Annotated in this window: 43 protein-coding genes (1 of these 43 running past the window's edge); 21 read left to right on the top strand and 22 right to left on the bottom strand. The window is 65.6% G+C overall.

All coding sequences use genetic code 11. The annotated features are described in order from the left end of the window. Window positions 1–1,951: the 5' portion of a transglycosylase domain-containing protein gene (locus tag ACM42_RS14260; protein WP_271528513.1), read on the bottom strand. 338 nt of this gene lie to the left of the window's left edge; 1,951 of the gene's 2,289 nt are visible here — the first part of the coding sequence; its start codon is at window positions 1,949–1,951; its stop codon lies beyond the left edge, outside the window. A gap of 290 nt (window positions 1,952–2,241) precedes the next feature. Between ACM42_RS14260 and ACM42_RS14255 the strand changes: the two genes are divergently transcribed. Further along, window positions 2,242–2,757, top strand: a complete 516-nt coding sequence (locus ACM42_RS14255; RefSeq protein WP_131874292.1) for a YcgN family cysteine cluster protein — start codon at window positions 2,242–2,244, stop codon at window positions 2,755–2,757. Window positions 2,758–2,923: 166 nt separating this feature from the next. Then, complete coding sequence (locus ACM42_RS14250; protein WP_271528512.1) at window positions 2,924–4,507, top strand: MDR family MFS transporter; 1,584 nt, start codon at window positions 2,924–2,926, stop codon at window positions 4,505–4,507. Window positions 4,508–4,665: 158 nt separating this feature from the next. Here ACM42_RS14250 and ACM42_RS14245 read toward each other — a convergent pair whose 3' ends face one another. From ACM42_RS14245 to ACM42_RS14220, 6 genes are all read right to left on the bottom strand, one after another. Next, a complete protein-coding gene (locus ACM42_RS14245; protein WP_271528692.1) occupies window positions 4,666–6,306 on the bottom strand; it encodes an alpha/beta hydrolase in 1,641 nt (546 codons plus the stop codon). 79 nt (window positions 6,307–6,385) lie between these two features. Then, a complete protein-coding gene (locus tag ACM42_RS14240; protein ID WP_271528511.1) occupies window positions 6,386–8,866 on the bottom strand; it encodes a GAF domain-containing sensor histidine kinase in 2,481 nt (826 codons plus the stop codon). Between the two features lie 215 nt (window positions 8,867–9,081). Further along, window positions 9,082–10,833, bottom strand: coding sequence for a thiamine pyrophosphate-requiring protein (locus ACM42_RS14235; protein WP_271528510.1), 1,752 nt, complete (start codon window positions 10,831–10,833; stop codon window positions 9,082–9,084). After that, window positions 10,826–13,603 carry a winged helix-turn-helix domain-containing protein gene (locus tag ACM42_RS14230; RefSeq protein WP_271528691.1) on the bottom strand — a complete coding sequence of 926 codons (2,778 nt, stop codon included), beginning with the start codon at window positions 13,601–13,603 and terminating at the stop codon, window positions 10,826–10,828. Before ACM42_RS14230 ends, ACM42_RS14235 begins: the two co-directional genes overlap by 8 nt. After that, a complete protein-coding gene (locus tag ACM42_RS14225) occupies window positions 13,558–14,601 on the bottom strand; it encodes a VOC family protein (protein ID WP_271528509.1) in 1,044 nt (347 codons plus the stop codon). The genes ACM42_RS14230 and ACM42_RS14225 overlap by 46 nt, the downstream gene beginning before the upstream one ends. 105 nt (window positions 14,602–14,706) lie before the next feature. Beyond that, window positions 14,707–15,720 carry an aldo/keto reductase gene (locus ACM42_RS14220; RefSeq protein ID WP_271528508.1) on the bottom strand — a complete coding sequence of 338 codons (1,014 nt, stop codon included), beginning with the start codon at window positions 15,718–15,720 and terminating at the stop codon, window positions 14,707–14,709. 412 nt (window positions 15,721–16,132) lie between these two features. Between ACM42_RS14220 and ACM42_RS14215 the strand changes: the two genes are divergently transcribed. From ACM42_RS14215 to ACM42_RS14200, 4 genes are all read left to right on the top strand, one after another. Then, on the top strand, window positions 16,133–17,068 hold the full coding sequence (locus tag ACM42_RS14215; RefSeq protein ID WP_271528690.1) for a helix-turn-helix domain-containing protein: 936 nt from the start codon (window positions 16,133–16,135) through the stop codon (window positions 17,066–17,068). A gap of 82 nt (window positions 17,069–17,150) precedes the next feature. Next, complete coding sequence (locus tag ACM42_RS14210; protein WP_271528507.1) at window positions 17,151–17,615, top strand: (2Fe-2S)-binding protein; 465 nt, start codon at window positions 17,151–17,153, stop codon at window positions 17,613–17,615. 1 nt (window position 17,616) lies between these two features. Further along, entirely contained in the window at window positions 17,617–19,872 is a 2,256-nt protein-coding gene (locus ACM42_RS14205) for a xanthine dehydrogenase family protein molybdopterin-binding subunit (protein WP_271528506.1), read from the top strand. 8 nt (window positions 19,873–19,880) lie between these two features. Then, window positions 19,881–20,513: a hypothetical protein gene (locus ACM42_RS14200; RefSeq protein WP_271528505.1), complete on the top strand. Its 633-nt coding sequence runs from the start codon at window positions 19,881–19,883 to the stop codon at window positions 20,511–20,513. Between the two features lie 23 nt (window positions 20,514–20,536). Here ACM42_RS14200 and ACM42_RS14195 read toward each other — a convergent pair whose 3' ends face one another. The 6 genes from ACM42_RS14195 to ku form a co-directional block, all read right to left on the bottom strand. Next, a complete protein-coding gene (locus ACM42_RS14195) occupies window positions 20,537–22,132 on the bottom strand; it encodes an MBL fold metallo-hydrolase (RefSeq protein ID WP_271528504.1) in 1,596 nt (531 codons plus the stop codon). Continuing rightward, entirely contained in the window at window positions 22,129–23,049 is a 921-nt protein-coding gene (locus ACM42_RS14190) for a ribose-phosphate pyrophosphokinase (protein WP_271528503.1), read from the bottom strand. Before ACM42_RS14190 ends, ACM42_RS14195 begins: the two co-directional genes overlap by 4 nt. Further along, on the bottom strand, window positions 23,046–24,587 hold the full coding sequence (locus tag ACM42_RS14185; RefSeq protein ID WP_271528689.1) for a thymidine phosphorylase family protein: 1,542 nt from the start codon (window positions 24,585–24,587) through the stop codon (window positions 23,046–23,048). Before ACM42_RS14185 ends, ACM42_RS14190 begins: the two co-directional genes overlap by 4 nt. 138 nt (window positions 24,588–24,725) lie before the next feature. Next, window positions 24,726–24,890, bottom strand: a complete 165-nt coding sequence (locus tag ACM42_RS14180; protein WP_271528502.1) for a Flp family type IVb pilin — start codon at window positions 24,888–24,890, stop codon at window positions 24,726–24,728. A gap of 288 nt (window positions 24,891–25,178) precedes the next feature. Beyond that, window positions 25,179–25,415 (bottom strand): hypothetical protein, encoded by a 237-nt coding sequence (locus ACM42_RS14175; RefSeq protein ID WP_194388423.1) that lies wholly within the window; start codon window positions 25,413–25,415, stop codon window positions 25,179–25,181. Window positions 25,416–25,473: 58 nt separating this feature from the next. Then, window positions 25,474–26,469: a non-homologous end joining protein Ku gene (ku, locus tag ACM42_RS14170; RefSeq protein WP_271528501.1), complete on the bottom strand. Its 996-nt coding sequence runs from the start codon at window positions 26,467–26,469 to the stop codon at window positions 25,474–25,476. 231 nt (window positions 26,470–26,700) lie between these two features. On the opposite strand from ku, the gene ACM42_RS14165 reads away from it, so the two are divergent. From ACM42_RS14165 to ACM42_RS14100, 14 genes are all read left to right on the top strand, one after another. Then, the gene (locus ACM42_RS14165; protein WP_162832009.1) at window positions 26,701–26,856 is read left to right on the top strand and encodes a hypothetical protein; all 156 of its coding nucleotides are present in this window, start codon (window positions 26,701–26,703) and stop codon (window positions 26,854–26,856) included. 241 nt (window positions 26,857–27,097) lie between these two features. Beyond that, window positions 27,098–27,772, top strand: coding sequence for a response regulator transcription factor (locus ACM42_RS14160; RefSeq protein WP_011085905.1), 675 nt, complete (start codon window positions 27,098–27,100; stop codon window positions 27,770–27,772). A 106-nt stretch (window positions 27,773–27,878) separates the two neighbouring features. After that, window positions 27,879–29,255 carry a sensor histidine kinase gene (locus ACM42_RS14155; RefSeq protein ID WP_271528500.1) on the top strand — a complete coding sequence of 459 codons (1,377 nt, stop codon included), beginning with the start codon at window positions 27,879–27,881 and terminating at the stop codon, window positions 29,253–29,255. Window positions 29,256–29,415: 160 nt separating this feature from the next. Further along, window positions 29,416–30,816 (top strand): hypothetical protein, encoded by a 1,401-nt coding sequence (locus ACM42_RS14150; RefSeq protein WP_271528499.1) that lies wholly within the window; start codon window positions 29,416–29,418, stop codon window positions 30,814–30,816. Between the two features lie 97 nt (window positions 30,817–30,913). After that, window positions 30,914–31,183, top strand: a complete 270-nt coding sequence (locus tag ACM42_RS14145) for a hypothetical protein (protein WP_028177861.1) — start codon at window positions 30,914–30,916, stop codon at window positions 31,181–31,183. A 128-nt stretch (window positions 31,184–31,311) separates the two neighbouring features. Then, window positions 31,312–32,418, top strand: coding sequence for a c-type cytochrome biogenesis protein CcmI (ccmI, locus tag ACM42_RS14140; protein ID WP_271528498.1), 1,107 nt, complete (start codon window positions 31,312–31,314; stop codon window positions 32,416–32,418). Window positions 32,419–32,455: 37 nt separating this feature from the next. Then, window positions 32,456–32,983 (top strand): cytochrome c maturation protein CcmE, encoded by a 528-nt coding sequence (gene ccmE, locus ACM42_RS14135; protein WP_271528497.1) that lies wholly within the window; start codon window positions 32,456–32,458, stop codon window positions 32,981–32,983. Beyond that, window positions 32,980–34,962 carry a heme lyase CcmF/NrfE family subunit gene (locus tag ACM42_RS14130; RefSeq protein ID WP_271528496.1) on the top strand — a complete coding sequence of 661 codons (1,983 nt, stop codon included), beginning with the start codon at window positions 32,980–32,982 and terminating at the stop codon, window positions 34,960–34,962. Before ccmE ends, ACM42_RS14130 begins: the two co-directional genes overlap by 4 nt. A gap of 4 nt (window positions 34,963–34,966) precedes the next feature. Further along, entirely contained in the window at window positions 34,967–35,449 is a 483-nt protein-coding gene (locus ACM42_RS14125; protein ID WP_271528495.1) for a cytochrome c-type biogenesis protein, read from the top strand. A 113-nt stretch (window positions 35,450–35,562) separates the two neighbouring features. Beyond that, a complete protein-coding gene (locus tag ACM42_RS14120; RefSeq protein ID WP_271528494.1) occupies window positions 35,563–36,906 on the top strand; it encodes a methyl-accepting chemotaxis protein in 1,344 nt (447 codons plus the stop codon). Window positions 36,907–37,127: 221 nt separating this feature from the next. Then, window positions 37,128–38,705 (top strand): Do family serine endopeptidase, encoded by a 1,578-nt coding sequence (locus ACM42_RS14115; protein WP_271528493.1) that lies wholly within the window; start codon window positions 37,128–37,130, stop codon window positions 38,703–38,705. 275 nt (window positions 38,706–38,980) lie between these two features. Continuing rightward, the gene (locus ACM42_RS14110; protein WP_035676010.1) at window positions 38,981–39,661 is read left to right on the top strand and encodes a response regulator transcription factor; all 681 of its coding nucleotides are present in this window, start codon (window positions 38,981–38,983) and stop codon (window positions 39,659–39,661) included. Further along, window positions 39,645–41,099, top strand: coding sequence for a sensor histidine kinase (locus ACM42_RS14105; protein WP_271528492.1), 1,455 nt, complete (start codon window positions 39,645–39,647; stop codon window positions 41,097–41,099). The genes ACM42_RS14110 and ACM42_RS14105 overlap by 17 nt, the downstream gene beginning before the upstream one ends. Beyond that, the gene (locus ACM42_RS14100) at window positions 41,096–44,083 is read left to right on the top strand and encodes a bifunctional [glutamine synthetase] adenylyltransferase/[glutamine synthetase]-adenylyl-L-tyrosine phosphorylase (protein WP_271528491.1); all 2,988 of its coding nucleotides are present in this window, start codon (window positions 41,096–41,098) and stop codon (window positions 44,081–44,083) included. Before ACM42_RS14105 ends, ACM42_RS14100 begins: the two co-directional genes overlap by 4 nt. Here ACM42_RS14100 and ACM42_RS14095 read toward each other — a convergent pair. The 5 genes from ACM42_RS14095 to ACM42_RS14075 are packed head-to-tail and all read right to left on the bottom strand — an operon-like array spanning window position 44,040 to window position 50,005. Continuing rightward, window positions 44,040–44,273, bottom strand: coding sequence for a formate dehydrogenase subunit delta (locus tag ACM42_RS14095; RefSeq protein ID WP_271528490.1), 234 nt, complete (start codon window positions 44,271–44,273; stop codon window positions 44,040–44,042). The genes ACM42_RS14100 and ACM42_RS14095 overlap by 44 nt on opposite strands. Beyond that, window positions 44,263–45,090: a formate dehydrogenase accessory sulfurtransferase FdhD gene (gene fdhD / locus ACM42_RS14090; RefSeq protein WP_271528489.1), complete on the bottom strand. Its 828-nt coding sequence runs from the start codon at window positions 45,088–45,090 to the stop codon at window positions 44,263–44,265. The genes ACM42_RS14095 and fdhD overlap by 11 nt, the downstream gene beginning before the upstream one ends. Before the next feature lie 4 nt (window positions 45,091–45,094). Next, on the bottom strand, window positions 45,095–47,968 hold the full coding sequence (fdhF, locus tag ACM42_RS14085) for a formate dehydrogenase subunit alpha (RefSeq protein ID WP_271528488.1): 2,874 nt from the start codon (window positions 47,966–47,968) through the stop codon (window positions 45,095–45,097). Window positions 47,969–47,978: 10 nt separating this feature from the next. Continuing rightward, complete coding sequence (locus ACM42_RS14080) at window positions 47,979–49,535, bottom strand: formate dehydrogenase beta subunit (protein WP_271528487.1); 1,557 nt, start codon at window positions 49,533–49,535, stop codon at window positions 47,979–47,981. Continuing rightward, window positions 49,532–50,005: a formate dehydrogenase subunit gamma gene (locus tag ACM42_RS14075; RefSeq protein WP_271528486.1), complete on the bottom strand. Its 474-nt coding sequence runs from the start codon at window positions 50,003–50,005 to the stop codon at window positions 49,532–49,534. Before ACM42_RS14075 ends, ACM42_RS14080 begins: the two co-directional genes overlap by 4 nt. A gap of 224 nt (window positions 50,006–50,229) precedes the next feature. Between ACM42_RS14075 and ACM42_RS14070 the strand changes: the two genes are divergently transcribed. Continuing rightward, window positions 50,230–51,123 (top strand): LysR family transcriptional regulator, encoded by an 894-nt coding sequence (locus tag ACM42_RS14070; protein ID WP_271528485.1) that lies wholly within the window; start codon window positions 50,230–50,232, stop codon window positions 51,121–51,123. Between the two features lie 48 nt (window positions 51,124–51,171). On the opposite strand, the gene ACM42_RS14065 is transcribed toward ACM42_RS14070, so the two are convergent. The 4 genes from ACM42_RS14065 to ACM42_RS14050 all read right to left on the bottom strand — a co-directional run bounded on the left by ACM42_RS14065 (window position 51,172) and on the right by ACM42_RS14050 (window position 57,314). Continuing rightward, complete coding sequence (locus tag ACM42_RS14065) at window positions 51,172–53,502, bottom strand: PAS domain-containing sensor histidine kinase (RefSeq protein WP_271528484.1); 2,331 nt, start codon at window positions 53,500–53,502, stop codon at window positions 51,172–51,174. Between the two features lie 226 nt (window positions 53,503–53,728). Then, complete coding sequence (locus tag ACM42_RS14060; protein ID WP_271528483.1) at window positions 53,729–55,102, bottom strand: cation-efflux pump; 1,374 nt, start codon at window positions 55,100–55,102, stop codon at window positions 53,729–53,731. 222 nt (window positions 55,103–55,324) lie between these two features. Next, window positions 55,325–56,293, bottom strand: coding sequence for a zinc-binding dehydrogenase (locus ACM42_RS14055; protein ID WP_271528482.1), 969 nt, complete (start codon window positions 56,291–56,293; stop codon window positions 55,325–55,327). 25 nt (window positions 56,294–56,318) lie between these two features. Further along, window positions 56,319–57,314, bottom strand: a complete 996-nt coding sequence (locus tag ACM42_RS14050; protein ID WP_271528481.1) for an NAD(P)H-dependent flavin oxidoreductase — start codon at window positions 57,312–57,314, stop codon at window positions 56,319–56,321. Window positions 57,315–57,671: the final 357 nt, after the last annotated feature.

Here is a 57,671-nt window from a genome sequence, read left to right as displayed (position 1 = left end):
CGTGCCAGGTCTGCGCCGGCAGCGAGCCGCCGGTCATGCGGTTGGTCGGCGAATAGTCGTCGTTGCCGTACCAGACCGCGCAGGTGAAGTTGCCGGTGTAGCCGACGAACCAGGCGTCGCGATACGCATTGGTCGTGCCGGTCTTGCCCGCGGTCGGAATGCCGTCGAGCGCGGCGCGGCGTGCGGTGCCTTCGCTGACGACGTGGCTCATCATGCCGGCCATGTCGGCGGCAACGGACGCGGGGATCGCCTGCCGCGGCTTCGGACCGTCGCGGTCCCAGCGCCAGACGAGGTCGCCGGCGCCGGTGCGCACTTCGAGCACCGCATGCGGCGTCACCGCCTTGCCGCGGTTGGGGAAGGTCGCGTAGGCGACGGCATGCTCGAGCACGGTGACTTCGTCCGAACCGATCGGCAGCGACGGCGTGTCGGGCAGCGGCGCCTTGAGACCGAAGCGGCGCGCGACCTCGACGATCTTGGCGCGGCCGATCTTGGCCGGGTTCGGCGCCTTCGGCTGATCCCGCCGGCCGATCTCGATCGACAGCTTCACCGGCACGACGTTGATCGAGCGCGTGATCGCCTGCGTCAGCGTCACCGAGCCGGAATAGGAATGGCCATAGTTCTGCGGGCACCAATTGCCGATGCAGACGGGGCCGTCGACCACGATCGAGTTCGGCGTGTAGCCGTTCAGCAGCGCCGTGGTGTAGACGTAGGGCTTGAACGAGGAGCCGGGCTGCCGATAGGCGTCGGTCGCGCGGTTGAACTGGCTGGCGCCGTAGTCGCGGCCGCCGACCATGGCACGGATGCCGCCGTCGAGATCGGCGACGACGGTCGCAGCCTGCGTCGCGTGATAGTCGCGGCCGAACTGGCGCAACTGGTTCTCGACCGCGTCCTCGGCCGCCTTCTGCACGTTGGCGTCGATCGCGAGCCGTACCACGAAGACGCGCTCGGTATAGGATTTCGGGAAGGTGTCGACCAGCTTGCGCATCTCGTCGAAGGCGTAGTCGAGATAGTAGTTCGGCGAAGCCTCGTCGCGGCGGTCGACGGCGAAGGCCGGGTTGCGGCGGGCGCCGAACACCTGGCCCTCGGTCATGAAGCCGGCATCGACGAGGTTGTCGAGCACGACGTTGGCGCGGGCGCGGGCGGCGGGCAGGTTGATGTGGGGGGCGTATTTGGTCGGTGCCTTGAACAGGCCGGCGAGCATCGCAGCTTCCGCCAGCGTCACGTCGCGCGCCGACTTGTTGAAGTAGAAATGCGCCGCGCCGTCGACGCCGAACGTGCCGCCGCCCATATAGGCGCGGTCGAGATACAGCTTGAGGATCTCGTTCTTGGTCAGGCGCCATTCCAGCCAGATCGCGAGGAAGGCCTCGTTGACCTTGCGCTCGATGGTGCGCTCGTTGCTCAGGAACAGATTCTTGGCGAGCTGCTGGGTGATCGAGGAGCCGCCCTGGCGGACGCCGCCGGCCTGGGCGTTGGTGACGAGCGCGCGCGCGGTGCCGGCGATATCGATGCCGAAATGCTCGTAGAAGCGGCGGTCCTCGGTCGCCAGCGTCGCCTTGATCAGGACATCGGGAAAGTCTTCCAGCGGGATCGAATCGTTGTGCTTGATGCCGCGGCTGCCGATCGGATTGCCGTAGCGGTCGAGGAAGCTCACCGCGAGATCGGACTTCTTCAGCCAGTCCTCGTCCGCGGTCTCGCGAAAGGCGGGGATGGCGAGGGTGAGCATCACGACCAGGCCGCCGAGCCCGAGCGTCGCGGCCTCCGACAGCGGCTCGATGAACACCCAGCGCTTCCAGCGCCCGACATAGAACCGGTCCATGAAGGTCGAGTAGCGCTCGTAGAGCTCGCGGATGCCTTTGGCCGAGGAGAACAGCGAGGAGTCGATACGCGCATCGAGGTCGAGGAAGAAATTCCGGACCCTCTGCTTCCAATGCGGTGGTATGATCTGTCGCACCTAGAACCCTTGAGGCTTGCTTCGAGCGTTCAAGCACCCGGCCGGGGCGGCATCGAGACGTCTTGGGGGAATGTTGCGGCAAACCCAAGGCGCCCCGCCAGCATCCGAGGGACTTACTGTTCCTTCTAGCCGAGCGGGGCCCATAAACCAATGGCCACGCTCGCGATTTTGAACAACGGGCCTAATTGACCCCGGTTCATTACGGGCTTCAGAGAGGCCTCGCTTGCACCCTTGCGGCCGCGCCGCCTAGATGGCGTCGCCGTAGCTCTTTCGAATTCTTGTTGAGGCGCATGACCGCAGCTCCCAAACGACCCTCAGGCCAGGAAGAATTCTTCTGGAAAACCAAGACGTTGGAAGAGATGTCGGGATCCGAATGGGAAAGCCTGTGCGATGGCTGCGGCCGCTGCTGCCTGAACAAGCTCGAAGACGAGGACACCGGCCGGATCTATTTCACCCATGTCGGCTGCAAGCTGCTCGACGGGGCGAGCTGCGCCTGCAAGGACTATCCGAATCGTTCCGACAAGGTTCCGGATTGCGTCCGTCTGACCCCGGCCAATGTCCGCAGCCTGAACTGGCTGCCGCCGAGCTGCGGCTACAAGCTCGTCGCCGAGGGGCGCGACCTCTATTGGTGGCATCCGCTGGTTTCGGGCGATCCCAACACCGTGCATGAAGCCGGCGTCTCCGTGCGCGGCCGCGTCGAGGGAAGCGAGGAGGAGATCCCGGACGAGGAGCTCGAGAACCACATCGTGCAGTGGCCGGCCGTGCTGCCGAAACGGGCCCGTCTGAAGCGACGTCCAAGGGACTGACAAGGGACTGATCCGTCGCCCCCTTGCGATCACGTGTTCGGGATGACCTCGGGGCGGGATGCACCCATGCGCCGTGGTGCCTGCCTGGGAAGAACTTTGCTGTCTACATTGGATTGCATAGAACGAATCCTTCGCGGCGTTGCGCCGCCACATGACGTCCGACGAGATGAACAAAATCGAACGGCAGAGTGCTGCCGACGTCCAGACATTGCCTGACGACATTGCCGACGAGCTGTCCCGCCTTCCCAGCGAGGTGTTGAGCGTCGATGACGCGCCGTCCATCGCGCCGCCGGTGCCGCTGACCTCCGACGAGGTTCGCACCATCGTCATCAGCCTGATGCTGACGATGTTCCTGGCAGCGCTCGACCAGACCATCGTGGCGACCGCGCTGCCGACCATCGGGCGGCAGTTCCAGGACGTCTCCAATCTCTCCTGGGTGATCACAGCCTATTTGCTCGCCTCGACCGCGGTCGCGCCGGTGTTCGGCACGCTCAGCGACATCTACGGTCGTCGCGTCATGATCATCATCTCGCTCAGCCTGTTCGTCGCGGGCTCGGTGCTGTGCGCGATCGCGCCGAACATGCCGATGCTGATCCTGGCGCGCGGTCTGCAGGGCCTCGGTGGCGGCGGCATCATGCCTGTGGTGCAGACCGTGATCTCCGACGTGGTGAGCCCACGCGAGCGCGGGCAATACCAGGCCTATTTCTCCAGCGTCTGGATGGTCGGCGGCATTCTTGGCCCGGTCATCGGCGGCGTGTTCGCCGAGCATCTGCACTGGTCGATGATCTTCTGGATCAACCTCCCGCTCTCGGCCGCCGCGATCGCGCTTCTGCTGCCGAAGATGAAGAAGATCCCGGTGTTCCACCGCAAGCGCAAGGTCGACTGGCTCGGCGGCGTGTTGCTGATGGCCTCTGCCGTGGTCTTCATGCTGGTGCTGACCTGGGGCGGCACGCGCTATCCCTGGCTGTCGCCGACCGTGCTCGCGATGGTCGGTGGCGCGGTCGCGCTCGTCGTCAGCTTCGTCTGGCACGCCCGGCGCGCGGACGAGCCGTTCCTGCCGCTGCCGCTGCTCGGCGGAAGCGTCGTGCCATTCGGGCTGATGGCAGGCGGTTGTGCGCTCGGCGCGATCACGGGCCTCACGGTCCAGCTGCCGCTCTATTACGAATCCGTCTATCACCTCAGCGCCAGCGAGGCGGGGCTTGCGTTGATTCCGCTGGCGGCCGTCTCGACCCTCGGCGCGGCCATCGCCGGGCGCACGATGGCTCGGGCCAAGCACTACAAGCGCGTCGCCATCATTGGCACATCCTGGGCCGCGCTGTGCGGCCTCGGTCTCACGCTGACGACGCTGCCGCTATGGGGCCTGCTGACGCTGATGGCCGCGTTTGCGCTCGGCCTCGGCACCACCTTTCCGGTTTGTGTGGTCTCGGTGCAGAATTCGGTCGCCCGGCCGCAGGTCGGCACCATCACCGGCGCGTTGAACTTTTTCCGCTCGCTGATGTCGTCCTTCACGGTCGCGGCCTTCGCAGCCATCCTACTGATCGCGCTCGGCACCGACATCCCGCTCGCCGGCGAGCATCATGCCGCAGGCGTCGTCAATGCCATTCCCGCCGAGGACATGCGGCATGCGTTCCGTTACGTCTTCGGCGCCGCCACCGCGCTGATGACGGGTGCTGCGCTGTGCCTGATCGCGATGGAGGAGCGGCCGCTGGCCGGCCCCACCGTGACCAAGCACGTCGAGATGGCGGAGTGAGCGGCGCCGCCGGCTGAGCATGATCCTTCGGAGGACCACGGCCTTTCCGGATTACGCCCAAAGCATGATCCGGAAAAGTGCGAAGCGGCTTTCCGTAAAGATCATGCGTAAGCAACAACCTGAAGCGCGATGGCCATTCATCCAAATCCCATCGCGCTTTAGCCGCCGCGATCGGGATCGTCATCCCCTGCGCTCGTCGTCTGCCGCGCTTTCGCCGCAAGTTGTCCCTTCAGCCGTGCGAGCGCCTCGGCCGACCAGTCATTGACATCGGTCACCGCGACCCAGGCGTCGACGTAATGCTCGGGTGCGTAGACATGGCCAAAGCCCATCGGCGTATGGGTCGCGACCGCCATGTCGAGGGCGAGCTGCAGCATCGTGACGATGGGATACCACTGCAGCTCAGGTGAGACGTCGGGCCCGCGCGGCACCGTCATCCAGGCCGGCGCCTGGTAGGCGTCGCGGTAGGAAAAGAACGTGATCGCGTCACTGGCATATTGCAGATAGACGACGCGCATCGCCCCCCAGGGCGCATCTGCCGTCACTGTCGCTCCATTCTGGTTCATGAAGCGGACGAAGCGGCCGTCGCGAAATTTCGGCAGCCACGCCGGCGTGCCCGGGTTGCGGTTCGCGGTGATCGAACGCCAGATGCGGCTTTCGAACGGCGGCCCGCTCCAGAGCGCGCCCGCAATCGGATCGCCGATCGTCTCGAACAACTCCGCAGATTTCTCCGAGTTCATGGCGCCGAGACTGAGGCCGTGCAGATACAGCTGCGGCCGGCCGTCCTTCGGCAGCGTCGTCCAGTAGCCATAGATTTCAGCGAACAGCGCACGCGAGGCCTCTGCTCCGTACTCCGGCTGGAAGAGCAGCGACAGCGGGCTGTTGAGATAAGAGTATTGTATCGCCACGCTCGCGACATCGCCATGGTGGAGACATTCCACCGTGTCCATCGCGGCCGGATCGATCCAGCCGGTGCCGGTCGGCGTGATCACGACCAGGACCTTGCGCTCAAAACCGTGCTGACGCTTCAGCTCGTCGAGCGCGAGCTTGGCGCGCGCCCGCGGCGTGTCGCGGCCGGCGAGCCCCACATAGACGCGCACGGGATCCTGGGCGGGCCGTCCCGTGAAGGCGCTGATCTCGGCTGCGGTCGGGGCCGAGGCAATGAACCGGCGTCCCATGCGCCCGAGCTCCCGCCACTTCACGAGGGAGTCCGGGCTGCCCGTCCGGTTCGACGCGGTCGGCTGCGGCCGCTCGGGCTCGAGCAGGATATCGAGCTCGCGAAAGGAGGAGTCGAGCGCGTTGAATACGGTGCGGATCAGGACATTGCTGGCGATCGACCAGAACAGCAAGCCCGCGATCAGCACGCCGATAACGTTCGCCACTTTCGGCGGGATAACGTGCCGCGCGCGCGCGGCGAGAAAGCCGGCGACCAGCGTGAACAGCCGTCCCAGCACCAACAGCACCACGAACGTGACCAGGGCGATGGCGCAGACCTTGAACGGATGCGCGGTCTCGACCGGTGCCATCTTCATCAGGGCGCGGATCGAGTTTTGCCATTCGGCGGTGCGCCATAGGCATACGATGACGACGAGCAGGCAGATGGCGGCGGCCAGCGCATTCGCAATCGATCTCGCGGGCGCCGACGGTTCGGGTAGTTCCAGATAGTGCCACAGCCGCCGCCACAGCACGCCGGCGAAATAGCCGATCGCAAAGCAGCCGCCGGCGAGGGCGCCTTGCGTGAGATAGCTGCGCGGGATCAGCGTCGGCGTCAGCGCGGCCGCGAAGAGTAGCGCGCCCAGCATGAGGCCGACGCCGGAGAGCGAGAGCAATTGGCGCCGAATGAACCACGCGAGACTCTTCAATGAATCCTCCGAGGTGATGCTACCCCTTGTCGCTCCTCATGGATCCGCTCTTCCGCGGCAGGAGAATCGTGAATTCGGCGAACTCTCCCGGCGCCGTCGCGACGTCGATCGTGCCGCCGTGCTGCTTCACCACGATGTCGTGGCTCATCGACAGCCCCAGGCCGGTGCCTTCGCCGGCCGGCTTGGTGGTGAAGAACGGATTGAACATCTTCTCCTTCACCTCGTCCGGAATGCCGGTGCCGTTGTCGCGGATGCGGATCTCGACGCTGTCGCCGCGGTCGCGCGTCGCGGCGAGCACCACCGGCGCGTAGTCGGCGGCGCCGTCCGCCCTGCGCTTGGCGACCGCATGGAAGCCGTTCGAGATCAGGTTCAGCAGCACCCGGGTGATCTCCTGCGGAAACACTTCGGCTTGTCCGGCCGCGGGATCGAGCTCGCGCTCCAGCGTCACGTTGAACCCCGGCTTTTCGGCGCGCGCGCCGTGATAGGCGAGGTTGAGGCTTTCCTCGACCAGCGCATTGATGTCGCTCAGCCCATGCTCGCCGCCGCCCTCGCGCGAATGCAGCAGCATGTTCTTGACGATGGAATCGGCGCGGCGGCCGTGCTGCACGATCTTCGCCAGATTGTCCTTCAGGAGGCCCGTCAGCTCCTCGACGTCCGCACGCACGTTCTCGGCGAGCGATACCGGCGCAAGCACATCGTTCAGCTCCTCGGTCAGCTCGGCAGACAGCGAGGCGAAATTGTTGACGAAGTTGAGCGGATTCTTGATCTCGTGCGCGATGCCCGCGGTGAGCTGGCCGAGGGATGCGAGCTTCTCGGTCTGGATCAGCCGGTCCTGCGCGGCGCGCAAATCGTCGAGCGATCTGGCGAGCTCGCTTGTGCGGTCCTGCACCTCGTTGAACAGGCGCGTGTTCTCGACCGCGATCACGGCCTGGTCGGCAAAGGTCTTGAGCAGGTTGATCGCCTTGTCAGGAAAATGGCCGGGCTCCGGCCGCGTGACGGCGATGGTGCCGATCGCGACGCCGTCGCGCAGCATCGGCACCACCAGGATGCTGCGATAGCCTCGGGTCCGCGCCAGTTCCTTCATGGCCTCGGTGAGGCCGGGCTCGTTCTGCATGTCGCTGCGGAATGCATACTCTCCGCTCCTTGCCACCCGGCTGTGAATGCCCGAGCCCGACAGCGGCGCCGGGAAGGAGCTGAGCAGATCGGCGTTGCCGGCTTCATTGTCGGTGGTGAAGGCCGCCAGATGCAGCATGCCGTCGATGACGCGGGTGACGGTGGAGGAGTGCCCGCCGATCAGCGACTTGGCGCTGTCGGAGATGGCCTGGAACACCGGCGTGACGTCTGATGGTGAGGCCGCGATCACCTTGAGGATATCGGCGGTCGCGGTCTGACGCTCCAGCGCTTCCCTGGTCGCGTTGAACAGGCTGACATTCTTGATCGCGATCACCGCCTGGTCGGCGAAGGTCTGGAGCAGCCGCACATGATGCTCGGCGAAGCTGCCAGTCGCACGGCGCGTGGCGATGATGATGCCGATGGCTTCGCCCTCGCTCATCAGCGGGGTGAACAGCATGCTGCGATAGCCCCGCGCACGCGCGATGTCGCGTGCGGCCGGCTCGAGCTCGGTGTCGGGCAGTTGCGCGGCGGCACCATTGGCAACGAGCTGATAGGGCGGGAACTGTGCGAACGGCACCGGGAACGAGGCCTGGAGCACGCGATCTCCGGCCGGATCGGTCGGCGTGAATGCCGCAAGGTGGGCGGCGCCGTCGATATAACGCAGCACCGCGGTGGAGAAGCCTCCGATCAGCCGGTTGGCGTTGGCAGCGATGGCGTCGAACACGGGCTGCATATCGGACGGCGAGGCGGCCATCACCCTCAGGATGTCGGCCGTGGCGGTCTGCCGCTCCAGCGCCTCGCGCGTCTCGTTGAAGAGCCGCGCATTCTCGATCGCGATCACCGCCTGGTCGGCAAAGGTCTGGAGCAGCTGCACGAGGTCGGGCGCGAAGGCGCCAGTCTCGGCCCGCGTGACGCTGATCATGCCGACCGGCGCGCCCCGGTTCATCAGCGGCATGAACAGCACGCTGCGAAAGCCGCGCAGCCGGGCCAACTCCCGGTTCAGCTCCGGAACGTCGGCGGCCTCGCTGTCCGGAAACTGGATCGTCTCGCCGTCGCGCACCAGCGCAAAGGTCGGGAAGTCCGCGATCTTGCGCGGGAACGACGCCCTCAGCCCTTCGTCCGCCTCCGGGCTGGTCGGTGTGAACGCCACGAGGTGCAGCTCGTCGCCGATGAACTGGAGCACGGTAGCGGAGAAGCCGCCGAGCAGGTGCTTCGAGCTGGACGCGATCGCCGCGAAAACCGGTCGCGCGTCGGAGGGCGAGGCCGCGATGGTGCGCAGGATCTCGGCGCTCGCGCTCTGGCGGTCCCGCGCAATCGCAAGCTCGCTGCGCAGCCGCGCGTTCTCGGCTGCAAGTTCAGCGGCGATATCCTTCGGAGGGTTGGTCATTCGCAATCCGGCTTGATGCCGCGACAGGCGCAGCACCGGGCCGGATTATCACATCCCGCGTGGCAGGAGCCAGCCTCGACGACAGCGGCACAGAGCCGAGATGAACTTGATTGAAGCGACGAAGCCGGCAGGCAGGATCACCTCTCCCCGTCGGAGTGAGGTGGATGCGGCGCAACCAGCCGGGCTTGATGCCACCCATGCTCAAGTGCGCCCGCTCACGTGCCCGGCCGCGACACCTCGGTCTCCTTGCTGGTGATGAACTCGAGCAGCACCGGGACGCCTTCCCGCGTCTTCTGGATGCCCCGCTTGATCGCGGGCACGATGTCCTCCGGCCTGGTCACCCGCTCGCCATAGCCGCCGAACGCGCGCGCCATCGCGGCGTAGTCGCCGGAAATGTCGGTCGAGCGATACTTTTCGGTCGAGACCGGCATCACCTTCAGTTCGATCGCCATCGAGAAATTGTTGAGCAGGATCGACATGATCGGGATACGCTCGCGCACCGCCGTCTCGAAATCCATGCCCGTGAAGCCGATGGCTGCATCGCCCCAGACATTGATGCAGAGCTTGTCGGGCTTTGCGAGCTTGGCGCCCATCGCCAGCCCAAGGCCGTAGCCGAGCTGCGTCGTCTTGCCCCAGCCGAGATAGGTGAGGGGCTCGACCGCTTTCCAGAACGGAGAAAGCTGGTCGCGCGGGCTGCCGGCATCGTGGGTGATGATGGTGTTCTTGATGTCGACGGTGTGCTGGAGGTCCCACAACACGCGGTACGGGCTCAAGGGTGCGTCATGGCTGGTCAGCTTCGGCATCCATTTCGCCAGCCACTCCTTGTGAGAGGCCGCGATCTCGGCTGCGACCGCCGAGGCATCGCGATCCGTGGTGACGGACTTGCCGATCTCCTCCAGCAGCGCGTCGAGCACGAGGGAGGCGTCGCCGACGAGGCCGATCTTCGCTTCCACGTCCTTGTTGAGATGATTGGGATCGAGCGTGGAGTGAATGATGGTCTTGCCCTTCGGCATCGCGATGCCGAAATTGGTCTCGGTAAAGGAACAGCCGATGCCGAAGATGACGTCGGCCTCGCTCAGAAACTTCGGGACCGCGCGCGGCACCGCGAGCCCGCCGGAGCCGAGCGAAAGCGGATGCGTTTCCGGAAACGACGATTTGCCTCCGAGGCTGGTGGTGACGGGGATCGCCAGCCGCTCGGCGAGCCGTTTCAGTTGCGGCCACGCCTGTGCGTAATGCACGCCCTGGCCGGCATAGATGACCGGCCGCTTCGCGTTGACGAGAAGGCCGGCCGCTTCCTTCACATGCACGGGGTCGGCGCCGTAGCGGGTGCGCAGCACCGGCGTGTAGTCGAGCGGTTCCGGCACATCCTCGTTCCACATGTCGGAAGGGATCTCGACGATAACAGGCCCGCCGCGGCCGTTCTTCAGCTTGGTGAAGGCGCGGCGGAAGATATTGGCGACCTCAGTCGCGAGGATGATCGGCTCGGACGATTTCGCGAACGGTTTCATCGCCTCGCTGGAATTGAAGTTCGGCTCGATGTGCGCAAGCCTGCGCTGATAGCCCATCGGCAGCACCAGCACCGGCACGGACTCGCCGAAGCATTGCGCGACGCCGCCCATCGCGTTCTCTGCGCCCGGCCCGTGCTGCATGCAGAACGCGCCGATGCTGCGCCCCGACGTGACCCGCGAGATCGCGTCCGCCATGTGGATGCCGACGCGCTCCTGCCGCACCATGACGGGGCGGATATCGGCTTTCGCCGCGTGCTCGATCAAATGGTTGACCGGATAGCCGCAGAGGATCTCGATCCCCTCGCGCCTCATGATCTCCGCGATCGCGGTCCCGAGCTTCATGGCGTCTCTCTCCCTGGGGCATGGCCGGTTGGTCCCGGCCGATTGGAGAGAGAGGATCAGGAATTCCTCGAGGCGTAAAGCGCGCGCGGTGAGCGCGGCGGTAGGCCAGCTATGCATCGCGAGCGTGCACTGGCCTCGGCTGTCGATAGTGGCCGCAGCCGCTCGCCGTCGGCGGCACGCACTGCAGCAGGCGCGAGGCCGCAACCAGATCCGGCGTCTCGAAGCCCTCGGCGAAGCCTTCATGGATCGGGGCGAGCAGTCGGACAGCCTTGACCCTGCGGCCGGTCCCGATCCAGTGTGCGGCGAGATCGGTGGCGATGCGCAATTCGAATGTCGCTGCCCCTATGGCGCGTGCTTCGGCGAGTGCCTGTTGTAGCCGCTTTTCAGCGCGTAGCGGCTCGCCGGCGTGGAGAAGGACCGCTGCGTCGACCCGCTGAAGTTCTGATCGGCACCAGCGCTCGCCTTGACGTTCCTGATGGCCGATCGCCCGCGTGATGGCCTCGCGCGCCTCCGCGATCCGCCCTTGCCGCAAATAGGCTCGGGCGAGGACCGCGAGATAGCTGCCGATCCGCATCAAGAAGCGACATTCGATCAACTCTTCGATCGCGGCTCGAATATCCTCCACCGCGCGCCGATCGCCACGCAGGTCACGAAGGCAGGCGGAGAAATAGCGCTCGACGGGAACCCAGCGCGAGATGCGCTCACGTTCCAGGTTGCGACGCAGACGTTCGGTGAAGCTCGCGAGCGCGTCCAGATTACCGGTTTCGAGCGCGACAGGAAGTGCGGCGAGCCCGAGCGCATTCGACTGCGACACCCAATGGCCGCTGCGATCCGCGGCCTCGACGGCGTCGCGGGCCAGCCTTGCAGCGTAGTTGGCTTGCCCCTGCATCCACGCCACGAACGGCAGGTTGAAGCGCACGGTGATGAACCGGTAGACTTCGTTCGCATCCTTGCGCGAACGGCCCTTGGCCAGCGAATAGGTTGCGGCGAGACGATCCAGAACTGCGCGGCTCTTGCTCAGCTCCCCTGCAAAGGCACGGGCCCAGGCCAGCGCCCGATCGGCTTCGGACGTTGCCGTCAAATCGCGGTCGCGGTCGGCTAGCTCCGTGGCCTCCTCGAGATAGGTTATGGCGCGCGGGACCTGGCCAATCTGCAGCAGGTAGAAGGCAAAACCGACCAGCGCACGCTGCCGGTACTCGATGTTGCCGGCGCTCCTTGCAAAAGCGATGGCATCGAGCCAGGCGACCTCGTTCTCATTCGACATCTTGCGGGCGTAGAACAGGCTCCATCCAAGGGCGCAGGCGAGCTTTGCCTTCAAAAGATCGTCGCACGCGACGGTCTTGGCCAAGGCGAGCGCGTCCTCCAGCCGCGCCTGCGCTTCCGACAGGATGGAGGTTTCCGACCACAAGGTGATCGCTGCCACCGTGAGCCTGATTCCGAGGACAGGATCGCCGTCCTCGCCGAATGCCCATGAAAGAGCGGCGCGCAGATCGGCGATGCGACCAAGGTAGCGCTGTGTCCAATCGGCCGGCTCGCGCCAGTTCCATTCCTCCTCGGATTGTTCGAACAGCGCGAGGACGCGTTCCGCATGGCGGCGCAGCGCCTGGCCGCACGCAGGATCGGCCCGGCGCCGCTCGGCGGCATAGCGCCGCGTGCTGTCGAGCAGCCGGTAGCGCAGGCTTGCGCCCTGGGCCTGCGCGCTCAAAAGCGATTTGGCGACGAGACTGCCGAGTCCGGTGACGACGTCGACCGGCGTGAGCCCCGCCGCCTCGGCGACGAAGATCGCGTCCTCAACCTCGAAGGCGTCGCTGTACACCGACAGCAGGCCGAACAGTCTGGCTTCCCTCTGCGACAGCAGTTTGAAGCTCCAGTCGATCGTCGCCATCAGGGTCTCCTGGCGCGGCGGCGCGCCATCGGCGGCGTGCGCGCGAAAACCCAGATTGTGGTCGAGGAGTGCCACCAATTCGCGGGGATTGAACCTGCCGATCTGGGCTGCCGCCAATTCGATGGCCAGCGGAAGGCCGTCGAGCGAGTGGCAGATCCAGGCGATGGCCTCGCAATCACGATCGACGAACTGGTAGTCCGACCATTCGGCGGCGCGGCGAACGAACAACTGCACCGCGGGAAACCTGACGGCCTGATCGACGGTCAGGGCGTTGCCGGACTTCGGTGAGGCCAGCGAGCCCAGCCGGACGACGTGCTCGGTGGCGGTGCCGAGCGGCTCGCGGCTCGTGGCAAGCAACCTGGATCGCGATGTGTCCGCCATGAACCGGCCGGCGAAGATCGTCGCGGCGGGCAGCACATGCTCGCAATTGTCGAGAATGAGCAGCATCTGCCGCGGTCTCAAATAGTCGAGCGCCGCAGCCAGACTGCTGTCCGGATTGCCCCTGATGCCCAGTGCCGTCACCAGTGCCGCGCCGAACAGCATCGGATCGGAAATCGTGGCGAGATCGACGAAGCAGACGCCGTCGCGACACCGTGGCGCAAATGCCTGGGCGACCGCCACGCCAACCGTCGTCTTGCCGATTCCTCCCGCGCCAGCCAGGGTCACGTGCCTGTTGTCGGCCAGCAGGCCGGCGATCTCGACGACTTCCGCTTCACGACCAACGATGCCGCGCGGCAACGGCGGATTGGACGACGGGAGCGGTTCGGCGAGCGCCAGATCATCCTCGATCTCGCCGATGCTGATTTGCACCTCGGCGATGAACTTGTACCCGCGGCGCGCCACGGTCGCGATGTAGACGGGCTCGATCTGGGTATCTCCCAGCGAACGCCGCAAGCTCCACATGTTGACCTTGAGATTACTGTCGTGGAGGAAGGTGCCCGGCCAGGCGGCGGCCATCAGGTCATTCTTGCTGACGAGTTCGCCGCAGCGCTGCACCAGCACTTGCAACAGTTCGAATGCGCGCCCGCCCAGTTTGACCGGGCGTCCGTCGAGAAGGAGCAACTGGCGGCGGGGAACCAGTCTAAATGGGCCGAAGCAGTATGTGAGCTCCTGTCGGAGTGTGGCCCGTTGCCGTGTCTCCGTGGCAGCCCGCATTGATCCATGCCAATCGATCGAACAGATCGCCTGCCATTATCATGCACTGCAAGATGGTTGAAGTGAGTCGTTCTGAATTCGCACGAATCGCCGCGGGCATCTGCCGCGGGATCGTTGCGACAAAATCGCTCATGCGCCGGCCGGAAGATGCCGGGGGGTACGGCTTCTCGACCGAACTCTCTATTTTTGAGGTTTGCCGAGAACCGCCATGCGCATGACTTCGACACCGCCGTCGGCAAGTTCCGGAAGCTTGGCGAACCCGTCCTTGCTTCCGTCATGACGCGGATGGTGCGGATCGCTCTCACCTGTGTCATGCCGCGGCGCGCGGACTCGGCTTCGAGGTCGGCGATGAACTTGTTGAAGTCGACATCGTCGCGAACGTAGAAGCAGATGTGCATCATGCGCGGAAAAGCCGGGCTCATGTGCTCCAGCGGCTCGGCAAAGCTCTTCGCACTGCCCACGGGCTGATCGGCCTCGCGATATTGCAGCAGTTCGAGCACCATGTTGTCGAACTGGATGAAGCGCACATCGAGCCGCTGCGCTCCGCTTCGCAGGTCGGGAACGCCGATCGTCCGCGGATTGACCCCGCGTGCGTTCGCCTCGATCTCCTGGTCGGCCAGCAGCGTGTTCTGCACCCCGTCGCCCTGGAAGTCGCCATGGCGAAAGACCTCGGTGCCGCCGAGCACCTCCGTATAGAACTGATAGGCCCGCTCCATGTTCTGGACCGTCAACCCGAAATGCTGGACGCCCTGGAGCGGCGCGTCGTTACGCTCGGCTTGGGACATCCCGTCCGGCGCCGCGGACGCGGCTGAGGGCATGCTGCCGACGGCAAGACCGGTGATCATCGCGGCGCCTGCCGTGCGAAGCAGGTTGCGGCGTTCGATTTCGGCAATGTTGCGTTTCGTCGGTCATTCTCGTCTCCTCGGTCTGTGAGTGATGTCATGTGCCGGTCAGCCGGCGTCCGGAAGCGGAGCAGCTGGATTGACGAGACCGGCCGATCGAAGTTCGCGCCAGAAATCGCCGGGTATTGATTGGTCAAGGGCCGCGCGGTCCTCGGCGATGCGGCCGGGCCGGCTCGCCCCGGGGATCACGGCGGCGACCACCGGGTTTGCCAGCGCGAACTGCAAGCCCGCAGCTTTCATGCTGATGCCGTAGCGATCGGCGATCGCCTTGATCCGCGCCACCTTGTTGAGGATTTCCGGAGGCGCTGGCGCATATTCGAAGTTCGGACCGCCGACGAGCGCGCCCGAACTGTAGGGGCCGCCGACGACGATCGCGAGCTCATGCTCCGCAACCATCGGCATCACCCGCTGAAGCGCCCTTGCATGGTCCAGCAGCGTGTAGCGGCCCGCGAGCAGGAAGCCGTCGGGGCGCGGCTCTTCGAGCGCGAGCAGCAGCTCGATCGGCTCCACCCGGTTGACACCCAGGCCCCATGCCTTGATCACGCCCTCGTCGCGCAGCCGGTCGAGCGCCTTGAACGCGCCCTTGCGCGCACTTTCGAAGATCGAAAGCCACTCGTCTCCGTAAAAATCCTGTGCGACGTCATGCACGAAGGCGATGTCGACATGGTCCGTGCCCAGCCGCTTCAGGCTGTCCTCGATCGAGCGCAACGTCCCGTCCCGGGAATAGTCGTTCACGATCCTGTTCGGACGACCATGCTTGAAGACGCCGCCTTTCTCGCCGAGATCGCGGGCACTGACATCCTCGACCTCGTCCAGGATCAGGCGCCCGACCTTGGTGCTGACGACATAGTCGCTCCGCGGCCGGCCGGCGAGCGCTGCGCCCATGCGGATCTCGGCAAGTCCCGCGCCATAGAAGGGCGCGGTGTCGAAATAGCGGATGCCGTCGTCCCAGGCCGCATTCACCGTCGCGAGGGCTTCCTGCTCCGGGATGTCGCGAAACATGTTGCCGAGGGGCGCTGCACCGAAGCCCAGTCTTCCCGGCAGAATATCCTTGAGGGCCATGCTGCATATCCTCGCTGGTAACGGACGGGACCATCGTCGGCGACTGCCGCAACGTCGACCTCGGTGATCGCACGTTCGGTCTTCGTCACGTCGATCCGGCAGGATTGCCGTTCGATGGACCATCACTGGCTCATCCGGCCATTGCGGTATTTCCGATTCCTGCGCGATGACGGACGCATCTTGCTGATCAGGACTGGATCAGCCGTTCGAGCCAATCGAACGCATCGTCCAAGCCTTTGCTTTGCTTGCCTTTTACCTCTTTTAACCGCGCCGGCTCTGGACTTCGCTACAGCGCCTTGTGAGAAATCCGCATCGGCGTGGCAGCGGCCGGGCTGCAACTCACCACCGGATGGAATGATCGCTCGCTCGCGATACGGGGCCGGGATTCGCCGCAACTGAAGCGGAGGTCATGATGGTGCTCGTGACGCATGGAGATCAGAAATATCAGAACAGCGAGAAGCTCGCGGAGGCCAGCGATTGGCCGGGACTGAGCATCGAGCATCGCAAGTTCGAGGCGGGATGTCAGGCGACGCCCGTTCCCGTCTGCACCGAGCTCGTCATGCTGCTGTCAGGCGGTGGGATGGTGTGCCGCGCCGGCAACGGCGAAGTCCAGAAGAGCCTCGCGCGGCCGGGCATGAGCTACCTCGTGCCCGTGGGGACGCAGGAGAGCCATCTCGAGCTTTCCGATCGGATGGAATGTCTTCATCTCTATCTGCCGCCGGCGCTGCTGGACCAGAGCGCCCTTGCGGATTTCGACATCGATCCCGCAAAGGTCGAGATCGCCTACGCTCACGGCCTGGCGGACCAGGTGCTATTCCACATCTGTTCGCCGCTTCGCGACCTGCTCCATCGTCCCCGCCAGCCGATCGATGCGCTGTTCGTGGAGGGTATCCAGGTTGCGCTCGCGGCGCATCTTCTGGGAAATTATACGACCGACCGCTGGCACGCACCCGACAGGTCGCCGTCGCTCGATCCGCGGCGCCTTCAGCGCGTGCTGGACTATATCGAGGCCTCTCTTGGCGGCGACATCAGGCTCGAGGATCTGGCGGCCCAGGCCTGCCTCAGCCCCTATCATTTCTCACGGCTGTTTCGCGAAGCGACCGGATTGTCACCGCACCGCTATGTCACCGATCGCCGCGTCCAGGCTGCGCGGCACGAGCTCGCACGTAACCGCCTGTCCCTGGTCGAAATTGCCCTGGAGTTCGGCTTCGGCTCGCAGGCCAATTTCACGCGCGTGTTCCGCAAGGCCGCAAGTCTCACGCCGGGGCAGTATCGCGAATTGTGCTGCGGCCAGGCCGAGGTGAAAGCCGATCGCGACGATACGGCATTCCGCAGAGATTGCGCATGATCCCGCAGGATTCGGGAATACGGCTCAATTTGCATCGTGCAGTGCTGTTGCGACGACCAGATATGCGAGGGGATATACCGACATGATCGAGCTCACGGTGAACGGGATCAAGCGCCAGGTCGACGTCGTTCCCGAGATGCCCTTGCTGTGGGTGCTGCGCGACGAGCTCGGCATCACCAGTGCCAAATATGGCTGCGGGGTCGCGCAATGCGGCGCCTGCACGGTTCACATCGACGGAATGGCGGTGCGGTCCTGCCAGTCGCATATCGGCGAGGTCGCGGGCAAAACGGTCGTCACGCTCGAAGGCCTGGACAACAAGGACCACCACCCGGTCTTGCAGGCCTGGATCGAACATCAGGTTCCGCAATGCGGCTACTGTCAGACCGGACAGATCATGCAGGCCATCTCGCTTCTTGGATTGATCCCTGAACCAAACGACGAGCAGATCAATCAGGTGATGTCCGGCAATCTCTGCCGCTGCGGTACCTATCCGCGCATCCGCGCAGCGATCCACGCGGCGGCGAAGAAGAAGATGGCGGAGAAGTGACATGGGCCACATGCAGACCCTTTCGCGTCGGGCTTTCGTTTTCGGCACCGCCGCAATCGCCGGCGGCATTGCTTTCGGCGCCTATAGTGGCGCTGAAGCGGCCGCGTCGAGCGCCGATGACAATCCGCTGGCCGCCGGCCTCGGCGCGAATTCGGTCACCTTCAATCCCTGGGTCGAGATCAGCCCGGACAAGATCACGCTGATCGCGCAACACGCCGACATCGGCCAGGGCGTCGGCTCTGTGCAGCCGATCATGATCGCCGAAGAGATGGACCTCGATCCCGGACAGTTCGAAATCCGGTTTGCGGGGCCTAGCCCCGCCTATTTCAACACGGGCTTCGCGGACGAGTTCGCGCCGTTCGTGGCCGCGGACCAAAGCCCGGCCGCAGAGGAAGCGCGCGCTGCCACGCTCGAATGGTTGCGTAAGTCCGGCCTGCAAATGACGGGCGGATCGAGCACGATTCCGGACACCTATCAGAAGCTGCGGGTTGCCGGTGCGATCGCGCGCGAGACGCTCAAGGCGGCTGCGGCCAAACATTCCGGCGTCGCGATGGCCGACCTTCGCACCCAATCAGGCCACGTGATCCTGCCCAACGGAACCAAGATCGCCTATGTCGCCCTCGCGGCGGAGGCGTCGAAAATTCCGCCGGTGCTCGATGCGCAGCCGCGCGACCCGTCCAAATGGCGCATGCTCGGCAAGCCGATGATGCGGCTCGACGTCCGCTCGAAAGTGATGGGCGAGCTGAAGTTCGGTATCGACCTGAAAACGGAGGGCATGCTCTATGCCTCCGTCAAGCTGAATCCCAACAAGGGGCAGCCGCTGAAGTCGTACGACGCCGGCAAGGCGCGGTCGATGCCGGGTGTCAGGAAGATCCTCGAAATCAGGAATGGCGTGGCGGTGATCGCCACGAATAGCTGGTACGCGATGAAGGCGGTCGACGCCATCGCTTGCGAGTGGGCGCCCTCGGCCTATCCCGCCGAGCAGACCGACCATTGGAAGCTGCTGGAATCCTCTTTCAAGCCGGAATTTCTGGGCAAGGAGTGGCGAAAAATCGGCGACATCGAAGCCGGCCTGAAGACGGGCAAGCTCGTCGAAGCGGAATATCGCGCACCCTATGTGGGGCACCAGCCGCTCGAGCCATTGAACGGTATCGGCCTCGTCACCGACAAGGGCATGGAGATCTGGGTTGGCCATCAGAGCCCGCGCTTCGTGCAATGGGTCGCGGCGACCGCGATCGGCCTCAAGCCGGAACAGATCACCTTCCACAATCAGTGGACCGGCGGAAGTTTCGGTCACCGTCTGGAATATGAGAACGTCCGCGTGCTCGCCGAGATCGCCAATCAGATGAAGGGCACGCCGATCAAGCTCGTGTTCTCGCGCGAGGAGGATTTCCTCCAGGATATTCCGCGGCAGATTGCGATCGCGCGGCACCGCGGCAGCGTCGACAAGAGCAAAATCGTCGCCGCTGATCTGCAACTGGCCTCGACGACGCCGCTCAAGGGACTGCTCGAGCGTTCGGGCACACCCTCGAAGGATCCCGACGGGCAATTGGCCGCCAGCCTGTGGAACGTCTACTACGACATCCCCAATTTCCGGGCCACGAGCTACGAAGCGCAGGGACTGTCGCCGAGCACCACATGGCGGTCGGTCGGCGCCTCGACATCGGGCTTCTTCACGGAGAGCTTCATCGACGAATTGATCCATGCGGCCGGTCTCGATCCCATGAAGGCGCGCATCGCGATGTGCACCGTGCCGCACTATCGCAAGGTACTGGAGACTGTCGCGGAGATGTCGGACTGGAAGGGACCGCTCGGAAACGGTCGAGGACGGGGCGTTGCCTTCGTGGAATCGTTTGGCACGCCGACCGCTGAAGTCGTCGAGGTGACGGCCACGGACCGGGGCATCAGGATCGACAAGGTCTGGGTCGCGGCCGATGTCGGCAAGGTCGTCGATCCCGTCAATTTCGAGAGCCAGGTGCAGGGTGGCGTCGTCTGGGGGCTCGGCCATGCGATCAATTGCGAGCTCACTTACGCAAAGGGCGCGGTGCAGCAGACCAATTACAACCACCATGAAGCCATGCGGATCTATCAATGTCCGGTCATCGAAGTTCGCGGGCTGGAGAACGATCCGAAGGTGAGGGGCATCGGAGAGCCGCCGGTTCCGCCGGCCGCGCCTGCGCTCGCCAATGCGATCTTCGCGGCCACCGGAAAGCGCATCCGCGAAATGCCCTTCAACAAGTTCATCGATTTCGTGTGAGGCGAGCCATGAGGAGATCTCTGACTGCGGTCGTCTTCGCAGCTTCGGCCATCGCGGCGCTCACCGGGATCGTTGCGGCCAAGGACGAGGCCGGCAAGGACGTGCTGCCGCCCGGCAGCGTCAGCCGCGCCCAGGGACTGGAAGCCTGGAAGCGGATCGAGGCCGTCGTGACCCATCCCCGGTGTGCCAACTGCCATGTCGATGCCAAGGCCATACCCATCTGGACGCCGGCCGGCGAAACCAAGCCGCGCCCGCATGGCATGAACATCCATGGCGGCGAGAGCCGCATCGGCGCGGAGGCGATCCCGTGCTCGACCTGTCACATGACCTCCACCCAGGCGAATGAGCCGGCACCGTCGCCGCCGCGCGCCGGTATCGACTGGCAACTCGCGCCGGTGGCTTTCATTTGGTTCGGCAAAAGTGGTGCCGAAATATGCGCGCAGATGAAGGACCCCAAGCGCAATGGCGGTCGCGACGCCGCTGGCCTTGTTGAACATTTGCGGCACGATGCATCCTTGAACGGCTTCATCCCGCGGGGCTGGGCGCCCGGAGCGGGCCGCTCGACGCCGCCGGGCACCTTCGAGGATCACGTCAAGGACATGGCGATGTGGGGAGCGGCCGGACAACCCTGTCCGAACTGACGACTGCGCGAGCAGTGCCGCGTTTACGCCTTCTCCTCCAACGCGCGGCGCAGCCTTCGGATGATGACGCCGCGGGCGCGGTCGTCGGCGGCGGCTGCGACACGATCGTTGATGTCGAGCATGAGCTCGGACATCTCGTTGTGCCAGTCGAGACGGGTCACGGCCTCCGGCGCGAGCCGCCGGCGGTGATCCACGTCGAGCACGCGCGGTTCTGGGGCGGCGAGCTCATAGATATCGTCCAGCATCGGCTGGTAGACCTTGGCCGCGGGAATGATGCGTTCGGCCACGCGCTCGGCGAGCCCCGCAATCGCTTCTTCCTCGCCGTGGACCAGGAACAGCCCGCGAGCGATGGGGCGGCGCGCCGCGATCCAGCTCGCCATGCCGGCGCCGTCGGCATGACCCGAATATTCGTCGATCATGCGGATGCGGGCCGCGACCTTGATCTCCTCGCCCTGGATCCGCACCGCCTTGGTCCCGTTCTGGAGGAAGCGGCCGAGCGTGCCGTTGGCCTGGAAGCCGGCGAGAAGCACGGTCGCGCGCTGGTTCCAGAGCCAGCGCTTCAGATGATGGCGGATGCGGCCGGCGTCGCACATGCCGCTCGCGGCGATGATGATGTGGAATCCGCTGAGACGCATGATCGCCTTGCTCTCGTCCACGGTTTCGGTGAATTTGAGATGCGGCGAGTTGAGCAGGCGGGCGGCGTCAACGGCTGGGTCGAGGCTCTCGGAATGCCGGCGGAACACTTCGGTCGCGCGGATCGCGAGCGGCGAGTCGAGGAAGATCGGTGCGGTCGGAATCCCGCCTTGCTCCATCAGATCGACGAGATCGACGATCAGCTCCTGGGTGCGCTCGACCGCAAAGGCGGGAATCAGCAGCGCGCCGCCGGCCGCCGCGGCGTCGCGTACCTCGGCAGCGAGGTGCTTGCGGCGGAGCGCAGGTGTCGTGGCCTCGCGCACCCGGTCGCCATAGGTCGATTCCGAGATGACGTAATCGAAATCGGTTGGCGCTTCGGGATCGGGCTGGAGCAGCTTGGCCTCCGGCCCGACGTCGCCCGAGAGCAGCACGCGCAGCGGACGCGCCGAGCCTTGCTCGGCGATTTCGAGCTCGATCGAGGCGGAGCCGAGCAGATGGCCGGCGTTCCAGTAGCGCGCGCGGACGCCCGGGATCACGTCGGTCCAGCGTTCATAGTCGACCGGGCGAAACGATTGCAACGATGCGATCGCATCCGCCTGCGTGTAGATCGGCTGCACCTCCTTGCGCCCGCGAGAGGCGTTGCGCCGGTTGAGCTGGGTGACTTCCGATTCCTGGATGCTGCCGGCGTCGGGCAGCATGTAGGAGCAGAGGTCGATCGTGCCGCGCGTCGCCAGGATCGGCCCCTCGAATCCCGCACGCACGAGCTTCGGCAGCAATCCGCTGTGATCGATGTGAGCATGCGTGAGCAGCACGGCATCGATATCGGCGGGGCGAAACGGAAAGGCGCCGTAGTTGAGCTCCTTCAGCGTCTTCTGGCCCTGGAACAGCCCGCAATCGACCAGGAAGCGGCCCGTCGCGGTCTGGAACAGGTAGCTCGACCCGGTCACGGTGCGGGCGGCGCCGCAAAATCGAACGGTGATGCTCATGTCGTCGTCTCCGGAAGATGTGTCGTGGCCAGTTCGGACCGCAAGGCGGCCGCGAGAGTCTCGTCGAGCGCAATCGCATTGGTCGGATGCGGCACGCTGTCGGTCGAGCGGATCGACCGTATGCCGGCCTCAGTGAATACGGCGATCATCGCGGGTGGAAACAGCGCGTGCGTCACGACCGCATCGACGACCGTCGCCCCCATTGCTCTCAGCGCCTTAGCTGCGGCCGCCAACGTCGTCCCGGAGGAGACGATGTCGTCCACCATGAGCGCCGGTCGTCCCGAGAGCAGGGCAGGATCGGCAAAGCTGACGGCCACGGAACGATCGCTGTGCCGCGTCTTGCGCGCCACGGTGTGCTGCAACCGCAAGCGGCTCGCGACATCGCTCACCCAGGGCTCGGACTCCATGTCGGGCCCGATCACGACGGTCGCAGGGTCGATGCTGCCCGCCGCCAGCGCCTTTGCGATGGCCGGCATGGCGGACAGGTTCTCCGCTTCGATACCAGGAAATACGGACCGGATGTCGGGGGTGCGATGCAGATGCGCATCCACGGTGACGACGCGGTCCACGGTCGTTGCAAGCAGATTGCCCATGGCGCGCTGGCTGATGGCCTCGCCCGCATGAAATGCAGCATCCTGCCGCATGTAGCAGAGATAGGGCGCGACCAGGACGAGCCGCTTTGCGCCGCCACGTCGCAGGGCCTCCGCGGCGAAGAGCAGGGCGATGAGCTTGTCGTTGGGTTGATCGAGCGAGGCGTAGAGAATCGCAGTGTCGCTCGCCGGCGCGACTGCAACGCGCAGTTCTCCGTCCGGAAAGCGGTGCACGGCGATCTCTCCGCAGGCAAGCCCAAGCCGCGCCGCGAGCCGCTTGGCCGCATCGGCGCCGCACGGCAATGTCTGGAGCGCGATCGTGCTCACGGCGTCGTCGTGCCCTGCAGGGCTTCGTGACCGTTGACGAGGTAACCGGTCTCTTCGGCGGCGGCGTCGGCAACCAGATCATGCTCGGGGTAGTCGAAAGTGTAGACGCGATAGAGCGGCTCGCCCTGCTCGACGCGATCGCCGATCTTCTTGAACAGGCGGATGCCGGCGCCCTTGTCGAGCGGCGCGCCGGCGGTGCGGGCGAGGCGGTTCAGGCGCAGGCAGTCGATGGCGGAAACGATGCCGTCATGCATCGCCTTGACGTCGAAGCTGAGCGGTCCCAGCTCGTTGCTGCAGGTCGAGGGCCCCTGTGCGTCGATGATCTTCTGCATCTGCTTCAGCGCCGCGCCGCTGTCGAGCAGTTCGCGCGCCCGAGCATAGCCGGCGCCACCGCGCAGCTTCGGATCGTATTCCAGGAGATGGGCGGCGAGCCGGAGCGACTTCTCGCGCAGATCACGCGGTGCGGCCGGCTCGTTGCCGAGCACCGCCATGACGTCGTTGGCTTCGAGCACCGGCCCGATGCCGTTGCCGATCGGCTGGCTTCCGTCGGTCGTGATCACCTCGACCGAGCGGCCGAAGCGGTCGCCGACGAATTCGAACAGCTTTCGCAGCCGCATGGCTTCGACGCCGCCGCTGACCTTCGCGGTCGGCCCGACCGGAATGTCGATCAGCAGATGGGTCGAGCCTGCCGCGATCTTCTTGGACATGATGGAGGCGACCATCTGCTCGCGGGTATCGAGGCTCAGGGGGCGCTCGACCGAGATCAGGACGTCGTCGGCCGGCGACAGGTTCACGTGCCCGCCCCAGATCAGGCAGCCGTTGCAAGCCGAGACGATCGCCTTCATCTCCTCGACGCCGACATTCACCCGTGCCAGCACCTCCATCGTGTCGGCGGTGCCGGCGGGCGAGGTGATGGCGCGCGAGGAGGTCTTCGGGATCGGCAGGCCATGGGCGGCGACGATCGGCACCACGACCATCGATGTGCGATTGCCGGGGATGCCCCCGATGCAATGCTTGTCGACGACGATCGGGTTCGGCCAGACCAATTGCGTGCCGGCTTGCGCCATCGCCCCGGTGAGGGCGAGAAGCTCGTCGCTGGTGATGAAGCTCGCCGAACCGATCAGGAAGGCGGCGATCTCCATGTCGGAGTAGCGGTAATGTGCGAGGTCGCTGATGATCGCGCCGATCTCGGCCTGGCTCAAGGTCCGTCCGCGGATCTTCGCGCGCACCGCCTCCAGGCTCTCGGGAGGCGTGGCGGGTCTGACCGTGACCGGCGTGCCGACGGCTTCCGCAAAGCGCCGGAATGCGGGTTCGGAGAGGCCGATCTCGTCCGAAGCCGCCAGCGTATCGTCATCCGTGATCAGCAGCGTCGCCAGCAGAACCTTGTCGCCCCGACGAAGCTCGACGCGGCTGAAGCCGCGGAAGATCTCCGCGCGCAGCGCCTTCGAGTGCCGGGAGACGACGACGACGTTCTCACGGCCGGTATCGAGGCGGACGCGGCGAATCTTGAGCTGGGAGTGCGGAAGGTCTGGATGCATGGACAGGCCGGCAGCAGGGAGTTGGGCCTCCATGCTTAAGCGTCCCGGTCCTGATGCTGTTGACCCAGATCATGGCCCGCGGGCCCGGCGGTCATGGGCGAGGAGCGCGGCGAACCGTTACGCAGGTCGGGGCGGCCGTTACTTCATCGCCGAGCTGATCGAGTTGAACTTGTTGTTGAGCAGCGCGCCACCCGTGTTGTTCACGACGGTCACGATTGCCAGAGCGATCCCGGCCGCGATCAGGCCATACTCGATGGCGGTTGCGCCATTCTCATCGGCAAGGAAAGACCTCAGCAAACGCATTGCCAACTCCTGTTCATCCGATCCAATGTATGGTCGCGTCCTTATTGGACTCGTAAAACGATCGAATATGTCTTTGTGCGCGCCGGAAGAATTAAGCCCGGGCGATCGCGCTTCCGCTCATACGACGGCATTCATTAAATTAAGGTTCCGTCGATCCATCCAAGTGGATTCAAACGGCAGCCCCGGGGCTGCACCGGCGCCGTGCCCGTCAAGGCGTGATCGTGCGGCCGCTTAACCGATTGTTGAGGCTGTTCGTCAATGAGCCGGCAAGGACGTCTCCGTCGCGCCTCATCCGCTCCGGCCGTCCGCATTCAGCGCCCGCAACATGGCGATGCGGGCGAACATCACCCACCCGCCGCCCGTCTCGGCCGCATTGATCAAAGTCTCGATGGCAGTCTGCCAGTGCGCCTCGTGCTGGGCGTCATCGGGCAGGTGCATGATGTAGTCCGCCGCATCCTGAAGCGTGAGCAGCTTGCGCTTGTTGCCCACGCGAACGGGATCGTCGAACGCCGTCGACCAGGGCATGTCAGGCCGGCCGATCGGCGAGGAGAGACATCACGGCGCGATCGCGGGCGTGATGCTGCTAGCCGGCCTTCTTCGCCCGCGCCGGTGTCCGCACCGGCTTGTCGGCCTTCTTCGAAGTGTCCCTCGTCGCTTCCCTGGTCGCTGTCTTCGCCGCAGTGTCCTTGCCGCCCTTGCCGGCGATCGGCAGCAGCATCTCGCGCTGGCCCTCGACGCGCTTCTTCGGCCTCTTGCCCTTGACCGTCTCCTTGGCGACCTTCGCCGCGGGAGCAGCGTCCTTCTCGTTCGCGATGCTCTTCTTCAGCGCGTCCATCAGATTGATGACATTGCCGCCGGTCTTCGGTGCGGCCTTCGCGGTGATCGGCATGCCGCTGCGCTTCTTGTTGATGAGATCGATCAGGGCGGTCTCGTAATGATCCTCGAACAGCTCTGGCTCGAACGCGCCGGACTTCTTCTCGACGATGTGTTTTGCGAGGTCGAGCATGTCCTTGGTGAGCTTCACGTCCTGAATGTCGTCGAAATATTCCTTTTCGCTGCGGACCTCGTAGGGGTAGCGCAGCAGCGTACCCATCAGCCCGCTGTCGAGCGGCTCCAGCGCGATGATATGCTCGCGGTTAGTCAGCACCACGCGGCCGATCGCGACCTTGTCCATGCTGCGGATGGTCTCGCGGATCACCGCATAGGCATCGTGGCCGACCTTGCCGTCCGGCACGAGGTAGTAGGGGCGGATCAGATAGCGATTGTCGATGTCGGTCTTGGGCACGAACTCGTCGATCTCGATCGTGTGGGTGGAGTCGAGCGCGATCTCGTCCAGCTCGTCCTTGGTGACCTCGATATAGGTGTCGGTGTCGACCTTGTAGCCCTTGACGATGTCCTCGGAGGTCACCTCGTCGCCGGTCTCGGCGTCGACCTTGAGGTATTTGATCCGGTGGCCGGTCTTGCGGTTGATCTGGTTGAACGAGACCTTCTCGGTATCCGAGGTGGCCGGATAGAGCGCGACCGGGCAGGTCACGAGCGACAGACGCAGAAAACCCTTCCAATTGGCGCGGGGGGCCATGGGCTACTCCAGACGCAACAGAGGACGAACGTCAAGGATAACATCGCACAGGTGCGAATCATAGCAACCGCCGGCGCGGAATCTTGCAACGGCGTTAATCGCCGCCTGCTCCAAATTGCCGGACGGGCCCACGGTCCGGAACATCGCCCGAGATCACGCGTTGCCCCGGACACTTCGTAACCGCGAGGAAGTCGCGGTCATCGCAAGCGACAGCCACAGATTGAGGTCACCATGGCAACCACGCGAGAGCAGAACCGCATCGTGGAAACTCCGACCGAGGCGCGCCAAGGCGAGCCCGGGCCTTCGGTGGCAGCGCTGCTCGCCATCTCGACCGGGCTTGCGATCCTGATCCTCGCGGTCGTCTGGTTCGTCTTCTTCCGGACCTGACCGCCGGATCCGGACGCCGGCTCCCCCCGGCTCGCCGCGTGACGCGGCACATTGCGCCCGCCATGCCCCCGGCTCGTCCCGCGGCATGGCGGGCGCAGTCGCATTGGCTTGCGACAGGTTCTATATGACCAAAAAGTAACGTAGGCCGGTTCCCTGCGTTCATATTCAGTTCACGCCGGAATTGCTCATCTCTGGCAGTGTTCATGCAGCCTGTTCTTGCAGCCAATCTTTGGAGAGAAGCGTGCGCCTGCTCGTTGTTGAGGACGACCCCGATCTCAATCGCCAGCTCACCAAGGCGCTGACCGACGCCGGCTATGTCGTCGATCGGGCCTTCGACGGGGAGGAGGGGCATTATCTCGGCGACAACGAGCCCTATGATGCCGTGGTGCTCGACATCGGCCTGCCGAAGAAGGACGGCATCTCGGTGCTGGAGGCTTGGCGCCGCAACGGCCGCACCATGCCGGTCCTGATCCTCACCGCACGCGACCGCTGGAGCGACAAGGTGCAGGGCTTCGATGCCGGCGCCGACGACTATGTCGCCAAGCCGTTCCATCTTGAGGAGGTGCTGGCGCGCATCCGCGCCCTGCTGCGCCGCTCGACCGGCCACGCCCAGAGCGAGCTCAGCTGCGGTCCCGTCACGCTCGACACCAGGACCGGCCGGGTCAGCGTGTCCGGCAATCCCGTCAAGATGACCTCGCACGAATATCGGCTTCTGGCCTATCTGATGCACCATTCCGGGCGGGTGGTCTCGCGCACCGAGCTGGTCGAGCATCTCTACGACCAGGATTTTGACCGCGACTCCAACACCATCGAGGTCTTCGTCGGCCGCATTCGCAAGAAGCTCGACGTCGACATCATCCAGACGGTCCGCGGCCTCGGCTATCTCCTGACCCCGCCGCCTGCGCCGGGCGCTTGAGGTCCGGGCTTCGAGCGGTCCGGGCTTGACGGCCGCCCTGACACGGGCCTTGGTCGGACCATGACCTCCGACGACCTGACTTCCAGCCCCTGCCGGGACCGTTCCGATGGCCGCTAGCTCGCTTGCGAACCGACTGTTCTTGTCGGCGACCGCCTGGCTCGTGGTGATCCTGGCCATCACCGGTGTGGTGCTGTCGTCGGTCTACAAGAACGCCACCGAACGCGCCTTCGATCGCCGGCTCAATCTATATCTGCGCACCCTCATCGCCGAGGTCGCGACCCCTGACGAGCCGCCGGACCGCCAGTTCCAGTCGCTGGGCGAGCCCCTGTTCGAGCTGCCGCTGTCCGGCTGGTATTGGCAAATCACGCGCACCGACACCGAAAAGCCGGAGGTGCGGTCCTCGCGCTCGCTCTGGGACAAGAAGCTGCCGAAGCTGGAAGACCAGGGCGCCGAGCTTACCGCCGCCGGTATCCGCCTCGCCTATGTCGACGGCCCGGAGGGGCAGAATCTGCGCATGGTGGAACGGCCGGTCGATCTCGGCGCCGACGGCAAATATCTCGTCAGCGTCGCCGGCGACGACACCGAGATCTTCGACGAGACGCGAAGCTTCGACTACTATCTCGGCGGCACCTTCACCGCGCTCGGCATCGTGCTGCTGCTGACGACCGTGTTCCAGGTCCGCTTCGGCCTCGCGCCGCTCAAGCGCATCTCGGAGTCGATTGCCGACATCCGCTCCGGCCGGGCGGAGCGGCTCGAAGGTGAATTCCCGGTCGAGATCGCGCCGCTGGCGCGCGAGACCAACGCGCTGATCGATGCCAATCGCGAGATCGTCGAGCGCGCGCGCACCCATGTCGGCAATCTCGCCCACGCGATCAAGACGCCGCTCTCGGTCATCGTCAACGAGGCCGGCACCCACCTGGCCGATCCGTTCGCGGCCAAGGTGATGGAGCAGGCGGACCTGATGCGCGACCAGGTCGCCCATCATCTCGAGCGTGCGCGCCTTGCGGCGCGGGTCTCGGTCGTCGCGACCGTGACGGAGGTGGCGCCTGCCATCGAGGCGCTGCGGCGGACCATGGAGAAGATCCATCGCGATCGTGGCATCGTCGTCGAAGCCAGGGCCGATCCGTCGGCGAAATTTCGCGGCGAGCGGCAGGATCTGGAAGAGATGGTCGGCAATCTCGTCGACAATGCCTGCAAATGGGCGGCCTCGCGCGTCTTGATCGAGGTCCTGGTCGAGGCGCCGCACCAGGCGGGTGCGGGTCCGCGCCTGCGGATCATTGTCGACGACGACGGCCGTGGCCTGTCGGAAGCGGAACGCGCGCAGGTCTCCAGGCGCGGCCAGCGGCTCGATGAGTCCAAGCCCGGATCGGGACTGGGCCTCTCCATCGTGGTCGATCTTGCCGCGCTCTATGGCGGCAGCCTTTCGCTCGGCGCTGCGCCGACCGGTGGCCTGCGCGCCGAATTGGTCCTTCCGGGGCTGTAGTTCCTTGTTTTGACGTTGTTTTTCGTCTTCGTCGATCTCCGTCTGGTGGAAACCGCGGGCATTCGGACCCACTTCCTAAACGGCTTCTTAAGTGGGGCGTCCTATGATCGCGCCCGGACGCATCCCATGTCCGCCATTTTACCGTGCATTACCCGGGCGCATGAGCCAGACATCGATCGAGCGGCTGAGGGAATATCTCGCGCAGCTCCCGCCGCAGGCGCAGGCCCTGCTGATGCGAGAGTTCGAGCGCGCGCTGGAGCGCGGCCAGGATACGGCTGTCGCGACCCTGGTGCTCGAGCAGCTGCGCAACATCGTCCGCAAGACCGAAGCCGATGAAGCCGCGCCACCGCGCACGGACGATCTGTCGCGGCTGTTGTTCCAGGTGTTGGAACCATTCCTGGTCGAGGCGGGCACTCCGATCCGGGTCGGCCAGATTCGCCGCTCCTCGCTCCAGCCGATCTGGCAGTGGCTCGGCCGTGACGGCGCACCGGGCAAGGTGAACGAAGTCGAGGCGCTGCTGTCGCGCATGCCGGCCGACAATACAGGGCAGGTCGAAGCCCTGGCCTCGAAGCTCCAGACGGTGGCCGCGGATGCCATCTTCGAGCTGACGGGACCGGGCGGAGGCGACAAATCGCGCGCCTTGGCCCGCGTCGGCCCGCCGAACGTGATCGAGGATCTCTATTTGATTGGTGCGATACTCCAGGTCCGCGAGGCCATCGCCACCGTGAACGAGAGGCTGCCGCGCTTCCTGCGCACCTTCGGCGATCCACAGATCGCCTCGGTGACGTCGGCGCTCAACATTCCGGCGCTTCAGACGCCGCAGATGCTGCCCTTCGCGCTCTCGATGGTCGTGCAGCGGATGACCGCCCCCTGGCAGATCATCCGCCTCGCCATCAAGATTGCTGCGTCCGACGACGAGATCCGTGTCGCGGCAACGCCTTATGGCGTTGCCGTCACGATGGCGCTGCATGATTTGTCCTGCGTGGCGGCGATCCTTCGCATGGACATCAAGCGCGGCCATTTCGACAACGTCGCCGGCAATCTCAAGACGCTGCACGACGGCGTGCGCGGTCTGCGCACCGAGCTCGACCTGCGCAATGATTCCGCCTGGGGCAAGCAGTTGACGTCGATCCGCGCCGACATTTCCAATGCGCTGCAGTCCGAAATCGACAGCGTTCCCGGCCGCGTTCGCCGCATCCTGCGCCAGCGCCCCGAGAAAGACATTCCGCCGGGCGCGCGGGTCGACAGCACGGAGGTGGAGGAAGCGGTGGCGCTGATCGACTTCGTCGCGACCTGCCGCAACTATGCGAGCGAGCTTGCGATCAACGAGGTGACGCTGCGCACCTATTCCGACCTCCAGCAATATGTGGAACGCTCGACCGAGCAGCTGGTGCAGTCGCTGCGCGCCGCCGATCACAAGGTCCGCGGGTATCGACAGCAGCAGGTGCAGGCCGCGATCCGCTTCTGCCAGGTGCTGTTCGGCGACGATTACGCCTCGCTGATGAGCCGGGCCGCAGAGAACGCACTCACTGGCGAGCGCAAATCGTCGCGCGCGGGCTGACTAAGCGCAAATTTCACCGCCGCAATTTCTGGTTGACCATATCGATGGCGCGCCGTACGGTCCCCGAGCAAGTCCGGGAATTTCTATCTGTGGGCGCATGAAACCCGTTATCAGCTCGATCGAGATTGAGAACCGCGTCATCGTTGCCAAGTATCAAAGGCTGATGGTCGGCGCCAAGGTGGTACTGGTCGAGAAGGCAAGCGATCGGCAACTGCCGGAGACGACCACGAGGGTTGCATCTCGGGTTCCGGTCGGAGCGTTGCGCATCAGATTGCCGGATGCAATCAAGCCGGGAACATACTTCCTGAGGGCCTTCAACGGGCACGGCGAGGACGCGGCGCGAAGTGCGGACTTCGAGATCGGCTAAGCTGTTGGATTTTCAACTCTTCGGGACTGTATGCCGTGGAGCGCTTTGACAATTGTCAATTGCCGCATTGTCCGGCCGTGGTGTAAAGGCACCTATAGGCGCTTCGTGCGCTACCGGAAGCTTGCCAGATGACTCTATGGTTCGTGTTCGCGCTGATGACGGTCGCGGCGATTTTCGCCGTGCTCTGGCCGCTTGGCCGCAGTAGCGGCGCGCAAGGTCAGGGCAGCGAGGTCGCGGTCTACAAGGACCAGCTGGCCGAGATCGAGCGTGATCTGGCTGCAGGGCTGATTCCGGCGCCGGAGGCCGAGGCTGCGCGCGTCGAGATCAGCCGCAGGCTGCTCGCGGCGGCAGCCAGCGAGCCCGCAATGGCGCCGAAGTCGAACCTCAAATGGCGCCGTGTGGCGGCCGTGCTGGCGCTCGCCGGCCTGCCGCTCGTTGCGGTCGGTGTCTACATGCCGCTCGGCTCACCCAAGCTTCAGGACTTTCCCCTGGCGCAGCGCGAGCGCGGGTCCGGCATGGCGCAATCGCTCGAGAACCTCGTCGTACAGGTCGAGCAACATCTGGAAAAGAATCCGACCGACGGGCGTGGCTGGAACGTGCTCGCGCCGGTTCTGGAGCGGCTCGGCCGCTTCGACGACGCGGTGCGCGCCTATCGCAACTCGCTCACCTACAATGGCGAGAGCGCGGAGCGCCGGTCCGATCTTGGCGAAGCGATCGCGGCCGCTGCCGGCGGCGTGGTGACCGCCGACGCCAAGGCCGAATTCGAGCGAGCACATGCCTTGAACGCCGACGATCCCAAGGCGAATTACTTCCTGGGTCTTGCGGCCGAGCAGGACGGCCGCAAAGGCGATGCAGCCACGATCTGGCGCGCGCTGCTTGCGAAGGCGCCCGCGGATGCGCCGTGGCGTGCCCTGGTGCAGTCCTCGCTCGCGCGAGTCGGCGGGGGCGGCGCGATGCCCGCGCTGTCCGATGAGACGATTGCTGCTTCCAAGGATATGGCCGAAGGCGATCGCAACGCGATGGTGCGCGGCATGGTCGATCGTCTGGCCACGCGGCTGAAGCAGAACGGTGACGATGTCGAGGGCTGGCTGCGCCTGGTGCGCGCCTATCTCGTGATGGGCGAGCGAGACAAGGCCATGGGGGCATCGGCCGATGCCCAGCAGGCGGTTGCCGGCGACGCCGAGCGGCTGCGCCAGCTCAACGACGGCCTGAGGACTCTCGGGCTCGGCGGATGACGATTTCGGGACGAGACGAGCGGAGAACGGATACGCCATGACGCGCAAGCAGCGACGTATGACCATCATTGGCGGCTCGCTCGCCGTGCTCGCGCTCGCGGCCGCGCTGGTGCTCAACGCACTTCGCGACTCCATCGTGTTCTTCTCGACGCCAACCATGGTCGCCGAGAAGCACGTCGAGCCCGGCAAGCGGTTTCGCCTCGGCGGGCTGGTGCAGCCCGGCTCGCTGCAGCGCGGCGACAATCTGGCGGTGACCTTCGAGGTCGCCGACGGCAGCGCAAAGCTGCCGGTCGCCTACAAAGGCATCCTGCCCGACCTGTTCCGCGAAGGGCAGGGCGTGGTCGCCGAAGGCGCACTCGACGCCAACGGCGTGTTCAAGGCCGATACCGTCCTTGCCAAGCACGACGAGACTTACATGCCCAAGGAGGTCGCCGATGCCCTGAAGAAGCAGGGGCACTGGAAGGACGACTACGGCGGCAAGGCTTCTGACAGCATCAAGGCTCCTGAGGGAGCCAAGCCTGCGGCCACGACCGCACAGGGTAATCCGCAAGGAGCGATGCGGTGATCGCAGAATCCGGACATTACGCGCTGGTGCTGGCGCTTGGGCTGGCACTGATTCAGTCCATCGTGCCCCTGATCGGCGCGCGCCTGCGCGATGCCGCCCTGATGAATGTGGCGCGCTCCACGGCGCTGGCGCAGCTCCTGTTCGTCGGTGTGTCGTTCGTGGCGCTCGTGATGCTGCACGTGAATTCGGATTTCTCCGTCGCCAACGTGTACGAGAACTCCCACTCGACGAAGCCGCTGCTCTACAAGATCACGGGTGTGTGGGGAAACCATGAAGGCTCGATGCTGCTGTGGGTGTCGATCCTCGCGCTGTTCGGCGGATTGGTCGCGAGCTTCGGCAACAATCTGCCGCTGTCGCTGCGCGCGCATGTGCTGGCCGTGCAGGCCTGGATCGCCAGCGCCTTCTATCTCTTCATCCTGGTGACATCGAATCCGTTCCTGCGCATCGCGAACCCGCCGGTCGAGGGACGTGATCTCAATCCGGTGCTCCAGGACATTGGGCTGGCCGTGCATCCGCCGATGCTCTATCTCGGCTATGTCGGTTTCTCGATCTCGTTCTCCTTTGCCATTGCGGCGCTGATGGAGGGACGGATCGACGCGGCCTGGGCGCGCTGGGTGCGGCCGTGGACGCTGGTCGCCTGGATCTTCTTGACGCTCGGCATCGCCATGGGCTCGTATTGGGCCTATTACGAGCTCGGCTGGGGCGGCTGGTGGTTCTGGGATCCGGTCGAGAACGCTTCGCTGATGCCGTGGCTCGCCGGCACCGCGCTGCTGCATTCCGCGCTGGTGATGGAGAAGCGCAATGCGCTGAAGGTCTGGACGATCCTGTTGTCGATCCTGACCTTCTCGCTGTCGCTGCTCGGCACCTTCCTGGTGCGCTCGGGCGTCATCACCTCCGTGCATGCCTTCGCCACCGATCCCACCCGCGGCGTGTTCATTCTGCTGATCCTCTGCCTGTTCATCGGCGGCAGCCTTGCGCTGTTCGCGGGCCGCGCCACCTCGTTGAAGCAGGGCGGCCTGTTCGCGCCGATCTCGCGCGAGGGCGCGCTGGTGCTGAACAATCTCCTGCTCACGGTCGCCTGCGCGGTCGTGCTGTTCGGCACGCTCTATCCGCTGGCGATGGAGATGCTCGCCGACTTCAAGATGTCGGTCGGCGCTCCCTTCTACAATCTCACCTTCGCCCCGCTGTTTGCCCTGTTGCTGCTCGCGGTGCCGTTCGGGCCGATGCTGGCGTGGAAGCGCGGCGATCTGCTAGGCGTGATGCAGCGCCTGCTCGCGGCGGGCGTTGCCGGCCTCGTCGCCGTCGCCATCGCTTGGGGCTGGGCAACTGGCGGCAGCACGCTGGCGCCGCTTGCGATCGGGCTGGGCGTCTTCGTCATCGCGGGCGCCGTGACCGACATCGTCGAGCGGACGGGCCTGGGTCGCCTGCCGTTCGCGACGGTGCTGCAGCGGGCGCGCGGCCTGCCGCGATCGGCCTGGGGCACGGCGTTTGCGCATGCCGGCCTCGGCGTCGCGCTGATCGGGATCGTCTGCGAGACCACCTGGAACAGCGAATACATCGCGACGATGAAGCCGAACGACGTCGCTCATGTCGCCGGTTACGACCTGAAGCTCGACGGGCTGTTTCAGCGCCAGGGCCCGAACTACCGCGAGATGATCGCTGAGTTCAAGATCAGCCGTGATGGCGAGGCGCTCACGGTCATGACGCCGTCGAAGCGCAGCTTCACCACGCGCGGCTCGTCGACGACCGAGGCCGCGCTGCTGACCCGCGGCGCGAGCCAGCTCTACGTCTCGCTCGGTGATGCCACTGCCGAAGGCGCCATCGCCGTGCGCATCTATTACAAGCCGATGGTGCTGCTGATCTGGTGGGGGCCGGTGCTGATGGCGTTCGGCGGCGTGCTCTCGCTCTCCGACCGTCGCCTGCGTGTCGGCGCGCCGAAGCCGGCGCGGGCCAAGCAGCGCCTCCAGCCCGCGGAATGATCCGATGCGCCGCATGATGGCCGCGTTCATCGCGTTGATGCTGCTGGCTTTGCCTGCGGCCCACGCCGTCCAGCCCGACGAGATCATGTCGGACCCCGCCAAGGAATCGCGCGCGCGGGAGCTGTCGCGCGAGCTGCGCTGCATGGTCTGCCAGAACCAGTCGATCGACGATTCCGACGCCCCGCTCGCTCGCGACCTGCGGCTCCTGGTGCGCGAACGCATCGCCGCCGGAGACAGCAATTCTCAGGTGCTTGATTTCCTGGTGGCGCGGTACGGCGAGTTCGTGCTGCTGAAACCGCGCTTCGAACGACAGAATCTTCTGCTGTGGCTGCTCGGGCCGGTGCTGCTGCTCGGCGGGGCCCTGGCGCTGTGGCTGCAGATCCGGCGCCGCGCGCGAAGCGGTGCAGACGTACCGGCGGCGCCGCTCACGCCCGAGGAGGAGGCGCGGCTCGCTGCGTTGATGTCGGACGATGCCAAATCTTCCTGACGTCGAACCACAAAATGGAGCGGAGGCTGCGGCCGCTGCCGCGCGCTTCATGCTATTTTGACCTTTGTCTGGAAGCTTGTCGCGAGATCGATTCCAGCCTCCGAGTCCTCCCGATGTTCGCGAACAGCAATCTGACGATCCGCTTCCTGGTCGGCGCCGTCGTCGCTGCGTTATTGTTTCTGCTGGGCATCGGCGGCGGCACCGGCTTCATCGCGGTGCTCTATCTCAACAACGAGATCACCAGCCTGTCCTCGGACTTCGCCTCGCTGAGCGGCCCCGTGCGCGACCATGCCATGCAGATCTATCAGCAGGCGCAGACCGCGTTCTCCTGGTTCCTGGTCGCCTGCGGCGTGATCGCTATCCTTGCCGCCGCGATCTGCCTCACCACCTGGTTCGCCGTGCGCAACGGCATTCTCAGTCCCCTGGCGGCGATCGTGCATGCGATGCGCGAGGTCGCCGACCAGAAGTTCGAGACGTCCGTTCCCGGGCTCGGCCGCACCAACGAGATCGGCCTGCTCGCCGGTGCGCTGGAGGTGTTCAAGACCAACGGCCTCGAGCGGCGCCGCCTCTCCGAGCAGCAGCTGCACGAAGCGCAGCATCAGGCCGAGCGGTCGAAATTCCTGGACGACCGGATCAGGCGTTTCAACGATCTCGTCGCCAGCGTCGTCGACAGCGTGGCGTCGTCGGCCGTGCATCTGAAGACCAATGCCGAGACGCTGTCGCGGACGGCCAACGACACCAGCAGCAAGGCCAATGCGGTCGCGAGCGCCGCGAACCAGGCCAGCACCAGCGTGCAGACGGTCGCAGGATCTGCCGAGGAGATGACGAATTCGATCGGTACGATCAGCCGCCGCGTCACGGACGCGACCCAGCGCGCCGAGGGCGCGGCGTCCCAGGCGGAGAAGAGCCGCGATACCATCCACACGCTGTCGGATGCCGCCGACAAGATCGGCGAGGTCGTCCAGCTCGTGCAGGCGATCGCATCGCAGACCAATCTCCTGGCGCTCAATGCCACCATCGAGGCGGCGAGGGCAGGGGAGGCGGGCAAGGGGTTCGCCGTGGTCGCCTCCGAGGTGAAGAATCTGGCGCATCAGACCAGCAAGGCGACGGAGGAGATCACCTCCCATGTCGCCAGCATTCAGGGCATCACCGCGGAGACCCGCGGCGCGATCGACGGCATTTCCAGGACGCTGTCGGAGATTTCGTCCATCATGTCCGGCATCGAGATCGATACCGCCCAGCAGCGCAACGCCACGCAGGAGATCACGCGCAGTGCCCAGGACGCCGCGCGCGGCACCCTCGACGTCTCCAACCATATCGTCCAGATCACCTCGACCTCCGCAGAGACCGGCCGCATGGCCGCCGAGGCGCGCGATTCCGCGGTTGACCTGTCGCAGCAGGCCGAGACCCTGAAGCGCGAAGTCGACGAGTTCATCGTCAGTGTCAGGGCAAGCTGAGAGCGCCCAGAATTGCGTTCATGCGCCTTTCCAGGAACTCGGTTAAGTTCCTGTAAGACCACGATTTTCGGCATGCGCTAAACTGCCGCATCCACCTCATCTCTTCATTACGAAAGTTTAACCCCCCAGCCAGCGCACGGTAAGGCGCGAGCCCCCATCTTCAGGTCCGTAAGGTGCTGGCATCCAGCGCCAAAAGAATTCAAGGCCCTGGAGATTTCTGCATGACCGAACGTCCCGACCTTTCGAACCTTCCGTCGTACCGGCAGCCGCGCCGGTCGGTGTTCTCTGCGCGCAAGCTCGCGCTGATGGCCTCGGTCGTCGCCGGCCTCGGCGCGGCTGTCTACGGCTTCAGCCCTTCGACCTCGCCGGCCGACCTGTTCTCCAGCCCGGCGCACGCGCAGGTCAACAACGAGGTTCGTCAGGTTGAGCGTCCCGTCGGTTTTGCCGATATCGTCGAGCGCGTGAAGCCGTCGGTGATCTCGGTGAAGGTCAACATCAAGGAGAAGATCGCGAGCAGCGATGACGGCGATGATTCCTCCTCGCCGTTCCAGCCGGGCTCGCCGATGGAGCGCTTCTTCCGCCGCTTCGGCGGTCCCGATGGTGTCCCGGGCCTGAAGGGAGGCCGCGGCCGCGTCGTGCAGGGCCAGGGCTCCGGCTTCTTCATCTCGGCCGACGGCTATGCCGTGACCAACAACCACGTGGTCGACGGCGCCGACAAGGTCGAGGTCACCACCGATGACGGCAAGACCTACACCGCCAAGGTGATCGGCACCGACCAGCGCACCGACCTCGCCTTGATCAAGGTCGAGGGCGGCTCGAACTTCCCGTTCGCCAAGCTCGCCGACAGCAAGCCGCGGATCGGCGACTGGGTGCTTGCGGTCGGCAATCCCTTCGGCCTCGGCGGCACCGTGACCGCGGGCATCGTTTCGGCCAGCGGCCGCGACATCGGCAATGGGCCCTATGACGACTTCATCCAGATCGACGCGCCCGTGAACAAGGGCAATTCCGGCGGTCCCGCCTTCGATACCAACGGCGAGGTGATGGGCGTCAACACCGCGATCTACTCGCCGTCCGGCGGCAGCGTCGGCATCGCGTTCTCGATTCCGGCCAACACCGTCAAGAGCGTGGTCGCGCAGCTGAAGGACAAGGGCTCGGTCAGCCGCGGTTGGATCGGCGTGCAGATCCAGCCCGTGACCTCCGACATCGCCGACAGCCTCGGCATGAAGAAGGCCGAAGGCGCGCTGGTGGCGGAGCCGCAGGCCAACGGTCCGGCCGCCAAGGCGGGCATCGAGTCCGGCGACGTGATCACGGCGGTCAACGGTGAATCCGTCAAGGACGCCCGTGAGCTCGCCCGCACCATCGGCGGCATGGCGCCCGGCGCGACCGTGAAGCTCAACGTGCTGCACAAGGGCCAGGACAAGGTCGTGAACCTCACCCTCGGCCAGCTGCCGAACACGGTCGAGGCCAAGGCCGACACCGACAATGACAGCGGCAAGCGTGCCAATCGCGGCACCGACGTGCCCAAGCTCGGCATGACCGTTGCGCCCGCAAACTCCGTGGCCGGCGCCGGCAAGGAAGGCGTCGTCGTCACCGAAGTCGATCCGAAGAGCGCCGCGGCCGAACGCGGCTTCAAGGAAGGCGACGTGATCCTCGAAGTCGGCGGCAAGAGCGTGGCCACCGCGGGCGAAGTCCGTGACGCCATCAACGCGGCGCGGACCGACAACAAGAACAGCGTCCTGATGCGCGTGAAGAGCGGCGGCCAGTCGCGCTTCGTCGCGGTGCCCCTCGCCAAGGGCTGAGGCCTTAAGGAGGCCTACGAGATGAAGGGTATCGCCGGCATCAGTCGCCCCCGCCGCCGGTGCCCTTCGGGGAAGCAGCGCAACGCTGGCTTCCCCAGTCTACCTTCCGGTGGAATTACGCCCCCCTCCGTCGGAAGGCCTAGGGCGGTGAGGTCCCCCCAGCTTCACCGCCCGCCTTTTTCCTGCTTCGACACTCTCCCGCTCGGCTTGCATGCCGTTGCCGCTCGCGCCATGTTTAGAGAAGGTTGACCTCCTTGACCGCCGCCGAACGCACGATGCGCCTGCTCATCATCGAAGACGACCGTGAATCCGCCGACTACCTCGCCAAGGCGTTTCGCGAAGTCGGACACATTGCCGACCACGCCGCTGACGGCGAGGAAGGCCTCGCCATGGCAGAAAGCGGCGACTACGACGTGCTGGTGGTCGATCGCATGCTGCCCAAGCGCGACGGCTTGTCGCTGATCGGCGCACTGCGCGACAAGGGCAACACGACGCCGGTGCTGATTCTCTCCGCACTCGGGCAGGTCGACGACCGCATCAAGGGCCTGCGTGCCGGCGGCGACGATTATCTGCCGAAGCCCTATTCTTTCGCCGAGCTCCTGGCCCGTGTCGAAGTGCTGTCGCGCCGCCGCGGCGGCCCGGCGGAGGACACGCTCTACCGCGTCGGCGATCTCGAGCTCGACCGGCTGTCGCATCGCGTCGCCCGCGGCAAGGACGAGCTGACGCTCCAGCCGCGCGAATTCCGCCTGCTCGAATATCTCATGAAGCACGCCGGCCAGGTGGTGACGCGCACCATGCTGCTCGAGAACGTCTGGGACTATCATTTCGATCCGCAGACCAACGTGATCGACGTGCACATTTCGCGGCTCCGCTCCAAGATCGACAAGGGTTTCGAGCGTCCCCTGCTGCACACGATCCGCGGCGCCGGATACATGATCCGTGACGGCATTCGGTAAACTCGTCCGCACCACGGCGTTCCGGCTGACGCTGGTCTATCTGCTGCTGTTCGCGATGTTCGCGGCCTCGCTGCTGGCCTATTTCGCCTGGAACACGCGGCGGCTGATCACCGAGGAGATCACGCAGACGGTCAATGCCGAAACCTCGGAGATCAACGAGATCTACGGGCGCCGTGGCCTGTTTGGCCTCGTGCGGACGATCGAATATCGGGCGCTGCGCCCGGGCGCGAACCTTTATCTCGTGACCACCCCGACCGGGCAGGCGGTTGCCGGCAATGTCGGCTCGCTCGCGCCCGGCGTGATGGCGACCCGTGGCTGGTCCGAGACCGCCTACCGGCGGATCGAGGATACGGATGATCGCGACCATCGCGCGCTCGTTCGCGTCACCGAATTGGAGAACGGCTTCCGCCTGCTGATCGGCCGCGACCTCGCCGAGCGGCGGCGCCTGTTCGGCATCGTCGCCAAGGCGGCGCAATGGTCGGTCCTCATCGTGGTCGTGCTTGGCCTCGCCGGCGGCATTTTCGTCGCGCGGAGGGTGCTGAGGCGCATCGACGCGATGACCGGCACGGCGCAGCGGATCATGACCGGAGATCTCAGCGAGCGCCTGCCCGTGGGGCGCAGCGGCGACGAGATCGATCGCCTCGCCGAGAACCTCAACGCCATGCTCGAGCGGATAGAGGCGCTGATGGCGGGCCTGAAGGAGGTTTCCGACAACATCGCCCACGACCTCAAGACGCCGTTGACGCGGCTGCGCAATCGCGCCGAGGAGGCGCTGGCGAAATCAGGCTGCGAGGCCGATTACCGCGCCGCGCTGGAGCGGACGATCGAGGAATCCGACGGGCTGATTCGTACTTTCAACGCGCTTCTGATGATCGCGCGCGCCGAGTCCGGACAGGCGCGCGGCAACATGGACGATTTCGACGCCGCCGATGTCGCCAATGGCATCCACGAGCTCTACGAGCCCCTGGCGGAGGACGACGGCATGACCTTGAAGGTGAAGGCCGATCCGACGCCGGTTCATGCCAATCGCGAGTTGATCAGCCAGGCGCTCGCCAATCTGGTCGAGAATGCGATCAAATACGGCAAGCCCGCTTCGCAGCCCGCGGGAACCGTGGTCAGCATGGATAGCCGGCAGATCACGATCGAGGCCCGGCGTGAGGGCGATCAGGTGCTGCTCAGCGTCACCGATCGCGGCCCCGGCATTCCCGAAGGCGACCGCAAGCATGCTGTCGAGCGATTCGTCCGGCTGGAGGCGAGCCGCACGCTGCCGGGCTCCGGCCTCGGCCTCAGCCTCGCCTCGGCTGTTGCCACGCTGCATGGCGGAGAATTGCGGCTGGGCGATGCCCATCCCGGTCTTGTCGCCACGCTGGTGCTGCCGGCGCGCGCGGGCGACAGGGTTGCTCCGTCAATGCCGGATGTGCCACAGAAGGTGGCATGAACCACTCCGCGCCGGGAAACGCGGACAAGCATGGTGAGAGGTTGGCCGCACGCTTCGCGGAGGCTCCCCATATTGCCGCTTCCACAACCGACGAACGACGTTTCGAAAGCTGGCTGGCCGAGCTCGAGCCGGCCCAATCGGCCCGTCTGGAAGTGCTCCTGGGCCATCCCTTCGCCCGCGATATCCTGGCCGGGATCGCGGAATTCTCGCCCTATCTGTTCGATCTGGTGCGCGCGGATGCCCTGCGCCTGATCCGGCTGCTCGAATGCGATCCGGATACGCATCTCGCCGCACTGGTCGCCGAGGCAAGAGGCGCGGTGCTCGCGGCACCTGACGAGGCCGAGGTGATGCGGCTGCTTCGCCGGATGAAGGCGGAGGCCGCGCTGCTGATCGCGCTGTGCGACATCGGCGGTGTCTGGCCGGTGATGCGGGTGACGGCGGCGCTCACCGATGTTGCTATTTCCTCCGTGCAGGCGGCGCTGCAGTATCTGCTGCGGCAGGAAGCCGCACGCGGCAAGCTCTCGCCGCCCAATCCGGAGGCGCCCGAAGAGGGCTGCGGGCTGATCGTGCTCGCGATGGGCAAGATGGGCGCGGGCGAGCTGAACTATTCCAGCGACATCGATCTGATCGTGTTCTTCGATCCCGATGCGACAACGCTGGCGGCGGACATCGAGCCGCAGCCGTTCTTCGTCCGTGTGACGCAGGGGATGGCGCGCATCCTCCAGCAGCGCACCTATGACGGTTACGTCTTCCGCGTCGATCTGCGCCTGCGGCCCGATCCGTCCTCGACACAGGTGGCGATCTCGCGGGACGCCGCGTTGCATTATTACGAGCGGGAAGGGCGCACCTGGGAACGCGCCGCGATGATCAAGGCGCGCGCCTGCGCCGGCGATCCCAGGGCGGGTGAAGCGCTTCTGGCAGAGATCGCGCCGTTCGTCTGGCGCAAGCATCTCGACTTCGCCGCACTCGCCGACGTTCACGACATGAAGCGGCAGATGCAAACCTATCGTGGCCAGAGCGAGATCGCGGTCGAGGGACACAACGTCAAGGTCGGGCGCGGCGGTATCCGCGAGATCGAGTTCTTCGCGCAGACTCAGCAGCTGATTGCGGGCGGCCGCCATCCGGAATTGCGGGTGCGGCCGACGCTCGAGGCGCTCGACGTCCTCGCCTCCAGCAAGTGGATCACCTCTGCGGCGCGCGACGAGCTGACCACGGCCTACGAATTCCTGCGCCGGGTCGAGCATCGCCTCCAGATGATCGCCGACGAGCAGACCCATACGCTGCCTGAGGACGGGCAAGCGGTCGAGCGCTTCGCGTGGTTCTTCGGTTATCAGGATCGCGAAGCCTTTGCGCGCGACCTGTTGCACCAGCTCCAGATCGTCCAGGGTCACTACGAAAAATTGTTCGAGGGCGACGATCCAACCGGAACGGCCAGGCTGCCGGCGCTCGACTACAGTGCGGGTCCCGACGATCCGCGCCTGCTCCAGCACCTGGTGACGCTCGGCTTCAAGAAGCCGGCCGCCGTCGCGCAGACCGTGCGCGACTGGATCACCGGCGACTACCGCGTATTCCGCAATGAGGCGACGCGAAGCGCCTTCGTCGAATTCGTGCCGGCCTTGATCGACGGTCTTGCCCACGCCGAGGAGCCGGATCGCGCCGTCGTGGCGTTCGATCATTTCCTCGGGGCGCTCCAGCGCGGCGGCCGGCTGATCACGCTGCTCGGCCAGAACCGCGATCTCGTCGCGCTGGTGGCGCTGGTGCTGGGGGCGGCGCCGCGGCTCGGCGAAATGCTGGCGCGGCAGCCGCAACTCATGGATGGTCTGATTGATCCGCGCTTCTTCGGCGCCATGCCCGACAGGCAGGAATTGTCGGGCCGGCTCGCGACCACCGTGCGAGACGCGGACTCCTACGAGGAATTTCTCGATCGCCTGCGCCTGTTCGGCCAGGAGAGCCTGTTCCTGATCGGCACGCGCATCCTGTCCGGCACGGTTTCGGCGCAGCAGGCGAGCACCGCCTTTGCCGATGTCGCCGAAGGAATCGTGCACACCGTGCATGGCCTCGTCGCCGATCGCTTTGCCGCCCAGCACGGCCGGATCAAGGGGCAGGAGACCGCGATCATCGCGATGGGCCGGCTCGGCAGCCGCGAGATGACGGCCTCGTCCGATCTCGACCTGATCCTGCTCTACGATTTCGACAGCGACAATCCGGACTCCGACGGGCCGAAATCGCTTCAGGGCGCGCATTATTTCGCGCGCTTCACCCAGCGCCTGATCAGCGCCTTCACGACGCGCACCAATTACGGCGTGCTCTATGAGATCGACATGCGCCTGCGGCCGTCGGGGCGCGCCGGTCCGGTCGCCTCGAGTCTCGTTTCATTCGCGGACTACCAGGCCACCGAGGCCTGGACCTGGGAGCACATGGCGTTGACGCGCGCACGCGTGGTGTCGGCATCGCCCGAATTCCGGGAACGGATCGAGCGCGTCATCCGCGATGTCCTGACCCGCCGCCGCGATCCCGCAATCACGGCCAACGACGTCGCCGACATGCGGCGCGCGATCGCGCAGGAGAAGGGCGAGGCCGATTGCTGGGATATCAAGCATGCCGCCGGCGGCATGGTCGACATCGACTTCATCGCGCAATATCTCCAGCTCGTGCATGCCCACGAGAAGCCGGACATTCTCGACGTCGGCACCATGCAGGTGCTGGAAAATGCATGCAGGCTCGGCGTGCTCGCGCAGTCCGAGACCGAGATCTTGCGTGCCGCGGCGCGGCTCTATCACGACCTGACGCAGATCCTGCGGCTTTGCGTCAGCGAGCGCTTCAAGCCTGAGACCGCCGGCACCGACCTCCTGCGCGTGATGGCGCGCGCGGGCGACGCGCCGGACTTCTCGTCGCTGGAGGCGCGGGTGAAGGAGACCCAGACCGAGGTGCGGCGCGTGTTCAGGACGCTGCTGGAAGGGACGTCGCCTGCTTCAACGAGGTGAGGGCCTCGCGCACATCAGGCTCGAGGCCCGCACCGCCGGCATCGAGATGGGCGAAGATCGCGCGCTTCATCCGGGGATCCCAGAATTTCTTGATGTGCTCGGCAATCCCCGGCACGGCCTTGTCATGGCCCTGGCTCCGGAAGAACTTGCCGATCTGGTTGGCCATGTAGATCAGGCGGTCAGGCGACATCGGCAACCTCCGTGGCATGGCGCGCGACGATCCGGCTGCCATGCGAGAATATTTCGAACCCGTCCTGCCGCGCGATCGCGATCAGCGTGATGCCGGCGGCTTCCGCCGTGCGTACCGCGAGCGCGGTCGGTGCAGACACGGCGATCATCACGGAGGCGCCGATTGCGGCCGTCTTCTGCACCATCTCCACCGAGACCCGGCTCGTCAGCAGCACCATGCCGCCGCGCGCATCCGCGCGGCTGCGCGCCAGGGCCCCGGCGAGCTTGTCGAGCGCGTTGTGACGGCCGACATCCTCGCGCAGCGCGACGATGCCGCCTGCAGGGGACCAGAACGCGGCAGCGTGAACGGCGCGGGTTTGCATGTTGATCGATTGCAGCGGCGCGATCGCCTGCATCGCCGTCATAATTTGCTCCGGCGTGAAGGTCTGCCCCTGCGGCACCACGGCCGCCGGCCGCACCGCCTCGGCAATGGACTCGATGCCGCAGATGCCGCAGCCGGTGGGTCCCGCGACGTGACGACGGCGTTCGCTAATGCGGGCAGCATCTTCCGATGCCAGCCATATCCGCAGCTCGATGCCGTCGTCGAGACGGACCACGTCGAGAGAGCGAATGTCCTCGACCGATCCGACGATGCCTTCGTTCACGCTGAAGCCGACCGCAAAATCCTCCAGGTTCTGCGGTGTCCCCATCATGACGGCGTAGGTGCCGCCATTATAGGTCAGCGCCAGCGGCGTCTCCTCCGGGATCAGCCGTGTCCCCTCTGATGCGATGTCATCACGCCAGATCTCGCGGTCGATGGCCTGGACCGGCACGTGCATGAGGTTACTCCGCGGCCTCGGCCGGTGCGATGCGGCGGGAGTGCCGCGCCTGCGCGTCATAGGCCTTCTGCCAGTCGGACGGGCCGTTCGACGGCGAGACCTGCACCGCCGTGACCTTGTATTCGGGGCAATTGGTGGCCCAGTCCGAATAGTCGGTCGTGATGACGTTGGCCTGCGTGTCCGGATGGTGGAAGGTGGTGTAGACGACGCCCGGTGCGACGCGGTCGGTGATCTCCGCGCGCAGCGTGGTCTCGCCGGCGCGGCTCTTCAGCCGCACCCAGTCGCCGTCGCGCACGCCGCGCTGCTCGGCGTCGTGCGGATGGATCTCGAGGCGGTCCTCGGAATGCCAGACGACGTTCTCGGTGCGCCTCGTCTGCGCGCCGACATTGTACTGGCTGAGAATGCGGCCCGTCGTGAGCAGCAGGGGATAGCGCGGGCCGGTGCGCTCGTCGGTCGCGACATACTCGGTCACGACGAACTTGCCCTTGCCGCGGACGAAGCCGTCGATGTGCATCACCGGCGTGCCCTCGGGCGCCTTCTCGTTGCAGGGCCACTGCACCGAGCCGAGCTCGTCGAGCTTGGCGTAGGAGACGCCGGCGAAGGTCGGCGTCAGCGCCGCGATCTCGTTCATGATCTCGGACGGATGGCTGTACTTCATCTCGAAGCCCATGGCGTTGGCAAGGCCGATGGTGACCTCCCAGTCGGCCATGCCGTTCTTCGGCGTCATCACCTTGCGCACGCGCTGGATGCGGCGCTCGGCGTTGGTGAAGGTGCCATCCTTTTCGAGGAAGCTCGAGCCGGGCAGGAAGACGTGGGCGTAGTTCGCGGTCTCGTTCAGGAAGAGATCGTGGACGATGACGCATTCCATTGCCGACAGCGCCGCCACCACGTGCGAGGTGTTGGGATCGGATTGCAGGATATCCTCGCCCTGCACGTAGATGCCCATGAAGGTGCCTTCGACCGCGGCATCGAACATGTTGGGAATGCGCAAGCCCGGCTCCGGGTTGAGCTTGACGTTCCACAGCGCCTCGAACTGCTCGCGCACCGCATCGCCCGAGATGTGGCGGTAGCCGGGCAACTCGTGCGGGAACGAGCCCATGTCGCAGGAGCCTTGAACGTTGTTCTGGCCGCGCAGCGGGTTCACGCCGACGCCGGGGCGGCCGATATTGCCCGTTGCCATCGCGAGATTGGCGATCGCGATCACGGTGGTGGAGCCCTGGCTGTGCTCGGTAACGCCAAGGCCGTAATAGATCGCGCCGTTGCCGCCGGTCGCGTAGGTGCGGGCTGCCTCGCGCAGATCCTTCGGATCAACGCCGGTGAGGATGGCGGTGGCTTCCGGGCTGTTCTGCGGCTGGGCGACGAAGGCGGCCCATTCCTCGAACTCGCTCCAATCGCAGCGCTCGCGCACGAAGGCTTCGTTGACGAGCCCTTCGGTGACGATGACATGCGCCAGCGCCGTCATGACCGCGACATTGGTGCCGGGCATCAGCGGCAGATGCAGCGCCTTCACATGCGGCGATTCCACCATCTCGGTGCGGCGCGGATCGATCACGATCAGCTTTGCGCCCTGGCGCAGCCGCTTCTTCAGGCGCGAGGCGAAGACGGGGTGAGCGGAGGCCGGGTTGGCGCCGATGACGACCACGACATCAGTCTCCTCGACCGAGTCGAAGTCCTGCGTCCCTGCCGAAGTGCCGAAGGTGGTGGCAAGACCGTAGCCGGTCGGCGAATGGCAGACGCGGGCGCAGGTGTCGACGTTGTTGTTGCCGAAGCCGGCGCGGATCAGCTTCTGCACCAGATAGGTCTCTTCATTTGTGCAGCGGGACGAGGTGATGCCGCCGATGGCGTCGCGGCCGTATTTCTTCTGGATGCCGCGCATCCTGGCGGCGGCAAACGAGAACGCCTCGTCCCAGGACACTTCGCGCCAGGGATCCTCGATGCGCTCGCGGATCATCGGCTTGAGGATGCGTTCCTTGTGGTTGGTGTAGCCCCAGGCGAAGCGGCCCTTGACGCAGGAATGGCCGCGATTGGCCTTGCCGTCCTTGTACGGCACCATGCGTACCACTTCCTCGCCGCGCATCTCGGCCTTGAAGGCGCAGCCGACGCCGCAATAAGCGCAGGTGGTGACGACGGAATGCTCGGGCTGGCCGATCTCGATCACGGATTTTTCCGTCAGCGTCGCGGTCGGGCAGGCCTGCACGCAGGCGCCGCAGGAGACGCATTCGGAGCCGAGGAAGCTTTCGCTCATGCCGGGCGAGACGCGGCTGTCGAAGCCGCGGCCGGAGATGGTCAGCGCGAAAGTGCCCTGCACCTCCTCGCAGGCACGGACGCAGCGCGAGCAGACGATGCACTTGGAGGGATCGTAGGTGAAGTACGGGTTGGACTCGTCCTTCGGCATCCAATTGTCGTTGGTGCAGCCGTCCGTCCTGGCGAAAACGTGGTTCTCGCCTTCATAGCCGTAGCGCACGTCGCGCAGGCCCACTGCGCCGGCCATGTCCTGCAGCTCGCAATCGCCGTTGGCGCCGCAGGTGAGGCAGTCGAGCGGATGGTCGGAGATATAGAGTTCCATCACGCCCTTGCGCAGCCGCTTCAGCCGCTCGGTCTGGGTATGCACGACGAGGCCGGGCATCACAGGCGTGGTGCAGGAGGCAGGGGTTCCGGCGCGGCCCTCGACCTCGACGAGGCAGAGACGGCAGGAACCGAACGCGTCGACCATGTCGGTCGCGCAGAGCTTTGGAATCTGGTGGCCTGCATCCATCGCGGCGCGCATGATGGAGGTGCCCTCGGGCACCGTCACCTCCTTGCCGTCGATGGTCAGCGTCACCATCGTTTCCGATTTCGAGCGCGGCGTGCCGAAGTCGATTTCTTCGATCAGAGACATTGTCGTTCTCCTATTCCGCGGCCTGAAGCGTGGTCGGGACCGGCGCGAAATCCTCCCGGAAGTGCTTCAATGCGCTGAGCACGGGGTAGGGCGTGAAGCCGCCGAGCGCGCAGAGCGAGCCGAATTTCATGGTGTTGCAGAGGTCCTCGACGAGCGCGAGGTTTTCGCTGACGCGCTCGCCTTTGATGATCTTCTCGATGGTCTCGACGCCGCGGGTCGAGCCGATCCGGCACGGCGTGCACTTGCCGCAGGATTCGACGGCGCAGAACTCCATGGCGAAGCGCGCCTGCCTGCGCATGTCGACGCTGTCGTCGAACACGACGATGCCGCCATGGCCGATCAGGCCGTCGCGCGCGGCGAAGGCCTCGTAGTCGAACGGCGTGTCGAACAGCGCGCGCGGGAAATAGGCGCCGAGTGGGCCGCCGACCTGCACCGCACGGACCGGACGGCCCGTGAACGTGCCGCCGCCGATGTCGTCGACGAGTTCGCCGAGCGTCACGCCGAAGGCGGTCTCGAACAGCCCGCCGTAACGGATGTTGCCGGCGAGCTGGATCGGCATCGTGCCGCGGGAGCGGCCCATGCCGAAATCGGCATAGGCCTTGGCGCCTTCGGCGAGGATGAAGGGGACGGCGGCGAACGACAGCACGTTGTTGATCACGGTCGGCTTGCCGAACAGGCCATGATGCGCCGGCAGCGGCGGCTTGGCGCGCACGATGCCGCGGCGGCCTTCGAGGCTTTCCAGCAGCGAGGTCTCCTCGCCGCAGACGTAGGCGCCGGCGCCGACGCGCACTTCGAGATCGAAGGCTTGCTTCGAGCCGCCGATATTGGTGCCGAGATAGCCGCCGCGCCTGGCCGCGACGATGGCCGCGTTCATCGCCTCGATCGCGTGCGGGTATTCGCTGCGGATGTAGATGTAGCCCTTGGACGCGCCGACGGTGATGCCGGCGATGGTCATGCCCTCGATCACCAGGAACGGATCGCCTTCCATGATCATGCGGTCGGCAAAGGTGCCGCTGTCGCCTTCGTCGGCGTTGCAGACGATGAATTTGCGGTCGGCCTTGGCCTGGGCAACCGTCTTCCACTTGATGCCGGTCGGGAAGCCTGCGCCGCCGCGGCCGCGCAAGCCCGATGCGGTGACTTCGTCGAGGATTGCATCCGATCCAAGCGAGAGAGCGCGCGCGAGGCCCTTGTAGCCGCCATGGGCGCAGTAGTCGTCGAGCGAGCGCGGGTCGATCACGCCGCAACGGGCGAAGGTGAGGCGGGTCTGGCGCTTGAGCCAGGGAATCTCGTCGGTCGCTCCCAGCCGCAGGAGATGCGGCGTGTTGCCGGCGAGCGCGTCGAGGAGCGAGGGCACGTCGGTCTCGGTGACAGGTCCGAAGGCGATCCGGCCCTGGGGCGTCGCGACCTCGACCAGCGGCTCCAGCCAGTAGAGGCCGCGCGAGCCGGTCCTGACGATCTCCACTGCAACGCCGCGCTTGGCTGCGGCCTGCTCCAGCGCAAGGGCAACCTCGTCGGCGCCGACGGAAACCGCACCGGCATCGCGCGAGACGTACAGGCGGATGCTCATCGCTGCGCCTCCGCAACCAGCGCATCGAGGCGCTTCTGATCGAGCCGGCCAATGAGGCGGCCATCGAGCATCGCAGACGGCGCAGTCGCGCACAGGCCAAGGCAGTAGATCGGCTCCAGCGTGACGCGATCATCGGCCGTGGTGTTGCCGAGCGAGATGCCGAGCCTTGCCTCGGCGCGCGCAGCCAGCGCGTCGCCGCCGGCGGCCTGACAGGCTTCCGCACGGCACAGCTTCAGCACATGGCGGCCGGCCGGCTTGTGGCGGAAATCATGGTAGAACGTGAACACGCCATGGACTTCGGCGCGCGACAGATTGAGTGCTTTCGCCACCATGGGAATTGCCGCCTCCGGCACGTAGCCGAACGCCTCTTGAAGCGCATGCAGGATGACGAGCGTCGCGCCTTCCTGCCCGGCATGTTCGGCGATGATCTCGGCGCCGCGCGTCTCGTCCCAATCATAAACCGCTGTCATTCGTCATTCTCAACCAGAGCGTTTCCTGCTCCCAAACTATTTCGAATCATTCGAAGATCAATAAAGCTGTCCCGTGCTGCGATTGCGAAGTCGGATCGATTGGCAAGCGCGATCACCTGATTTCAAATCGCAATCGAATCCGCTCCCGCAGGCGGTTTTTGCGTGTTGCGGAGGAGTGGGCGTGCTAGCTTGCATGCCACCACAGCATCCGAAGGGATAACCGGTTGATCGACAAGCTTGAACTGCTGCTGGCGCTGGCGAAGGAGCGGCATTTCGGACACGCGGCGGAAGCCTGCGGCGTGACGCAACCGACGATGTCGACCGGGCTCAAGCAGCTCGAGGAGATCCTCGGCGTGATGCTGGTCCAGCGCGGGTCTCGCTTCCAGGGATTTACCCCGGAAGGCGAGCGGGCGCTCGACTGGGCGCGGCGGATCGTGGGCGATGCCCGCGCGATGCGCGACGAGATCAACGGGCTGAAGCATCAGCTCTCCGGCGAGATCCGCATCGCCGCGATCCCGACCGTGCTCGGTATGGTCGCCTCGCTGACGACACCGTTTCGCGCCAAGCATCCCGAGGTGCGCTTCCGCATCCAGTCCACCACCTCGTCCGAGGTGCTTGGGCTGCTCGAAAATCTCGAGGTCGATGCGGGGCTCACCTACATCGAGAACGAGCCGATCGGCAAGGTGCGTACCATTCCGCTCTACAACGAGAGCTATCGCCTGTTGACCGCGCCGGATGCGATGTTCGGCGACCGCGAGACGGTGACCTGGAAGGAGGTCGGCCAGGTGCCGCTATGCCTGCTGACGCCCGACATGCAGAACCGCCGCATCATCGACCGCGCATTGCGCTCGGTCGGCGCGGAGGCGACGCCGACGCTGACCTCGAACTCGCTGCTGGTGCTGTTCACGCATGTGAAGACGGGGCGTTGGGCGAGCGTGATGCCGGCCAAGCTCGCCGAGACGCTCGGCCTGTCCGATACGGTGCGTTCGATCCCGATCGTCGACCCCGAGGTCAATTACAGCATCGGCATGGTGATCCCGCAGCGCGATCCGATGACGCCGCTGATCGCGGCGCTGGTCAATGTGGCGCGGGAAGTGGCGCCGACGCTGCAATTGTAGGGGTTAACGCGTCGGCAGCGTAGGTGGCACTTTCCCTGCGGCAGAGGTTCAGGCCGCAGCCGATATCCCGGACGCCGCCTTGATCGCGTCGCGCGGCAGGGTCACGCGCACGACGGTGCCGACCTCGAGCTTGGAGCGCAGCCGCATCGAGCCGCCGTGGAGCTGCGCCAGCGAGCGGGCGATCGCCAGGCCAAGGCCCGAGCCGTGATAGGTCTTGGTGAGCTGGCTCTCGACCTGCTCGAACGGGCGGCCGAGCCGCGCCAGCGAATGTGGCGCGATCCCGATGCCGGTATCGGCGATCATCAGCACGATCCTGTCGTCGAGCTGCCGGCTGCGCACCACGACGCGCCCGCCCTCGGGCGTGAACTTCACGGCGTTGGAGAGCAGGTTGACGATGATCTGCTTGGTCGCGCGGCGGTCGGCGATGACGGAGATGGGTTTTGCGATGTCGGCGTCGAGCGTCAGACGCTTGTCCTGCGCACGGCCGGTGACGACCCGCAGGGACTCCACAAGCGTCTTCGAGAGGTCGAGCTCTTCCATGTCGAGCTTCATGCGGCCGGCTTCGATCTTGGACATGTCGAGGATGTCGTTGATGACCTCGAGCAGATAGTGGCCGCTGGTCAGGATGTCCTGGCAGTATTCCTGGTATCTCTCGCTTCCGAGCTCGCCGAACATGCCCGAGCCCATGATCTCGGAGAAGCCGATGATGGCATTGAGCGGCGTGCGCAGCTCGTGGCTCATATTGGCCAGGAACTTCGACTTGGTCTGGTTGGCTTCCTCGGCGCGTGTCTTCTCGCGCTGGTACTTCTCGGCGAGGTCGGCGAGCTCGACCGACTGCCGCTCCAGCGCGGCCTGCGAGCGCTTCAGGTCGATGACGGTGGCACGCAGGCGCAGATCGTTGTCGACCAGCTTCTGCTCGTGCTCCTTGATGCGGGTGATGTCGGTGCCGACCGAGACGTAGCCGCCGTCCTTGGTGCGGCGTTCGCTGATGTGCAGCCAGCTGCCGTCGTCGAGCTGCGCCTCGAAGGTGCGCGCGCCCGGGCCTTGGGCGGCGGTCTCGTTGTGGCGGGTGCGCACCTCCGGCATGCGGCCGACCTCGAGCACGGTCTCGTAGGAGGTGCCGGGAATGACGGCCGTATCGGGTAGCCTGTGCAGACGCTGGAAGTGCGAGTTGCAGAGCACGAGGCGATCGCTCGCATCCCACAGCACGAAGGCTTCCGGAATGGTCTCGATCGCGTCGCGCAGGCGGAGGTCGGCTTCCACGGTCCTTTCCGCGAGGCTCTTCTGCTCGGTGATGTCGACGGCGATCCCGATCAGGTGCACGCTGTCATCGGTCGCCCCGCGCGTCTTCTCGCAACGCACGCGGAGCCAGATCCAGTGGCCGTCGACATGCTGCATGCGGAAGGTCTGGTCGATGTGGTCGATCTCGCCGGAGATGAGCTGGTCGGCGATCGCGAACAGGTCGATGTCGTCGGACTTCACCAGCGCGTTGACCTCACCGAAGGTGAGGAGCTCGTGGCGGCCGTCGAGGCCGAGCATCGAGAACATCGACTGCGACCAGAATATCCGGCCGCGCGACAGATCCCAGTCCCACAGCCCGCAGCGGCCGCGGTTGAGCGCGGTGTCGATGCGGCCGCGCACGGCGTCGTTGATGATGTCGCCCTCGCGGGCGCGGGTCGACTGCCAGTGGAAGGCGAAGCCGAGGATCAGGACGACGAAGCCGGTGGTCGCCGACAGCGTGACCGAGAGCGCGGCGTCCGAGCCCCAGATCGGCTCGTTGCGCTCCTGAATCACGGTGACGAAGCCCGGCAGCGACTTGATCTGCCGCGAGGTCGCCATCGCTGCGTTGCCGCTCGGCAGCGTCAAGTCGGAGACGTTGCCGTCGCGTGGCGGCGCCGCCATCAATTGCGCGGCCGTGATCGCATCGAGCAGGCGGTCGTTGCCGACGGAGTCGTTGTCGGCCGGGATGCGGGCGAGGATACGGCGGTCGACGCCGGCCGAGGTGACGATGACATGGCGGCCCGAGGCCGTGCCCCAGGACGGGATCAGATCCGGCAACAGCGCCGGCAGGCTCTCGATGTTCTTCAGCCGTTCCTGCCGCACCGAGGTGAGGCGGTCGATGCGCTCGGCGAGCAGGTCGGCGAGGGCCGAAATGTCGTGGCTGATCACCAGCCGCTTCTGCCGCGTCTGGTCGACCACCTGCACGAACGCGCCGAGGCAGATCGTGATCAGGAATGCGATGATGAGTGTCGGCACGGCGCGGCGCAGCGCCGGCTCCGCGATCAGGAGCCGATGATAGGCAGGTTTCGCGATCGATTGCGCCAATCCCTTGATCGAATCGGATTGGACGCATGCGTTCGCGGCGTCTGCACGCGACATGCCTTCGGCCCCCTGAAAACCAGCTTGCAACTGAAGCTCGGAAGCAGCCCCACGTCGCTTCCGAATCACACCGATTTGAATCCAGTTTTCGCGGGCTGTCGAGAGTCAACGAATCGTTAACGCGAAATTATTCTTATCCAACGCGCAGTTTGTGCATCGGGTGTCCGCAAATTCGCGTGCGCGAGGAGTCCGAAACGAGAACGTGCGACTCCCCGCACGTTCTGCATCACGCGCGTGGCGGTTCGGCGTGACTGATCACGCGCTTCACGCTCGGGAACGCACGCCGCAACGCGCGCTCGATTGCGTCGACATGCTCGTGCACCTTGATCACGCTCATCGACGGTGCCGCGCGGCAGTGGAAATTGACGATCTCGCCGGCGTCGGTGTTGCGGACACGCACATTATGGATGTCGTGGATCTCGCCTTCGCCGGCGAATTCGGCCAGCGCGGCGGCGATGGTCTGCACCCGTTCCGGTGCGGCATCGACGCCGAACGGCAATTCCGGTTCCAATGGCTCGATGTGAACGTCGACCTCGACGTCCTCGCCGAACTCCTCCTGGATGTTGCGCTCCAGCGTGTTCGCGACATCATGGGCGGCCTCGAGCTGCATGTCGGCGTCGACCTCGAGGTCGATGCTGACGGTCAGCTTGGCGCCGAGATCGTGCACCGTGACATGGTGAACGGCGAGGCCCGAATTGTGCGCGATCACCATGATGCGGTCGCGCACGGTCTCGTTGTTGCGTGCGACGGGGACGGCGGTGAAGGTGAGGTCGGCGTCGCCGAACGCCTTGTCCACGGCGATTTGCGCGCTGCGCTTGATCTCCTCGACGCGGTCGATCGGATAGGTCCGCGGCACCTTTGCGATGGTGTCGATGAACGTGGTCGCTCCGACCATGCGCACGCGCAGCCGGTCGACGTCGATCACGCCCGGTACCCCGCGGATCGCGGCGGTGGCCTTCTCCTGGGCGCCTTCCGGGGCGCGGTCGACCAGCGTCTGCACGGTGGAGCCGGCCATGCGCAGCCCGAGCAGGGCGATCATCACGGCAACCGCTGCGGCTGCCGCCGCGTCGCCCCACCAGAAGCCGAGACCGGCGAGGATCAGGCCCACGATCACGGCGAACGAGCCCATGACGTCGGAGGCGAAATGCAGTGCATCCGCCGCCAGCGCCTGGCTCCTGGTCTCCCGCGCCGCGCGGTGCAGGGCGCGGGCGCGCCAGAGATTGACGGCGATGTCGAGCACCAGCACCACGAACGGCACGGCCGAAATGGTCGGCGGCGGGGTTCCCTCGCTCAGCCGGCTATAGGCCTCGACCAGGATGCCGCCGGCAAGCACGTAGAGCAGGGCGGTGACGCCGAGCGCGGAGACGCTTTCCAGCTTGCCGTGGCCGTAATGGTGCTCGTCGTCTGCGGGCTTGTCGGACACCCGCACCACCGCCCAGGTGATGATGGTCGCGACCAGGTCGATCGAGGAATGCAGGGCCTCGGAGATCAGCGCCAGCGAGCCGATCGCGATCCCGACCGCGAACTTGGCCACCGCCATGCCGCCACTGGCGAAGATCGAGATCGCGGCGACCGAGGTTTTGCTGTGCTGAGAGGTCATGGCGGGGATGTAGCAGGGCGTGGGTGAACATCAAGCGACGATCCACAACCGTAGTCGCGAGTGACTTGCAGGAGCGTATCCCCCCGACGCCGTCATGCCCGGGCTTGTCCCGGGCATCCACGTTCTTCTGCGCAAGGGGTAAAGACGTGGATGGCCGGGTCAAGCCCGGCCATGACGAGAGGAGAGAGCGTCGCTCCGCTCTTGTCTCACTTGCCGCAACCTTCACAGCGTCACGACGATCTTCCCCAGATGCCTGTTCGCCTCCATGTGCTCGAACGCCTGATCGATATCGTCGAACGCGAACACCTTGTCGATCGGCAGCTGCAGCTTGCGCGATTCCACCGCGCCCCAGACGTCTTTGCGGACCTCCTCGAAGATCTCGCGGACCTCCTCGATGGTGCGGGTGCGGAAGGTGACGCCGACATAGTCGATGCGGCGGGCCGCATGCAGGTCGAAATTGAAGTCGGCGTGGGTGCCGCCGAGCCGGCCGACATTGACGATGCGGCCCTTGATCTTCGTCGCGGCGAGGTTCTGGCTCGCGACCTTGCCCGAGACCTGGTCGACGATGAGATCGACGCCTTCCCCGTTCGTCGCCTTCAGCACCTGGTCGACCCATTGGGGATCGGAGCTATCGACGGCGAGATCGGCGCCATGGTCCTTCAGCCGGCTGCGACGAGCGGCATCGGTCGACGAGCCGATCACGAGCTTTGCGCCCTTGAGCCTGGCGATCTGCATCGCCATCAGGCCGACCCCGGAGCTCGCGCCCTGGATCAGCACGCTCTGGCCCGCCTGCACTCCGCCGACGGTGACGACGGCGTTGTGCATGGTCGTGAGCGCGACGGGGAGAGTCGCGGCCTCCTCGAAATTCATGTTGGAGGGTGCGTGGAATAGCCGGCCGTGATCGGCCAGCGTATATTCGGCGAACGCCGCGCCGCCCGAGCCCATGATGCGGTCGCCGACCTTGACGCCTTTAGCATTCGGCCCAAGCTCGGCGACTTCGCCGGCCCATTCCATGCCGAGCACGGTGCCGACGCCGCCGGCCGCCCCATGGGCGTGCCCCTTGCGCATGCCGGTGTCGGCGCGGTTCAGGGCGCAGGCGCGGACGCGGACCAGCACCTGCGTGCCCTTGGGCTTTGGTTGAGCGACATCGGAAATCGTAGCGCCACCAGGGCCGTAGACGTAAGCCTTCATGAATTGCTCTCGCTTCTTGCGGTGACTATTCCGCGGCTTCACGTTGCGGATGAACGATCATGCCCTCCAGCCTGCCGCGGATGATCGCTTCCGCCTCGCGCACGATGCGCGAGACCAGTTCGGCGCAACTCGGGATGTCCTGGATCAGGCCCTGCACCTGGCCGGCCGACCAGATGCCTTCGTCGGAATCGCCGGTGGCATAGACCATCTTGCCGCGGGCGCCGGCGACGAGCTCGCGGATGTCCTCGAACTTCGCGCCCTCCTTCTCCATGGCGACGACCTTGCTCGAGATCGCGTTCTTCGCCACACGCGAGGTGTTGCGCATGGTGCGGAAGATCAGCTCGGTCTCGCGCTCGTCATTGGCGACGATCTTCTCCTTGATGAGCTGGTGGATCGGGCTTTCCTTGGTGGCCATGAAGCGCGTGCCCATGTTGATGCCGTCGGCGCCCAGGGCCAGCGCCGCGACGAGGCCGCGGGCATCGGCAAAGCCGCCCGAGGCGATCATCGGGATCCTGATCTTGTTGGCGGCGGCCGGGATCAGGATCAGGCCGGGGGTGTCGTCCTCGCCGGGGTGGCCGGCGCATTCGAATCCATCGATTGAGATGGCATCGACGCCCATCCGTTCGGCCGAGAGCGCGTGGCGCACGCTGGTGCATTTGTGCACGACCTTGACGCCGTGCTTCCTGAACTCGTCGACATGCTCCTGCGGCTTGTTGCCGGCGGTCTCGACCACCTTGATGCCGCTCTCGATGATGGCGGCGCGGTATTCGGCATAGGGCGGCGGCTTGATCGCGGGCAGGATGGTGAGATTGACGCCGAACGGCTTGTCGGTGAGGTCGCGGCAGCGCGCGATCTCCCTGGTCAGGTCCTCCGGCGTCGGCTGGGTCAGCGCGGTGATGAAGCCGAGCGCGCCGGCATTGGCAACGGCTGCGACCAGCTCGGCGCGGCCGACCCACTGCATTCCGCCCTGGACGATCGGGTGCTCGACGCCGACCAGTTTGGTGAACCGTGTCTGCAACATGATGTGTTTCCCCCGCCTGCGTGGCGCTCTGTTATCGGTTGATGGCCGGAGGATGCCGCCGGGGGTGGCAAATGTCTATTGCGCCGGCGTGCGGTGAGTGCGGGGCGATCATGCGGGGACGAGGGTGATTCCGTGCGGCGGATAATTGGGACCGGGCCTTCGCCGATGCGACCGTCGGGAGGGGCGCTGAGGCGGTTCTCGAGCCTACTGCTTCAACATCGTCATTGCGGGCGCAGCGAAGCCATCCAGACGGCCTCCGCGGAGGGATTGCTTCCTCGCTTCGCTCCTCGCAATTGTGCATGTTCACTAATTCGCTGATTGGATCGCTCCAGCGGAGGACGATCCGATGCGCGACAA

Origin of the sequence: Bradyrhizobium sp. CCBAU 25338, assembly GCF_028128965.1 — a bacterium.
GTDB classification, from domain to species: domain Bacteria; phylum Pseudomonadota; class Alphaproteobacteria; order Rhizobiales; family Xanthobacteraceae; genus Bradyrhizobium; species Bradyrhizobium liaoningense.
Note: the sequence above shows the minus strand (reverse complement) of the source record. Positions and strands in the feature narration are given on the sequence as shown.

Bases quoted from the DNA above. Each gene is read 5' to 3' on its own strand.
- ACM42_RS14255 (WP_131874292.1), top strand. From the start codon at position 2,242: ATGACCGCAGCTCCCAAACGACCCTCAGGCCAGGAAGAATTCTTCTGG.
- ACM42_RS14250 (WP_271528512.1), top strand. From the start codon at position 2,924: ATGAACAAAATCGAACGGCAGAGTGCTGCCGACGTCCAGACATTGCCT.
- ACM42_RS14245 (WP_271528692.1), bottom strand. From the start codon at position 6,306: ATGCTGGGCGCGCTACTCTTCGCGGCCGCGCTGACGCCGACGCTGATC.
- ACM42_RS14240 (WP_271528511.1), bottom strand. From the start codon at position 8,866: ATGACCAACCCTCCGAAGGATATCGCCGCTGAACTTGCAGCCGAGAAC.
- ACM42_RS14235 (WP_271528510.1), bottom strand. From the start codon at position 10,833: ATGCATAGCTGGCCTACCGCCGCGCTCACCGCGCGCGCTTTACGCCTC.
- ACM42_RS14225 (WP_271528509.1), bottom strand. From the start codon at position 14,601: ATGATCACCGGTCTTGCCGTCGGCAGCATGCCCTCAGCCGCGTCCGCG.
- ACM42_RS14220 (WP_271528508.1), bottom strand. From the start codon at position 15,720: ATGGCCCTCAAGGATATTCTGCCGGGAAGACTGGGCTTCGGTGCAGCG.
- ACM42_RS14215 (WP_271528690.1), top strand. From the start codon at position 16,133: ATGGTGCTCGTGACGCATGGAGATCAGAAATATCAGAACAGCGAGAAG.
- ACM42_RS14210 (WP_271528507.1), top strand. From the start codon at position 17,151: ATGATCGAGCTCACGGTGAACGGGATCAAGCGCCAGGTCGACGTCGTT.
- ACM42_RS14205 (WP_271528506.1), top strand. From the start codon at position 17,617: ATGGGCCACATGCAGACCCTTTCGCGTCGGGCTTTCGTTTTCGGCACC.
- ACM42_RS14200 (WP_271528505.1), top strand. From the start codon at position 19,881: ATGAGGAGATCTCTGACTGCGGTCGTCTTCGCAGCTTCGGCCATCGCG.
- ACM42_RS14195 (WP_271528504.1), bottom strand. From the start codon at position 22,132: ATGAGCATCACCGTTCGATTTTGCGGCGCCGCCCGCACCGTGACCGGG.
- ACM42_RS14185 (WP_271528689.1), bottom strand. From the start codon at position 24,587: ATGCATCCAGACCTTCCGCACTCCCAGCTCAAGATTCGCCGCGTCCGC.
- ACM42_RS14180 (WP_271528502.1), bottom strand. From the start codon at position 24,890: ATGCGTTTGCTGAGGTCTTTCCTTGCCGATGAGAATGGCGCAACCGCC.
- ACM42_RS14175 (WP_194388423.1), bottom strand. From the start codon at position 25,415: ATGCCCTGGTCGACGGCGTTCGACGATCCCGTTCGCGTGGGCAACAAG.
- ku (WP_271528501.1), bottom strand. From the start codon at position 26,469: ATGGCCCCCCGCGCCAATTGGAAGGGTTTTCTGCGTCTGTCGCTCGTG.
- ACM42_RS14165 (WP_162832009.1), top strand. From the start codon at position 26,701: ATGGCAACCACGCGAGAGCAGAACCGCATCGTGGAAACTCCGACCGAG.
- ACM42_RS14155 (WP_271528500.1), top strand. From the start codon at position 27,879: ATGGCCGCTAGCTCGCTTGCGAACCGACTGTTCTTGTCGGCGACCGCC.
- ACM42_RS14150 (WP_271528499.1), top strand. From the start codon at position 29,416: ATGAGCCAGACATCGATCGAGCGGCTGAGGGAATATCTCGCGCAGCTC.
- ACM42_RS14145 (WP_028177861.1), top strand. From the start codon at position 30,914: ATGAAACCCGTTATCAGCTCGATCGAGATTGAGAACCGCGTCATCGTT.
- ccmI (WP_271528498.1), top strand. From the start codon at position 31,312: ATGACTCTATGGTTCGTGTTCGCGCTGATGACGGTCGCGGCGATTTTC.
- ccmE (WP_271528497.1), top strand. From the start codon at position 32,456: ATGACGCGCAAGCAGCGACGTATGACCATCATTGGCGGCTCGCTCGCC.
- ACM42_RS14125 (WP_271528495.1), top strand. From the start codon at position 34,967: ATGCGCCGCATGATGGCCGCGTTCATCGCGTTGATGCTGCTGGCTTTG.
- ACM42_RS14120 (WP_271528494.1), top strand. From the start codon at position 35,563: ATGTTCGCGAACAGCAATCTGACGATCCGCTTCCTGGTCGGCGCCGTC.
- ACM42_RS14115 (WP_271528493.1), top strand. From the start codon at position 37,128: ATGACCGAACGTCCCGACCTTTCGAACCTTCCGTCGTACCGGCAGCCG.
- ACM42_RS14110 (WP_035676010.1), top strand. From the start codon at position 38,981: ATGCGCCTGCTCATCATCGAAGACGACCGTGAATCCGCCGACTACCTC.
- ACM42_RS14100 (WP_271528491.1), top strand. From the start codon at position 41,096: ATGAACCACTCCGCGCCGGGAAACGCGGACAAGCATGGTGAGAGGTTG.
- ACM42_RS14095 (WP_271528490.1), bottom strand. From the start codon at position 44,273: ATGTCGCCTGACCGCCTGATCTACATGGCCAACCAGATCGGCAAGTTC.
- fdhD (WP_271528489.1), bottom strand. From the start codon at position 45,090: ATGCACGTGCCGGTCCAGGCCATCGACCGCGAGATCTGGCGTGATGAC.
- fdhF (WP_271528488.1), bottom strand. From the start codon at position 47,968: ATGTCTCTGATCGAAGAAATCGACTTCGGCACGCCGCGCTCGAAATCG.
- ACM42_RS14080 (WP_271528487.1), bottom strand. From the start codon at position 49,535: ATGAGCATCCGCCTGTACGTCTCGCGCGATGCCGGTGCGGTTTCCGTC.
- ACM42_RS14075 (WP_271528486.1), bottom strand. From the start codon at position 50,005: ATGACAGCGGTTTATGATTGGGACGAGACGCGCGGCGCCGAGATCATC.
- ACM42_RS14065 (WP_271528484.1), bottom strand. From the start codon at position 53,502: ATGTCGCGTGCAGACGCCGCGAACGCATGCGTCCAATCCGATTCGATC.
- ACM42_RS14060 (WP_271528483.1), bottom strand. From the start codon at position 55,102: ATGACCTCTCAGCACAGCAAAACCTCGGTCGCCGCGATCTCGATCTTC.
- ACM42_RS14055 (WP_271528482.1), bottom strand. From the start codon at position 56,293: ATGAAGGCTTACGTCTACGGCCCTGGTGGCGCTACGATTTCCGATGTC.
- ACM42_RS14050 (WP_271528481.1), bottom strand. From the start codon at position 57,314: ATGTTGCAGACACGGTTCACCAAACTGGTCGGCGTCGAGCACCCGATC.